Genomic DNA, 48,597 nt, shown 5'->3' with positions numbered 1-48,597 from the left:
GCTCATAAAGTGGGGGATAAAAGACCTAAATAAGCTATATGAGCATAGGTACTTAAGTTATTGAACCGCCGTGTACGGAACCGTATGCACGGTGGTGTGAGAGGTCGACTAGCCAATTAATGGCTAGTCTCCTACTCGATTTCCCTCGTTTATAAATTGGGAATAAATGCTATATTATTATTATCGAATATTCATAAACCTAAAAATTTTAATATTTTTCATAAAAAACGTTTGAAAATTCTGATTATTGATGATATTATAAAAACAACACGAATCCTGAAAAGTTAGCGGATACAAATTTTCACTTTTGACCGAACATTATAATGTCGGGAGCTTCAATTTCTGCTCGGCAAACAAGCCCGCTTAGGACGGGACGTTTAATTAGTAGATGAGAGCACCCACCTAGGGAAGGCCACGGGTTCAAAATGTGTTTGTAGGAAAGCGTCATTTCGGGGTTCGTCAATTCCTAAACTCCTTGCTTTTTCTCCTTTCAAATGAAGGGAGATTTTTTTTGTCGAAAAGCTTCCATCACTCGAGCAATGAATGGACGAGGTTTTTATGTGTATATGAAGAAGAAATAAACAAACTAATATCGCCACTATAAATAAATTATGATATAATTCCGACTAGACTAATATAGATTGAGAGGCATATTTTATGTTACACCAATTTTCACGCAATGAATTAGCAATTGGAAAAGAAGGATTGGAAAAGCTAAAAAATACTACTGTTGCTATTTTAGGAGTAGGAGGAGTAGGCTCTTTTGCTGCTGAAGCGTGTGCACGTGCTGGTGTAGGACGCATTATTTTAGTGGATAAAGATAATGTAGATATTACAAACGTAAATCGTCAGCTTGTTGCATATCTTTCAACAATTGGTAAATCAAAATCGGCTGTTATGAAAGAACGTATTGCAGATATTAACCCAGAGTGCGAAGTAATTGATATGCATATGTTCTACACTGAAGAAACTTATGAATCATTTTTTGAGCAAGGAATTGATTATGTAATTGATGCTTCAGATACTATTATTTATAAAGTTCACCTGATGAAAGAATGTTTAAAACGGAACATTAAAATCATTTCTAGTATGGGTGCAGCAAATAAAATGGATCCAACAAGATTCAAAATTGCTGATATTTCTAAAACTCATACAGATCCTTTAGCAAAAGTAATTCGTACCAAGCTGAAGAAAGAAGGCATTCGTAAAGGTGTTACAGTTGTATTTTCTGACGAATCTCCAATAGTTGTCCGTCCAGAGGTTGTAGAAGAAGTCGGAAATCCAAACGCACAAATTCGAAAAGCAAAAATGCCACCTTCTTCAAATTCTTTCTGTCCATCAGTAGCAGGTTTAATTGCTGCTAGCTGGGTTATCAATGATATTTTAAAAGACATTAAAATCTATCGAGTAAACGACTAATAAAAAGAGGTTGCCTTTCGAAGTGGAGTAGTTCCGAGAAAACTACTTCATCGAAAAGGACAACCTCTTCTTTTATTTTCTTATTGTAATAGCCTCTTGATAGGTTTCGTCAATATGTTGCTTAATTTTGTTTTGTTCTTCATTTACATTTCCAAGTATTCTACTTAATTGGTCGATTGTTGAGGAACTTTCTTCAATAATCGCTGCAAATTCCGTTGTGCTTTGTTGAATAGAAAGACTATTTTCTTCGATTGATTTTGCTCCTAGAGTAAATTGCTTTAGTTTATTTTTTAGATTACTCATTAATTCAAATAGTTCTTGGAATGTTTTATTCGATAGATCTGCTGTGTTCGTTTGAGTTGTAATATGCTCTAGACCAACTTTTAGTTTTGATTGGGCATCGACATTATACGTATTTACTTGCTTTAAATTTTCATTAATTTTTAAAAGCATTTCATCTGTGTTACCAGCTAACTTTCGAATCTCATCGGCAACCACTGCAAACCCTTTTCCGTATTCACCAGCACGTGCCGCTTCAATAGAAGCATTTAATGCAAGCAAATTCGTTTGGTCTGTTACTTTTTTAATATCTTGTGCAAATTGATTCGTTTCTTGAATTTTACTTGATAGAATATTAAATGTTTTGTTTAATTCCTCGAAAAACTCAGTAAATGAATCAATCTCATTTTTTAATTCATTCATAGTTTTAGCACCAACCACTGCGCTATCACTAGCATTTCCAGCATCATTTAAAATATCTTGTAATTGTTTAATCATGTTTGCAATTTCTGATGTTGTTAACTCAGTATTTTTAACAATTTCAACAACATGTTGTGATTGTCTATGTGAACCCACACTTACTTCTTCTACAGAAGAGAGCATTTCATTTTGAGCTACTGTAGCACTGTTCATACTTTCTGTAATCATCTCTAGTTTTGATGTAATGCTTTGAACTGCCATATTTAAGTTTAGATGTAATTGTTCTTCTTGTTTTGCTTTTTCATTTTCGAGAGTCATTAAATTTTCTGTATTTTTTTGTAACTTCTTATTTTGACGGACTTGTAGGAGAATAGCAAGTGCCATTAATGTATGGACAACAAACACGTTTGCTGGGTCTACCGCAAAACCACCAGTGTCTAACGTAAAGTTAAATATGAGTTCAGTAATAGAACAAAAATAACCAAATATAAAAATTGAAAATTGGTTATGAATGCTCCCTAATATTAATGCGAAGAAGGTCATAACAATGGTAGCTAATGTAACTTTGAATGAAGAAATCGTAAAATACACTGAAAATACGATTGCGATCAAAACAAGAAAAGGAAATATTCGCCGCAACATCTCTACCTTTCTCTGTATTACATAAAATACAAAAGCTATTAAACCTGGTATAAAAAGCGATAGTGCAATTTCAATAGGTCGTCCAATAATGAATTGAGCCACTCCACCAAGTAAAGCTGAAATTCCGTAAACTAACATAATAATTGTATTTTTTTCAAATAAATCTTTCTTTTTAAGTATATGGATATTCATTAAAAGCCCTCCGCCAATAAAGAAGTTAGTAATCTTCTAGATTTCTACTATTTTCTTAATTTATACATTAAATTCACAAAATTGTCACGTTTTACTTTTTTGATCACAAATATTAGTCACACCTAATTTTACTCCGTAAATTATATGGATAAAATGTTTTTTAGAGCATAATTTTCCATTGAATATTTGTGTATTTTGTTAAAAACGAATAAATTCGACGATTATATGGCATTTTTTGCGTCATTTTTTATTTTCTGAAAAATGAATGGGTAATTATTGTTATATTGTAGTTAACGTTGGAATTAAAAGGGGGTTAAAAATTGTTCACGCAAATTGAAGTTAAAAAAGGTCTTATCAATGTAGCGCAGCTCCAAGAAAAAGTGGATGAGATCATATTCGATTACATTGATACTTCAAAAAATTGGGGTAAAGCTCACAAGGGGTTAAATAATTTATATCAGCAGACTGTTCGATTTTTTGTAGATTATGTAGACAATCAGAATGGTTCTATTCCTGAAGGAAACGTCTACTGGACACTATTTGCTGAAATCGTCGCAAGAATAATTTATTTTAAAACATTAGCCGAAAGACATCTTACTGATTTACAAAAAGATGTAGATGTAGAAAATATTATTAAAGGTTATAGTGCTGCTGCATACTGCCTACCAAATGTAAAGGTAATTAAAGAGTACGACTTACTAGATGAAATTAGTGAAAGTTTTGAAGAAATTCACCTTCAGGATGGTGTAAAGGGGAATTTCAAACAAAGTATTATTGAGAAAAATAATACAATTAAAGAAAACCTTAAGGCTTTTTATCATTTTTTAATAAGTACTACTAAAGCAAATCAAAAATAAGGAAAAGCTCGCATTCATTTGGAAAGTCAATGAACTGCGAGCTTTTTTTATTTTTGTTTCTTAAATGATTTAAGGCGATCATAAATAACTGCTAATTTCTTTTCTTCACCTGCTATGACTGGTTTGTAAAATTCCATTCCTTCAAGAGGGTCTGGTAAATATTGCTGATCTACCCATCCACCAAATGTTCCGATAGGTGTATCATGGGGATATTGATAACCTACATGGCCTAATGCGGCAGCTCCAACATAGTGAGCATCTCGTAAATGAAGTGGAATGTCTCCAGTTTTGCCTTCATGAATGGCTTTTATAGCAGCATCAAGTGCAGAATATGCTGAATTTGATTTCTCAGATAAGCACATTTCAATTACGGCATTTGCTAGTGGAATTCTCGCTTCTGGTAATCCAAGTCTTTTTGCGGATTCAGTTGCCGCAAATACATGGGCCCCTACATCTGGATTTGCTAAACCGACATCCTCATATGCCATTACTAGTAATCTCCTACAAACCGCCACTAAGTCACCTGTTTCCAACAAGTGAGCTAAATAATAGAGAGCCGCATTTGTATCACTACCTCGGACGGATTTTTGCAATGCAGATAGTAAATTGTAAAAATGTGTACCTGCTTTATCACCATATACACCAATACGTTTTGCCAAATGCTCAATTATATGATCTTTTACTATAGCAACTCCATCAACTTCATCTGCTGCAAAATATACGGATTCTAGCAAAGTAAGAGCTTTTCTTGCATCACCATTACTACTATTCGCAATTTGTGTTAATTGTTCATCGGATATCTCAATTTGAAATTTCCCTAATCCGCGATCTTCGTCTGTTAAGGCATTTTTTAATAACTCGACAATATCATCGATAGTTAGTCGTTTTAATTGCAATATTTCACCACAACGAGATCGTATGGCTGGATTTACATCGTGAAAAGGATTTTCTGTAGTTGCTCCGATTAACACAATTGACCCATTTTCGACATGAGGTAGAAGTGTATCTTGTTGTAATTTGTTAAAGCGATGGATTTCATCTAAAAATAAAATGACCTTTCCTGATAGTCTTGCTTCGCCTACAATTTGTTCTACATCTTTTTTTCCTGCATGAGTTGCATTTAGTGAGAAAAAAGGTAATTTAGAACTTCCAGCGATTGCATGAGCAATAGAGGTTTTACCTATGCCAGGATCACCATAGAGTAGCATGGATGGTACATGACCATGTTCAATCATTTTATATAGAGCGGTATTTTCGCCTATAATATGTTTTTGGCCTACTATCTCTTTTAAGTTGCGAGGACGCATTCGGAATGCTAACGGTTCATTATGCATTTTATATTCCTCCTCACTAAAATTTTTATCATATCTTTAATTTATCACATTTATTTAAATTTGACCTTTTCCAAGTGAATTAGATGGTGTTATGGTATAATTGAGCTAATATATGGACAAGTAAAATAGAGGTGCTTATAATGAAAATTTCTACAAAAGGTAGATATGGTTTAACAATTATGATCGAACTTGCTAAAAACTTCGGGGAAGGCCCAGTTCCTCTACGTCAAATTGCTGAGGAAAAAGATTTATCTGAAGCATATTTAGAGCAATTAGTTTCACCCCTTCGTATAGCTGGTCTTGTAAAAAGTGTTCGCGGAGCATATGGAGGATATTTACTTGCGCTACCACCAGATAAAATCTCTGCAGCAGATGTAATTAAAGTGTTAGAAGGTCCAATTCAGCCTGTTGAAGGTATTGAAGAAGAAGAGTCTCCACAACGTGAACTTTGGATTCGAATTCGTGATGCGGTAAAGAATGTTCTGGATACAACTTCTTTACAAGATTTAGCAAATCATAAAGATGATACTGAGTATGACGGGTATATGTTCTACATTTAATGTTAACATTCCCAGTCAATTTAAAGGAGCTTTAGAAACGGATGGATACAATTTATCTAGACCATGCAGCGACTTCACCGATGCATCCAGAGGTAATCAAAGCTATGTCAGAAGCTATGTCAGAAGTATTTGGTAATCCTTCTAGCATACACACTACAGGTCGTTCTGCTCGCAAGGTATTAGATGATGCACGGTCGATACTCGCAAAATCAATCGGTGCAAAAGATAGTGAAATCATTTTCACAAGTGGCGGTACCGAAGCAGATAATGCTGCTATTTTCGGTACTGCCTATGCTTTGAAACATAAAGGCAAACATATTATTACATCGCAAATTGAACACCACGCTGTTATGCATGCATGTGAAAAGCTAGAAAAAGAGGGTTTTGAGGTTACTTACTTACCAGTTGATCGTAGTGGTCGAATCTCGCTTAAGACATTTAAAAATGCGTTGCGTGAAGATACAATATTAGTAACAATCATGTATGGAAATAACGAAGTAGGGACTGTTCAACCGATTGCAGAGATTGGTGAACTATTAAAAAATCATCAGGCTACATTTCATACTGATGCTGTACAAGCTTATGGAATTGAAAAGCTTAATGTCGATGAATTACATGTCGATTTATTAAGTGTTTCAAGTCATAAGTTAAATGGTCCTAAAGGGATCGGTTTCTTATATCAGCGAACTGGTATTCCATTGACTCCAACTTTATTTGGAGGTTCACAAGAGAAAAAAAGACGAGCTGGAACTGAAAATGTACCATCAGCTGTTGGATTTGCTAAAGCAGTTGAAATTACTCAACAAGACATGGAGTCAAAAAAAGAGAAATTCAAAAACTTCCGCGAATTGTTTATACAACAATTAAACAATGAAAATATAGCATTCGAAGTGAACGGTAACCAAGAGCATACATTACAACATGTATTGAATATAAGTTTTAAAGGAATGGATGTTGAATCATTCCTCGTAAATCTTGATATGTCAGGTGTCTACGCTTCAAGTGGATCTGCTTGTACAGCTGGTTCGATTGATCCTTCACACGTTCTTGTTGCGATGTTTGGGAAAAATGCTGATGAGTTAAGAAATTCGATTCGTTTTAGTTTTGGATTAGGGTTAACTGAAGAACAAATTATTGAAGCAGGTAAACGAACAGCTAAAATTGTAAAGAGACTTGCAAAGTAACTTCGATCATAATACTGTTACCAATACAACTAAGCGAATTTTATTAAAATAGAAAAGGTGAACGTAATGATAGAAACAAGAGATCCATCACAAATTCGTGTTGTGGTTGGAATGTCTGGTGGGGTGGATTCATCCGTAGCTGCTTACTTACTAAAGCAGCAAGGATATGATGTCATCGGTATATTTATGAAAAACTGGGATGATACGGACGAATTTGGTGTATGTACTGCAACTGAAGATTACGACGACGTAATCAAAGTATGTAACCAAATCGGAATCCCTTATTATGCAGTGAACTTTGAAAAACAATATTGGGAAAAGGTATTTACGTATTTCCTAGAGGAATATAAAGCGGGGCGAACTCCAAACCCAGATGTAATGTGCAATAAAGAAATAAAATTCAAAGCATTTTTAGAACATGCACTAAAATTAGGTGCGGATTACTTAGCAACAGGTCACTATGCACGTGTTGAAGAACGTGACGGTGAAGTTGTAATGCTTAGAGGTCTGGACCGAAATAAAGACCAAACTTATTTCTTAAATCAATTATCACAAGACCAATTAAAACATGTTATGTTTCCTATTGGTGGCATTGAAAAACCTGAAGTTCGTAAAATTGCAGAAGAAGCTGGCTTAGCTACTGCAAAGAAAAAAGACTCAACAGGTATTTGTTTTATCGGTGAACGCAATTTTAAAGAATTTCTAAGTCAATACTTACCAGCACAGCCTGGAAAAATGGAAACATTTGATGGCAAGGTGATGGGCACACATGATGGATTAATGTATTATACAATTGGTCAACGTCATGGATTAGGAATTGGTGGAGACGGAGATCCATGGTTTGTACTAGGAAAAGATTTAAAACGTAATGTTTTATATGTAGGACAAGGATTCCATCATGAAGCATTATATTCTACTTCGTTAAAAGCAGTAAAAATGGGCTTCACATCTAATGTAGAGAAACCAAAGAAATTTAACTGTACAGCAAAATTCCGTTACAGACAGGAAGATACTCCAGTAGAAGTTGAACTATTGGAAGATGGAACAGCGCATATTACATTCGCAGAACCTGTTCGTGCAATTACACCAGGACAAGCTGTTGTTTTATATGATGGTGAAGTTTGCTTAGGTGGCGGAACAATTGACGAAGTATTTAATAATAATAAAAAACTAACTTATGTAGGTTAGAAATTAATTAATAAATAAGGTTTCAAAAGGCTGTCTTGAAAAGTTTTATTCGAGACAGCCCATTCATTTGTTTATAGAGGTGTAGTAAATGGATTATAACGAAATTGGAATTAAGGCATTTCAAGAAAAACGTTATGAAGATGCAGCAAAAGCATTCACAGAGGCGATTGAAAACAATCCAGAAGAAGCGATTGGTTATGTGAATTTTGGGAATTTGCTTGCAGCTATGAATGATATAGAACGAGCAGAACGTTTTTTCCAAAAGGCAATTACAGTAGATGGAAAAACGGCAACTGCTTATTATGGATTAGCTAATTTATATTACAATCAAGAACGTTATATTGAAGCTGCGAAACTTTATCAAAAATCAGTTGATTATGGCATTCAAGGTGCAGATGCATACTACATGTTAGCAAAATCTTTCGAACGTGAAGAAAAGTTTAAATTGGCATTGCCATATATGCAAAGAGCTGCTGAATTAGCTCCGGATGATTTGCAAATTAGACTTTCTTTTGGAATTCTACTTTGCACTTTAGAAATGTTTGATGAAGCGAAAAAAGAATTGGAATACGTAATCGAAAAAGATGAAAACAATGCTGATGCACATTATAATCTTGGAGTTCTATATGCAGTATCTACCGAAGATATAGAATCCGCATTACATCATTTAAAACAAGCTTACACAATAGCTCCAGAATTCGATCAAGCAAAATACATTTATGATATGGTAAGTCAACGTCTTAATTAATAGCTTGAAGCTACCTTATAGTTAGGTCGTATTTTACTGGATCTTCATATTACAAAAGAAAGGCATACGATAAGATTACTCATCGTATGCCTTATTTGTACAGTATGAAATAACGTCCGTATATGGTAAATCTCCACCGAAAATATCTAAAGCACTTCCTATTGTGACATGTAGTTTTCCATCAGAAAGTTGCTCAAATTTTTTTAAATCTTCCAAAGAACGTACACCACCAGCATAAGTCGTTGGAATGGAAGTCCATTTAGCTAAATCTCGTACTAACTCTTCTTGCATACCACTACGTTTACCCTCAACATCTACAGCGTGAATTAGTAATTCATCACAATACTGTTCGATGAATGGAATCGTCTCTTCATTTACTTCAAAATCACTAAATTTCGTCCATTTATCGGTAACAACATACCATTTGTTATCACGTTTACGACAACTTAAGTCGATGACAATATGTGCTTTTCCAACAGCTGATACTAGGTTGTTTAACCTTTCCATATCTAACTGTCCATCGTGGAAAATATAAGATGTAACGATAATGTGGGAGGCTCCTGCATCTATAAATCTTTTTGCATTTTCTGCATTAATTCCTCCACCTACCTGCAATCCACCAGGATAGGTTTGTAAGGCTAATATCGCAGCCTCTTCATTACCGGATCCCAACATGATTACATGTCCACCTGTTAATCCATCTTTTTTAAACATAGTAGCAAAATAAGCAGAATCATGTTCTGATATAAAATTTTCTACTACGGATTTGTTCTTATATCCTAATGTACTACCAACGATTTGTTTTACTTTCCCATCATGTAAATCAATACATGGTCTAAATTCCAAAATCTTCACAAGCCCTTCTATCAATGTCATTCACTTTATCATATCATTGTCTCCATTTATTGATAAGGGATATATATTTTAAATGAGATCTAAAATTTATCAAAGGGACAGTTAAGGTAGGATATGATAAAATCAAATGTACAAGAAAAGTGTAGGGGAGGTTGAAAAGATGGGAAAAAACCTTGATTTATTTGAAACCAATAAATTATTTATTTTGGGTCGGCCAATTGCATCCATTTTTCATAATCCTTCTAATATGTATTCTGTTACGAGAGTGAAAATACAAGAAACAAATTTACCATTCGAAGAAAAAGAAATTATGGTCGTGGGCTATTTTCCACAGCTTTCTGAAGAAGAATTGTATCGATTTACTGGTATTTTAAAAAACCATCCCAAATACGGTAATCAATTCCAAATAGATACCTTTGAAAAAGAAGTACCTGCCACTGAACAAGGTGTTATTCATTATTTATCGAGTGATTTATTCCCTGGTGTGGGTCGTAAAACGGCAGAGATGATAGTTGAAAAACTTGGACCAGATGCTATAAAAAAGATTATGGAGGACCCATCTTCACTAGATATAATTCCTAGATTAAAAGACGATAAAAAGGAAGTGATTCGCCAAACATTAGAAGAAAACTTGGGTTTAGAACGTATTATTATTCAACTAAACCAATGGGGATTTGGGCCACAACTAGGTATGAAAATATATCAAACATACCGAGAAGAAACGATTACAATATTAAATGAAAACCCATATATATTAATTGAAGATATAGAAGGTGTAGGCTTTCAACGTGCCGACGAATTAGGAGCTAGACTTGGAATTACAGGTAGTCATCCCGATCGTATTAAAGCATGTATACTACACGTTTTGACGAATGCTTCCCTTTCAGATGGACATGTTTATTTAGACGCTGAACATGTATTGCCGCAAGTAAAATCAATCCTTGAACAAAGCCAACCAGTTGAAATTTCTTATGAGGCAATTTCTAAGGCAATAATTGAGATGCGAGAGGAAGGTAAAATTTGTGGTGAAGAAACAAGATTGTATTTACCGTCCCTTTACTTTAGTGAAATTGGGATTGCATCTAAAATAGTAGAACTTCTACAACAAAGTAAAAAACAACAACGTTTTTCAAAAGATGAAATTCGAAAAGCAATTGGTGAAGTGGAAGAACGTTTTGATGTTACATATGCAGAAACACAAGCGAATGCCATTGAATGTGCTTTAAATTCTTCAGTTATGATTTTGACTGGGGGACCTGGTACTGGGAAAACGACAGTCATTCGAGGATTAGTAGAAGTTTATGCAGAACTAAATGGGATTTCCTTAAACCCGAAGGATTATGCTAAAAAAGAAGAACCATTTCCTATTGTTTTAGCAGCACCAACTGGACGCGCGGCTAAAAGGTTAGCAGAGTCAACAGAGTTACCTGCGATGACAATTCATCGGTTACTTGGCTTTAATGGTTTAGAAAAAGAAGAGGAAACGGAAAGAGAAATTGAGGGCCGTCTAATTATTATCGATGAAATGTCTATGGTTGATACTTGGCTTGCCCATCAATTATTAAAAAGTATAAAAGAAGATGCTCAACTCGTTTTTGTCGGAGACCAAGATCAACTTCCACCAGTAGGTCCAGGGCAGGTACTTAAGGATATATTAGCATCTAAGCAAATTCCAACAGTTGAACTTATTGATGTTTATCGACAAGCAGAAGGATCAACCATTATTGAGCTTGCCCATCAGATTAAGAAGGGTGAAATCCCGGATGCAACTAAAATTAGCGAGAAAACAATCGATCGTTCATTTATTAAGGCTTCGGCAGATCAAGTTGCTAGTGTCGTAACACAAGTTGTTAAAAGTGCGATTTCAAAAGGACAATCTATACGGGATATACAAGTATTAGCTCCGATGTATAAAGGACCTGCTGGAATAGACCAGCTTAACAAAAAAATTCAAGAACTTGTTAACCCAAATGAAGATGGTACAAGGAAAGAATTAGCTTATGGAGATGTGGTTTATCGAATTGGAGATAAGGTCTTACAATTGGTAAACCAACCTGAGAGTAATGTGTTTAACGGCGACATGGGAGAAGTTATTGCGATCATAAAAGCGAAAGAAAATATTGAAAAGCAGGACTTACTTGTTGTTTCATTTGATGGCAATGAAATTACTTACCAAAGAGCTGATTTGAACCAAATTACATTAGCTTATTGCTGTTCTATCCATAAATCTCAAGGAAGTGAATTTCAAACGGTCATAATGCCGATTGTCCGAGGCTACTCAAAGATGTTACGGAGAAATCTGTTATATACTGGGATCACGCGCGCGAAAAACTTCTTGATTTTATGTGGAGAACCAGAAATCTTTACTTCTGGTTTGAATAAAACAGACGATTTACAACGATTAACGAGTTTGAGAGCTCGATTAAATCCAATGGAAGTCGAAGATGTGCAAATAAAGGAAGTTGCAACGACAACAGTCAATTCTATCCAAAAAGAAAAAATGCCAAAAGAAACACAAAAGCCTGCAATGAAAGAACAACAGGAAATGTTTACAATTTTAGGTGAGGCAATAATTCCATCCTTAACAAATGAAACAGTGCATACAGTACATCCACTAATTGGAATGAATGGAATTTCTCCATATGACTTTATGGATGAGAACTGATTAAATAAGCGTTCCCGGAGATTGAGTTATCTTGAAAGTTAATCTTTCAAGGTAGCTCCTTTTCTAATTCTGTAGTTCAATAATATCAACATTATGCATATGTTGTTGTAAATACAATTTAAGGGTGTGCGTTTGTTGGAAACCATTCAAAAAATGTATGAACATTTAATCTGGGCAAATAAACGAATTCTTGCTACTTTGCATACTATGAAGGAGGACCAGCAAGATATCATTCGTTTATTTTCCCATATTTTATTTTCTGAAATAGTATGGATGGCACGATTACAAGGAATCGACAGTTCGAAACTACCTATTTGGGCGGACGTAGATTTAGATTTTTGTGACCAATTAGTTAAGAAAAATGAAGAAAATATTATTTCCTATTTATTAAACGCTACCAATGAAGATATAGACAAAATCATTACTTATAAAAATAGCAAAGGTACTGAATTCCAAAATACGATTCGGGAAATTTTAATGCATGTATGTTTACATGGCCAATATCATCGAGGGCAGATCAATTCTAGGTTACGTTTGATGGGGGTAGAACCAATCGTCCTCGATTATATTCATTATGCTAGAACATAAGAAAGGGGAACAAATTGGAATATTTTAATAACCGACCAACAAAACCAAAGTCCAGGGTGATTACTGTAAATGGGAACGGTGAAATTAGTGTTGCACCTAATTATGCAGAAATTCGAATTGAAGTCGTCAAACAGTCAAAGGATTTAGGTGAAGCACAAAGTCAAAATGCTCAAGTTATGAATCAAGTCATTAGTGCATTATTATCTCTAGGAATTAGTCGAGATGATATACAAACTTCAGCATTTAATATTTTCCCACAATATGATTATATTGAAGGTCGACAAGTATTTAGAGGATATGAAGTGACGAATTCTTTAACCGTAAAGATTCGAGATATTAGTAAGGTTGGTTTGGTCATTGATACGGCTGTAAAGAATGGTGCAAATCGTATATCTTCATTAGAATTTAAGTTAGAGCAAGAAAATAAATACTACCAGCAAGCTTTGCAGTTAGCTTTATATAATGCTGTTGAAAAAGCTAGGGTCATAGCAGAAACTCTAAGGTTACCAATTCATCCCCTTCCAATCGAGATTGTAGAAGAAAGTGTTGAATCACCGCCGATTATGTATCGAGCTGTTGCGATGTCCCAGGAATCTCTCCAAACTCCGATTGAACAAGGAACTATTTCTATTAATGCAAAAGTTTTAGTTAAGTTTGAATTTTGAATATCGAATTGACTGTCTTTGAAGTTTCGGCTTTAAGGCAGGTTTTTTTATGTTTTCCTCGATTGGGATAAACTTGGGAGACATTTTAGTTAGCACTTCAACCTTAAATGTCTCATAACCGAGGGAAATGGGACATTTGAACAAGGAACCCTGGCAGAAATGTCTCATAACAAGGAGAAATGGGACATTTGATTAAGGAACCCTGGCAGAAATGTCTCATAACGAAGGGAAATGGGACATTTGAACAAGGAATCACATCCAAAATGTCTCATAACCGCTGAATCCGCTGAAGCCATTGAATCCCCCAAATACCCTCAAGACCTACCACCCTATAAATGCTTTCACTTTTCATTCCAACATTATTATTGGTATACTTTTCCAGATATATTACGAACAAAGGAGACGAAAAGATGGGAAAGTACGAAACGAAAACAAAAGAAACCGATAATAGCGTTATTGAGTTCATTGAATCCGTTGATAATCCAAAGAAGCGTGAAGATGCGTATAAAATATTAAAAATATTTGAAGAAACGACAGGTTACGAGGCTAAAATGTGGGGACCAAGTATTATTGGTTTTGGTTCATATCATTATAAATACGATACGGGACATGAAGGTGATGCGCCACTCGCTGGTTTTTCTCCTCGAAAAGCGAAATTTAGCCTTTATTTCTCTCCAACTTTACCGAACCGTGAAGAAATATTAAGTCGTTTTGGAAAACATACTACAGGTAAGGCATGTGTTTATATTAACAAACTTGCAGATGTTGACGAAGATGTCATGAGAGAGTTAATTGTCCGAGATATGGAGTATGTACAAAAAATTTATCCTACTAATTAATTTTTTGGGGAATCTTTTTCTCCACTAATTCGTAAACAATATAGACCATTTTTTATTTTAATTGGAGGAGCGATTCAAATGTCATTTTTTAACAAAATGCTTGCAAGTATTGGAATTGGATCATCAAAAGTGGATACAAAATTAGCGAAATCTTCTTATGAAGCTGGAGAAGTAATTCATGGAGAAGTAGAAATTTATGGTGGAAATGTTGAACAACAAATTGATGCGATTTATTTAACACTATACACAACTTACATTAAAGAAGTGGATGATCATAAATACAATTCTAAAGCACCAATTGAACATTTTAAAGTAAGTGAACCATTCATCATTAAAGCAAATGAAAGAAGATCCATACCATTCTCTTTCCAATTACCATACGATATGCCGATTACGGTAGGTAGTACGCGTGTATGGATTAAAACAGAATTAGATATTCGAAGTGGTGCAGACTCAGAAGATAAGGATTACATTGAAATTCGCCCTTCTGGAATCGCTGCAAACGTATTAAATGAAGTTCAAAATTTAGGATTTACCCTAAGAAAAGCGGAATGTGAAAAAGCAGCTTACCGCTATAGAAGCAAATATCCATTCATTCAAGAATTCGAATTTGTACCAGTGAGTGGTCCATTCCGAGGTAGATTAGATGAACTTGAGATTGTGTTCTTATCACAATCTGCTCAAAAAGTAGATATTTTAATGCAAGTGGACAGAAGAGCAAGAGGATTTGGAGGATTCCTAGCAGAAGCTTTCGATGCCGACGAAAGCCATGTACATCTTACAATCTCGTCAGAAGATATTCCATACCTTCGTAGTAAATTAGAGCAAACAATCTCAAGATACTCATAAAATTTGACTGAAAACGCTTTAGGAATTTATTTTCCTTAAGCGTTTTAATTTTTTAGATTTTTTTGAATATTACATTATTTTTTAAAAGTATAAAAATTTTTTATTGCTCGTGATATGATGTTTTATGTCCAAAAAAATTGACATATGAGGATCAATTAATACATGTTGAAGTGGGGGTCTTGTTTATGAAATATAGTTTTCGAAATGATTATAGCGAACTTGCGCATCCAGAGTTACTTGAGGCATTACTTCAAGCGAGTAATGAACAACATAAAGGCTATGGTATGGATCAACGTTCTGACAATGCCAAAAAGTTAATAAAACAAAAACTAGAAACTGATAATTGTGATATACATTTTGTAACAGGTGGAACCCAAGCAAACGCTACTGTTATTTCCTATATTCTTCGTCCATATGAAGCGGTTCTTGCTTGCAGTACAGCACATATTAATGTGTATGAAACAGGTGCTATCGAAGCAACTGGACATAAAGTCGTTACTGAAGAAGGTGCTGATGGAAAATTAAGACCTTCGGATATTGAGCACGCATTAAAAGCGCATTATGATGAGCATATGGTTAAAATTGGAATGGTATATATTTCTCAATCTACTGAACTTGGTACGGTTTACAGCTATGATGAGTTAAAAGCTATTTCTGATTGTTGTAAAGAGCATAATCTATATTTATTTATCGACGGAGCTAGACTGGCAAGTGGACTAGCTGCAAGTGATGTTGAGTTAAATATGTTTAAAGATTTATGTGATTGCTTTTATATAGGTGGTACAAAAATAGGGATGTTAAGTGGTGAAGCAATCGTATTATTTAACGATCACTTAAAACCTTATTTCAGACATCATATTAAAAATAAAGGAGCTCTACTCGCGAAAGGCTATGTTGTTGGAATACAATTCGAAAAAGCTTTTCAAGATGATTTATATCTCCGTTTAGGCTATCAAATAAATGACTTAGCAAGATACTTAACAAATGAATTAATAGCATTAGAAGTGCCATTTTTCAGTGAATCATCAACGAATCAAATTTTCCCTATTTTTAGTAAAGCGGTAGTTGAAGAATTAAGTAAGTTGTATGATTTTGAAGTTTGGGAAGAAGTTGAAGGCGGATTTGCCATTCGTTTTGTAACTTCTTGGTTTACTACGAAAGAAGTTTGTGCGGAACTAATTGAAGATATAAAAAGTATTATGGCGCAATTTGATTAATGTGGATTTTTTCCAATTGAAGTACTATGATGGAACTAAGAAGCATTAACATAGTTGCATTGAAAGTCCATTGCACTTGAGTTAGGTGCAATGGACTTGTTTTTAATGGAGGAATACTAAGTATGAATCATCAACGTTGGCTTTCACAAAATTTTTTCATGTTCTTTTTTACATGGGGAGCTTATCTTCAATATTGGTCTGGATGGTTAGCGGAAGGTAAAGGTCTAAGTGTCACAGAAGTAAGTTTTATTATGGGATTCGGATTAGTAGCCAGAGCAATAGCTACTTTATTTGCTTATCCATTAGCTTCAAAATTCTTAAGTAGCAAAAAACTAATCTTGTATTTAGTTATATGTTCATTAATTATTACTTTAATTTATATCCCAGCAAATTCTTTTACATCTTTATTTGTCATCACATTTATCTTTTGTTTCTTTTATCCTTCATTGCTACCTGCGATTGAAAGTGCGGCTACACAGCTTGTACAAGAAGGGAATGTGCATTATGGCAAAAGTCGTTCTTACGGATCAATCGGTTTTGTAGTTGCAGTATTAATTATTAGTGGCATTATTAGTTTCTCAGGCGAAAATGCAATACTTTGGTGTATGATCATTTCACTTTTCATCCTGCTTGTTATCCAAGCAATGCCAGCACCAAAAAGTTTATTAGTTCAGCCAACTGCGGGAGATCGTGCAAGTTCTTACTCCATGCGCGGTTTATTTAAAATTAAAGGATTTTCACTTATATTATTGATTGTAATATTACTACAAGGTTCTCTTGCATCTTATTACAATTATAGTTATCTCTATTTGCAAGTTTTAGGAGTAAATCCACTCTACATAGGAATTATATTAAATATCGCCGTTATATTTGAAATTATCTATTTAAGTAAGGCAGAATTATTATCCCATTTAAGAATTTCAACATTACTTCTTATTGCAGCTATGGGTTCAACTATACGATGGATTATTATTTTTACATTTCCAAATGTTTGGGCATTCATTTTTTCACAAACTTTGCATTCATTATCATTTGCGATGGCCCATTTTGCGTTCATACAATATATTACGAGAACACTGCCAAAGCAGCAGTTATCCAATGCGCAAGGAATCTATTCAGCTTTGGCAATGAGTTTAAGTGCTGCATTATTAACTCTTTGGGGTGGTTTTCTATACAAGATTCAACCAGGCTTAGCATTTTTAGGAATGATTATCTTTACAGTTCCAGCTATATTAATCATATTAGGCACGCGAAATAAATATCGTTATTAACAATGTCGTCCTCATTTTTGGACGACTTTTTTCTTTTTAGATGTCATTAGGACCTTAGATGTAATACTGAACAACAATACAACAATTACTAATATTGCTTGGAACTTATTAACAGCACTTTCTGTTTGAAAAAAATGAGCCACATAAGTATCTTGTGTAATCATTTTCGCAGCTGTGTATGCTAATATCCCAGTACCTGCAAAAATAATGATTGGAAATTTATCTAATAATTTTATTACTAATGAGCTTCCCCAAATAACGATTGGAATGGAAATTGCTAAGCCTATGATTACAAGCAATGAATGTCCATTTGCCGCTCCAGCCACGGCGATAATATTGTCAATTCCCATTAACATATCTGCTAAAAGAATTGTACCAATTGCTCCCCAAAAGGTATTTTTCCGTGGTGTAACATGAACTTGTTCACCAGCTAACAAAATCTTATAAGCTATATAGATTAGTAAGATCCCACCTAGCAATAGGAGGCCATCGATTTCTAATAATCTTACTGCTATTAATGTAAATAGTACTCGTACAAAAATTGCAGTAATTGCCCCTAATACAATCGCCTTTTTTTGTTGTTCTCGTGGTAGATTCTTTGCAACTAGTCCAATAAGAAGTGCGTTATCACCTGCTAAAACCAAGTCAATTAATATAATTGATAGTAACCCTGCAAAAAAATCGTTTGTGATCCATTCCATATGTATATCCTCCATTCTAGTAATCTCTTTCGATAGGTACTTATGAAATATGTATATGAAATTAATCGAAGTCTATTCAGAACAATCAAAGTACTCTTGATGTAAGAGTTAAAATGTGGTAATTTAGTTCAAATACTTGGGAGTGATTATATGATTAGAAGATTATTAGAATCAGATCGTGAAAACTTAATGGCTTTTATTGGTAAAAAGCCTGCAGAAAACCTATTTATTATCGGAGATGTGGAAGCATATGGGTTTGATGAAGATTTCCAAAAACTATGGGGAGAATTTAATGAAAACGGTGAGTTAAAGGCTGTTCTATTAAAGTGGGAAGGAAATTATATTCCATATGCAGAAGGCGAGTATGATGTTGAGGGCTTCGCAAAAATAATGTTAGATGATCCAACTATGAGAGAGCTAAGTGGACTAAAAGAAATTGTTGAGCCATTAAAACAACTTATTCCCAAAAAACTAAGAAGAGAGAGTACTTGCTACTATGCAAAGTGTAGTGAGTTAGCCATTACAAAAAGTGCTGAAGAATTACAATATGTGCAGTTAATGACTTATGATGATATTCCTGAAACTGTTGCACTGTTAAAAGCAATTCCGGAATTTGATACAAGTCATATTACTGTTGAGTCAAAAGAAAAAATGCTGCAAGATCAAACGGGAAGAACATATTTAATTCAAGTAGATGGGAAATTGGTTTCAACTGCTTCTACAACAGCTGAAAATAAACATTCGGCCATGGTAGTTGGTGTGGCAACACTAGAAGGGTATAAAAGAAGAGGGTATGCTTCTGATATAATGATTAAACTTTGTAATGATTTATTAGCAGAGGGAAAAGAACTATGCTTATTCTATGATAATCCAGATGCTGGTAAAATCTATAAACGACTTGGATTTGTTGATATCGGTTTTTGGAATATGTATCGATTCGAGTAAAAATGGGTATTTACATGAAGGAATCTTATCGTAGTTGTAATTGACACAAATCATCCATTCGCATATAATTTACTACAGAATATGACAATACTATGATGGAAAGAGTAAGTTTTTGCTTATGTTTACAGAAAGAGATTCCCTCGGCTGAAAGAATCTTACGAAAGCGTAACTGAAAGCTAATCCAGAGTGCAGCTAATCCCTGCCGTTCACTTACGTTACAGTGCTCGAGATATAAAATGTTTATCGTTTTTAGATATAACTTTTATAACGAGGGTGGTACCGCGAGATTACAGTCTTCGTCCCTTATTTAGGGGTGAAGGCTTTTTTATTTGGTTAGCTTTTGTAAGTTTGGCTAAATTTATTGGAATATCGTTAAACTAGGAAATAGTTATTACCTAAGTTAATTCTAAAAGAAGCACAAATTTTACCTTTTCAAAGTCGAAATTTTAGGAGGATTATTTAGATGAAAGCAACAGACATTCGACGTAAATATTTAGAATTTTTCATTGAAAAAGGTCATTCACAAGAACCATCTGCATCCTTAGTGCCTATTAATGACCCGTCATTATTATGGATTAACTCAGGTGTTGCGACACTGAAAAAATATTTTGACGGACGTGTTATTCCAGACAATCCAAGAATCACAAATGCACAAAAATCAATTCGTACAAATGATATTGAAAATGTAGGTAAAACAGCACGCCATCATACGTTTTTTGAAATGTTAGGGAACTTCTCAATTGGAGACTATTTCAAAAAAGAGGCAATTCATTTTGCATGGGAATTCTTAACAGATCCAAAATGGCTTGGCTTTGAACCTGAAAAGTTATCCATTACGATTCATCCAGAAGATGAAGAAGCATATAACGTTTGGAAAGATGAAATTGGCATTCCAGAGGAGCGTTTAATTCGTATCGAAGGGAACTTCTGGGATATTGGGGAAGGTCCATCTGGTCCGAACTCAGAAATTTTCTATGACCGTGGTCCAGAATATGGAAACGATGAAAATGATCCAGAATTATATCCAGGTGGAGAAAATGAACGTTACTTAGAAGTTTGGAATCTTGTATTTTCACAATTCAACCATAATCCTGACGGAACTTACACACCACTTCCAAAACAAAATATTGATACAGGTATGGGACTTGAACGTGTAACTTCTGTGGTGCAAAACGTTCCAACAAACTATGATACAGATTTATTCATGCCGATTATTGAAAAAATTGAAGAATATGCTAATCGTAAATACAAACGTCCTGGAGAAGTTGAACTAAGCGAGATTTTCGGTTCAGCAGAAGATATTAATACACCATTTAAAGTAATTGCTGACCATATACGTACAGTTGCATTTGCTATTGGGGATGGTGCTCTTCCATCTAATGAGGGCCGTGGCTATGTATTACGTCGTTTGTTACGCCGTGCTGTTCGCTATGCAAAACAAATTGGAATTGAAAAACCATTTATGTATGCACTAGTTCCAACAGTTGGTGAAATCATGGCAGACTTCTACCCAGAAGTTAAAGAAAAACATGAATTTATCGCACGTGTTATAAAAAATGAAGAAGATCGTTTCCACGAAACATTAGATGGTGGTTTATCGATCCTTTCTGAAGTTATTGAAAGACAAAAATCTCAAGACTTAACTGTTATTCCTGGAGCAGATGCATTTAAACTTTATGACACATATGGTTTCCCAATCGAACTAACTGAAGAATATGCAGAAGAAGCTGGAATGACTGTTGACCACGAAGGCTTTGAAGTAGCGATGAATGAACAACGTGAACGCGCTAGAGCAGCACGTGCGGATGTTGATTCAATGCAAGTGCAATCTGAGGTTCTTGCAAACTTAACAATGGAGTCTAACTTCGTTGGTTATGAAACATTACAAGCTGAGACAACTATTGTGGCAATAGTAGCAAATGGTCAAACTGTAGAAGTTGCTTCTGAAGGTGAAGAAGTACTTGTAATTTTAGCAGAAACTCCTTTCTATGCTGAGATGGGTGGTCAAGTAGCAGACCATGGTACGATTTCAAACGATTCATTCCAAGCGTTTGTGAAAGATGTTCAAAAGGCTCCAAATGGACAGTCCTTACACACAGTCGTTATTGAATCAGGTGAAATGCATTTAAATGATCAAGTAAGTGCTGTAGTTGATCGTGATGAGCGTAATTTAATCGTTAAAAACCATACAGCTACACATATTATGCAACGTGCATTAAAAGATGTTTTAGGTGAGCATGTCAATCAAGCAGGTTCTTATGTTGGCCCAGATCGCTTACGTTTTGACTTCTCTCATTTCGGTGCTGCAACAAAAGAAGAATTAGAGCGAATTGAACGTATCGTCAATGAAAAAATTTGGGAAGATATTAAAGTAGTAATTGAAGAAATGCCAATTGCACAAGCAAAAGCGATGGGCGCTATGGCACTATTTGGTGAAAAATATGGTGACGTAGTTCGTGTTGTTCAAGTAAGTGATTATTCTGTTGAGCTTTGCGGTGGTATCCACGTAAATCGTACATCTGAAATCGGTTTATTTAAAATTGTTTCAGAAGGTGGTATTGGAGCAGGTACTCGACGTATTGAGGCAGTAACGGGTAAAGCTGCGTTTGAAGTTGTGAAAGAAGAACAACATATACTAGAACAAGCCGCTTCCATTTTAAAATCTAACCCTAAAGATTTAGTACAACGTGTGGAAAACTTACAACATGAGTTAAAAGAACTTCAACGTGAAAATGAATCACTTTCTCAAAAAATTGCTAATGCACAAGCAGGAGAAGTACTAAACGCTGTAGAGAAAATCGGTGATGTATCTGTCTTATCAACTCGTGTTGAAGCAAAAGACAATAACCAACTTCGTCAAATGATGGACGATTTAAAAGAAAAATTAGATCGTGCAGTTATAGTACTAGGTGCAGTAGACGGAGATAAAGTAATGTTATGTGCTGGTGTGACTAAAGACTTAGTCGGAGGTAACTACCATGCTGGTAATATTGTAAAACAAGTTGCTGAGCTTTGTGGTGGTCGTGGAGGCGGTCGTCCAGATATGGCGATGGCTGGAGCGAAAGAAGTGTCAAAACTTGATGAAGCCCTTCAATCTGTGTATGATTACGTTAAATCTATTTAATTTTATTCTTTAAAAGTTTCTGTTTTACTTTCATAAGTGGAGATACATGAACCGTTCATGTGTACAATATAAATATGATAATTTTCATTTAACTCTAAGTAATGAATAGGTTATAATAGAAAAAACTGGGGAGGTTTTCACCTCCCTTATCTTCGAGAGCGAGGTGCTGGTCTTGAGTTCGTTTGATCAAACAATGAAATTCAGTTTTCCGGAAGAATCAATGGAGCAAGAAGTTAAGCAAGTGTTGTTAAAGGTATACTCTTCATTAGAAGAAAAAGGGTATAATCCTACTAATCAAATTGTTGGGTATTTATTATCAGGTGACCCTGCCTACATCCCTCGCCATCAGGACGCACGTAATTTAATCCGCAAGCTTGAACGCGATGAAATTTTAGAAGAGCTTGTAAAGTTTTATATTAGAAAGAATAACGAGGCATAATAGTAAATGAGAATTATGGGTTTAGACGTAGGATCCAGAACAGTAGGCATTGCAATAAGTGATGCTTTAGGTTGGACTGCTCAAGGAATTGAAACAATACAAATCAATGAAGACAAAGGCGAGTTCGGCATCGAAAGAATAAAAGAACTTGTTAAGGAATATGCTGTTACAGAATTTGTAGTTGGATTTCCCAAAAACATGAACAACACTGTTGGACCACGTGGTGAGGCTTCTCAAAATTATAAAAAGTTGTTAGAAGAAACGTTCCAATTACCAGTTAAACTTTGGGATGAACGTTTATCAACGATGGCAGCGGAAAGAATGTTAATTGAAGCTGACGTAAGTAGAAAAAAACGTAAAAAAGTAATTGATAAAATGGCGGCTGTCATGATCCTACAAGGATATTTAGATAGTAAAGGCGGCATCTAGAAAGCTCATCAATGAGAACCTTTATGTCGTCCAATGTAATTTTTCATCACTGGACCAAGAAGAATTAATAACCTTATCGTTCCAATAATTCTTTAGCCCAATTAAAGTGATATCAAGTAAAAGTAAGTTCTAAATAATATGAAGAGGTGACCATAATGGTACATGAACACGATCACGAACATCATCACATCACAATCGTTGACGAAGATGGCAACGAACAACTTTGCGAAGTAATTCATACATTTGACTCTGAAGAATTCGGAAAATCATACGTATTATACTCAATCATTGGAGCAGAAGAAGATGATGAAGGACAAATTGAAATCTTTGCATCTGCATTTACTCCATCAGAAAATGGTGAAGACGGTGAATTAGAACCGATTGAAACAGAAGCAGAATGGGATTTAATTGAAGAAGTATTAAATTCACTAGAAGATGAATTTGAAGACGAAGAAGACGAAGAATAAATAATTGTATTGAAAGGTAGGCAAGTTCGCCTACCTTTTTTTAGAATAAAAACGTGGCCATCAAATGATGGTTAACTAAATGATTATTCGGAGGGTTGCATTATGGAAAATCAAGTAATTACGGTTTTAACTGAAGAAGGAAAAGAACAACAATGCAAGGTTGTCTTTACTTTTGATTCGGATGAACATTCTTATGTACTGTATACTTTAATTGATGAAAACGGAAACGAAAGTTCCGAAGTATCTGCCCTTCGTTATGAATTAGATGAAGATGGTGAAATGACTAATTTCTCGTCTTTAGAAACAGACGAAGAATGGGAAATGGTTGAAGAAGTACTAAATACTTTAATTGACGAATTTACAGATGATCTTACAAACTATTTCACAATTACAAATGATGAAGATGAAGAAGTTATTTGTGAAATTATTCATCGTTTTGAATTAGAGGAATTTGGAAAGTCGTATATTCTTTATACATTTGCAGACGAGGATGAACTTTCAGAGATTTTTGCAGCTTCTTATGTTGCAGGAGAAAATGGTGAAGTGGTTGACCTTATTCCAATTGATTCAGATGAAGAATGGTCTGCGGTTGAACGTCAGCTCGATTTATTAACTGAATAATAGATTGGTAATATGTATGACACAAGAGGTAATCTTGAAAGAGTAAACTTTCAAGATTACCTCATTTTTTTTATATAAGAAAAAGGATTATTAAAGGGTATTTGTTATCATAAATTCGGTAGTAATTTACAAATTCATTTCTATACACAAGATATTGTATGAATTGGATGAATATGGATTATATTAATTTATGTTGGGAATAGTACAATGATATGTTAATCACATTGGGCTTCTATATAATACGAACCTATGAAAGATAATTTGAATATTTCGTAGTTTCTATGTATCATATAAAAAGACGTAAGGGGGGATACCCGTGGAAAATGAAAAAGAGGATTTAAAACAAGAAATGTTTAAAAAAGTAAAACAGCGTAAACAAGAAGGAAAAACTGTAAAAAAAATTGTAGGAATTACATCGTTAGCAATAATATTAATAATAGGGATTGTTGCTTTTACGGGTTATATGTATATAAAATCGGCATTGCAACCTGTTGATCCCGACTCTAAAACTGTTATTGATGTAGAAATACCAATTGGCTCGAGTCTTACGACAATTTCCAATATTCTTCAAGAAAAAGGGATCGTTAAAGATGCGCGTATTTTTAAATATTATACAAAATTTAAAAATGAATCTGATTTCCAAGCTGGTAACTATTCTCTAACTCAAAGCATGACATTAGACGAGATTATTGAAAGTTTAAAAACAGGAAGAGTATATCGGGAACCAGTATTTACTCTTACAGTTCCTGAAGGTTTAACACTAGAACAAATTGCTAAAATTATTGAGAAAAATACTGTTTATTCTGCTGACGAATTTTTAAATAAAGTAACCGATAGCAAATTCATAGAGAATATGATGGGAACATATCCAGAGCTAATTACTGAAGAAGTTCTAGATGGAAATATTCGATATGCACTAGAAGGTTATTTATATCCTGCAACTTATTCATTTTATGAAGAAAAACCTTCTTTAGATGAAATTATTACAACGATGATTTCTCAAACAGAAGAGGTCATGAAAGGCTATAGTGGATTACTTGAAGAAAAACAAATATCAGTTCATGATTTATTAACATTTGCTTCACTTTTAGAGGAAGAAGCAACTGCACAAACAGATCGTGAAACTATTGCAAGTGTTTTCTATAATCGACTTGAAATTGATATGCCTTTACAAACAGATCCGACAGTGCTATATGCATTAGGATCCCATAAAGATCAAGTATTGTACGAAGATTTAGAAGTTGATAGCCCTTATAACACATATGTTATTACTGGTTTGCCACCTGGCCCAATTGCCAATGCTGGGAAAATCTCAATTGAGGCTGCTCTAAATCCTACAGATACAGAATATCTATATTTCTTAGCTGATAAAGAAGGTACGAACCATTTCGCAAAAACGTACGAAGAACATTTGCAAAATATAGAAACATATTTACGCCAATAAAATAAGGAAACGAATATTTCTCTTTTACTAAGGTTGAATTCATTGTAATTTTATGAGAAATATTCGCTTTCCTTTTATTATTGTGGTATCATGTATTGTGATTTTTTATATTGTTTTTTTATTAAATTATTTAACAGTAGTGTACTACTTGTTGGTCTTTTCGCAGACTTTCTGCATTAAAAAGGCACTGACTCGACCTTTATAGGTCGAGTTATGTTTTTGTTCATTTTGATACGTAAACTTTGAACTGAAGGGAATCTAAAGTTAAATGGAGTTTTCAAATGCTTATATAGAATCCTTTATTAAGCCAAGAAATGATTTGCTCGTTGAAATGGAAACATTCGCGAAAGAAAACCACGTACCAATAATGCAATTGCCAGCAATTGAAGTGTTGAACCAAATTCTTCGAATACAGAAACCATCTAACATACTAGAGATTGGTACAGCAATCGGTTATTCTGCCATTCGAATGGCTCTTACATTATCAAATACTAAGATTGTGACAATTGAAAGAGACTCTGAACGTGTTGCTTTAGCTAGAGAGTTCATCTCTCGATCAGAAGTAGCAAATCGAATTACGGTCATTGAAGGAGATGCGTTAGAAGTGGATGTTACACAAAACACTACTTTTGATGCTGTTTTTATTGATGCGGCAAAAGGTCAATATATGCGCTTTTTTGAAAAATTTTCACCGCTTGTACCTTCAGGTGGTGTTTTGTATATTGATAACATGTACATGCATGGTTTGTCGGATCTGAATTTAGAAGATGTGCCTAGAAGAAAAAGAACGATGATACGCAATTTGAAAAACTTTGCTGACTGGATTATGAATCATGATGAATATGATAGTACTTTTTTCCCTGTTGGTGATGGTTTATTAATTTGTATGAAGAGGTGATTGTATGAAGAAACCAGAACTATTGGTTACTCCAAAATCGATTGAACATATTAAGGCATTACTTTCAGCAGGAGCAGATGCATTTGTTATAGGTGAGCAAAAATTCGGTTTACGACTTGCAGGAGAATTCTCGGTTGAACAAGTAAAAGAAGCAACTGAAATAATCCATGCATCAGGTAAAAAAGTATATGTAGCTGTTAACGTACTTTTCCATAATGACCGACTTGACGATTTAGATGAATATTTAAAAGAAATGCAAGAAATTGGTGTAGACGCACTTATTTTTGGAGACCCTGCTGTTTTAGTAGCAGTTCGTGAGCTAGGTATTACGATTCCTTTACATTGGAATCCAGAAACTACTGCTACAAACTGGTTCCAAGCGAATTACTGGGGTGAACGTGGCGCAACAAGAGCAGTACTTGCTCGTGAATTATCACTCGATGAAATATTAGAAATTAAGGAAAATGCTAAACCAGAAATAGAAGTACAAGTACATGGAATGACGTGTATGTTCCAATCTAAACGTAAACTTTTAGGTAACTATTTCTTATATCGCGGTGAAGCGATGGAAATCGAAAACCGTAAAGAAAACAAAAATATGTTTTTACACGATAAAGACAGAAAAAATAAATACCCAATTTATGAAGATTTAAATGGAACTCACATTTTTTCACCTAATGATATGTGCTTAATTGATGAATTAACGGAATTATTTGAAGCAGGTATTGATTCGTTAAAATTTGACGGAGTTCTTCAAACAGAAGAGTATATAACAATAGTGACTAGCTGTTATCGCCAAGCAATTGATGCCTACTTTGATAGTGGTGAAGAAGCATACGAAGATTTAAAAGATTCGTTATTAGAAAAAATCGAAGAAATTCAGCCAAAACTACGTCCTTTAGATACAGGATTTATCTTCAAAGAAACAGTTTACTAAGAAAGGAGCGTAACTATGCTACAGTTAATAGAAAATGAAAAAATTCGTGAAACTATTAATGGAAAACGTGTGATTACGAAAAAACCAGAATTACTTGCACCTGCAGGTAGTTTAGAAAAATTAAAAGTTGCCGTACATTATGGTGCAGATGCTGTTTTTATCGGTGGTCAGGAGTTTGGTTTACGCTCGAACGCAGATAATTTCTCCATTGAAGAAATGCGTGAAGGTGTAGAATTTGCAAAAAAATATGGTGCTGTTATTTATGTAACGACAAATATTTTTGCTCACAATGAAAATATGGATGGTTTAGAAGAATATTTACAGGCGATTGAAGAAGTAGGGGTAAAGGGTATCATAGTTGCTGACCCTCTAATAATCGAAACTTGCCGCCGTGTTGCACCTAAATTAGAAATCCATCTTTCTACACAACAATCTTTATCGAACTGGAAAGCAGTTAAGTATTGGAAGCAAGAAGGCTTACACCGTGTCGTATTAGCTCGTGAAGTTGGAGCAGAAGAAATGCGAAAAATGAAAGAAGAAGTCGATATTGAAATCGAAGCATTCGTTCATGGTGCAATGTGTATTGCATACTCAGGCCGTTGTGTTTTATCTAACCATATGACTGCGCGTGACTCAAACCGTGGAGGCTGCTGCCAATCTTGCCGTTGGGATTATGACTTATATGAAAATGTTGATGGTAATGAAGTAGCATTATTTGAAGAAGGAGACGCACCATTTGCCATGAGTCCTAAGGATTTAAAGTTAATTGAATCCATTCCTCACATGATCGAACTTGGAATTGACTCATTAAAAGTTGAAGGGCGTATGAAATCTATTCACTATGTTGCGACAGTTATTTCTGTATATCGTAAAGTAATTGATGCATACTGTGCAGACCCAGAAAACTTTAAAATTAAAAAAGAATGGTTAGAAGAACTTGATCGTTGTGCTAATCGTGCTACTGCTTCTTCCTTCTTTGAAGGTGAGCCAAGCTATAAACAACAAATGTTTGGATTCCACGCACCAAAAATGAAGTGGGATTTTGCAGGTCTTGTTTTAGATTACGATCAAGAGACAAAAATGGTAACTTTACAGCAACGTAATTATTTCAAACCGGGTGACACAATTGAATTCTTCGGACCTGATATTGATACGTTTACAATGGAAGTTGGCCAAATTTGGGATGAACAGAACAATGAAATCGAAGTGGCAAATCATCCATTGCAAATTGTGAAATTTAGAGTAGATCGACCATTGTTCAAATTCAACATGATGCGAAAGGAGAACAAATAAATGGAAAAGAAGCGTCCTTTAGTAATAGGGATCGCAGGAGGTTCATGCTCAGGTAAGACGAGTGTGACGAATTCTATCTACGATGTATTCCGAGAGCATTCAGTCGTTGTTATTGAACAAGATTACTATTATAAAGATCAAAGTCATATGTCATTTTCAGAACGTTTAAAAACGAATTATGATCATCCATTAGCTTTTGATAATGATTTATTAATCGAGCATGTAAATCAACTATTAGATCGCAAACCAATTGACAAACCAGTATACGATTATGTTCAACATACACGTTCAAATGAAATTATCCATGTTGAACCAAAAGACGTTATTATACTAGAAGGTATCTTAGTGTTAGAAGATCAACGCCTTCGTGATTTAATGGATATTAAGTTATTTGTAGATACAGATGCGGATATACGTATTATTCGTCGTATTGAGCGAGATATTAAGGAGCGAGGGAGAACAATTGATTCAGTTATTGATCAATACATGACTGCTGTTCGACCAATGCATAATTTATTTATCGAACCAACTAAGAGATATGCAGATATCATTATCCCAGAAGGTGGAGAGAATGAAGTTGCAATTGATTTAATGGTTACAAAAATTAAAACTATTCTTGAAACTACAACCATTCTATAATATGATGAGTAAAGTATTGGGATAAATTACATGTAATTTACAATGTATTAAAAATACAACATAATATTCCAAGTGGAAAATTCGGTTATTTGAGAGGCGCATAAAAATACCATTCTAGATGGCTTATTTTTTACATATGCTTATCTCAATAACCGGGTTTTATACTATGCGCATATTTTTAATGAAAAAGAAAACGATTGCATAGAACTGGTGTATTTAATGTGAGGAATTAAGGAGTGGAGTATTTTGGCAAATGAAAGACAATACCCGATGACTTTAGCGGGAAAACAAAAACTTGAAGATGAATTAGAGTACCTAATTACAGTAAAACGTAAAGAAGTAGTTGAACGTATCAAAATCGCTCGTAGCTTCGGTGATTTATCTGAAAACTCTGAGTATGATTCTGCGAAAGAAGAACAAGGCTTTGTTGAAGGTCGTATCTCTACAATTGAATCAATGTTACGAAATGCCATCATTATTGAAGAAACTGAAGGCGAAAGCGATATTGTTACATTAGGTAAAACTGTAAAATTCATTGAACTTCCTGATGGTGAGGAAGAAGAATATACAATTGTAGGTTCTGCTGAAGCAGATCCATTTGAAGGTAAAATTTCAAACGATTCTCCAATCGCTAAAGCTTTACTTGGCCGTAAAGTAGATGATGTTGTAAAATTAACAACACCTGGTGGAGATATGGAAGTACGTATCGTTTCAATTAGTACTGCAAAATAATTTCAATCTCTACTTAACAAAGGGCATACAATTGTAATGATTAAATTAGAGAAGTCGACAACGATATTTGTAAGTTTGTCGACTTTTTCAATTTTTTAATAAAGACATTAAAATTAGATTACATTAAAGTTTTTTAACTATGATGCTGTTAGAATATGAATAAGGTATCATGAAGGAGGATTTTATGGATGTCTAATCGAGATCGTGACTTTTTAACGCGTACAGAAAGCAAAAAAAGATCCAATAGAACACAAGGTCGAAAAAAATTAGATCGTTTACTGAACGTACTCATTGCAATTGTTGCCGTTTTAATATTAATAAATTTATATTTTGTATTCTCAAACAATGGAGAAAAGGCTCAGGAAGTAGAGGATATAGAATCAGAACCAACATCAAGTGATACAGTATCTAAAAACGAACAAGAATCGAATTCTTCAGAAGAAGATTCAACTCAATCAGATAGCGAAGATACTGAATCAAATTCGAATAATGACTCAAATAATAGTACAAGTCCTGATGGGAACAAAGATAACAGCACAACAAATGAACCTTCTGATGGAAAAAATAACGATGAAGAGGATGAAACTAAAGGTACTATACCTACTAGTGGTAAATCAGTCGTTGTACAAGATTCAGATGATCCTTTAGTAGATCAAGTCATGTTTGATCCAAATTGGGCGATTACCCCAACAAAGCAAACTGGAACACATATATCTACTTATAGTGAAGGTCATATAGATTATGAAGAAAAGAAAGTTACAATTAGAAATGCTGTCGGTCTAGAGGAAGATAATATTATCTATTGGAGTATTCGAAATAATGGTAGCAACGAAACGTCAATCTCAGTTGTATCTTCTATGGATAAAAAGGAAAAGTATCGCGTAAGTATTGAATGGATAGCAAATGAAGGTTGGAAACCGGTTAAAGTGGAAATGTTAAATACAATTGAAGGAACATATTAAAGAAACTTTTAACATACATGGATTCACAGCAATGGAGGTAAATTAATGAAAATAGCAGTTATCGGAGCTATGGAAGAAGAAGTAGAACTATTAAGAAATGAACTAAAAAATACTGAGGTAATTACAATTGCCAATAGTGAATTTACAACTGGTACATATAATGGTAAGGAGATTGTATTATTAAAAAGCGGTATTGGAAAAGTGAATGCTGCTATGGGTACAACGATATTGTTATATGAATTTAAACCTGATGTTGTGATAAATACCGGGTCAGCAGGCGGTTACGATCCATCTTTAGATGTAGGTGCTGTTGTCATTTCAGATGAAGTTCGTCATCATGATGTTGACGTTACAATTTTCGATTATGAAATGGGGCAAGTACCACAAATGCCTGCAGCATTTAAATCAGACGAACATCTAATGAATGTTGCGAAAGAAGCAATTGACGAAATTGGAGAACATCAACATGCAATAGGACTTATTTGTTCTGGAGATTCATTTATGAATGATCCAGAGAGAGTAGAATTGGTTAGAGGATATTTCCCACAAATGAAAGCAGTCGAAATGGAGGCTGCAGCTGTTGCACAAGTTTGTCATCAATTTAACACTCCTTTTGTAGTTATTCGTGCGTTGTCTGATATTGCAGGGAAAGAATCGAATATTAGTTTTGATGAGTTTTTACCGGTAGCTGCTAAACATTCAACAGAGATCGTCTTAAAAACTATTTCGAAATTATAATCTCAAATCAATATGTTTGTTCTATTTGTTAATATTTAGTCTTTAATATGACAAGGAGTTCGATTTTACACAGTTAATTCATAAATCGGCTTGACTATGTGAAAAATTTAACAGTAATATATAGTTAGAAAATGTTAGGATTGTTATATTATAAATAGGTTTTTGAGGAGGTTAAGTTATGCTATTTATCATGGCGGGTTCAGTAATTATTACTGCTGTAGTTGGTATTGTTGCATATTTTGGAGCAACTGAGGATACAGTGATTGATTAATCCAACAATATGGCTCATTTAAGACAAAGTGTCTTAAATGAGCCATTTCTATTGGATACTATTTTTCTCTTTTTCTTTTTCTTGTTGGATTTGATTGTGTTTAAATTGTTGATATAATTTCACAAGTGCACGTTTTTCTATTCTAGAAACATAACTACGTGAAATTTTTAACTTTTTAGCGATTTCTTTTTGAGTTAATGGGTCATTATTATTTAATCCATATCGATAGACAATAATTTCTAACTCTCTTGGTTCAAGTGTATTCAAATATTGATAGAGCTGACCGAAGCTTTCTTTTTGTTCGATTACCTCGATTGCCGGTTGTTCGTCCATTTGTAGTAGGTCTCGAATTTGTAATGATTGACCTTCTTTATCAACACCGATTGGTTCAAATAAGGATACATCCTTTTGTACTTTTTTCTGAGCTCTTAAATGCATTAATATTTCATTTTCAATACATCTCGCAGCATACGTTGCTAAACGTGTTTTTTTATCAGGTGTGTAACTGCTTACAGCCTTCATTAAACCAATCGTGCCAATCGAAATATAATCATCTAATTGCTCATGTGCTGGATGGAATTTCTTAACGACATGGGCAACGAGTCGCATATTTCGTTCGATTAAATCTAAACGTGCTTGCTCATCTCCAGCCATAAATCGTTCAATTGCCTTTGCCTCTTCTTCTTTAGTAAAAGGCTTGTGAAAAGCCTGACCCTTAAGATATCCAAGGAATGAAGGAATATCTAACCAAAGCTGCATAAGTGATGCAAAGAGTCCGCCCAGTTACGTCATCCTTTCTACCTTTTTCGACATTATATGATTTTTGAACGGCAAAAATGAAAATACTTCATGAAAAGAAGAAAAATTATTATACAAAAAAATGTGTAATGATTAGGTGGGACATGAGAATTTTCATTGATTATCTATAATATGCAAGAAATGACATGGTGACAATAGGACAACCATTTTTCTTATGATATAATCAAATAATAAAATTTATCGAAGGAGTATCATCGTTGTATAATTTTTTATTGCCAAAAGAGTTTGTTACTTCTGTATATGAAATAACAGCAGATAAGTTAAAGAATTTAGGGATTAAGGGAATTATTACTGATCTAGACAATACATTAATCGAGTGGAATCGACATGAAGCAACAGAAGAAATTGCAAATTGGTTAAAGGCTATGGAAGATGAGGGAATCAAAGTCATTATTGCTTCAAACAATAATGAAGAACGAGTGAAACGTTTTGCAGAGCCATTGGGTATCCCTTATATATTTAAAGCCAAAAAACCGTTAGGAGCTGCATATTTAGCAGCACTAAAACAACTGAATTTAGATCGAAAAGAAGTTGTTATGGTGGGTGACCAATTGTTAACAGATATTATGGGGGCTAACCGTTTACAATTATATACGATATTAGTTCGACCTGTTGCAGAATCAGATGGTCTAGTAACGAAATTTAATCGTTTTGTTGAACGTCGTGTATTTAATTCATTAAAAAGAAGAGGTATTAAAACTTGGGAGGAAAAAGAATGACAGTAGAAGAAATACATTGCATTGGCTGTGGTGCAGTAATTCAAACAGAACATCCAAACGAGGTAGGTTACACCCCCGCTTCATCTATTAATAAAGAAACCGTCATTTGTCAGCGTTGTTTTCGTTTAAAAAATTATAATGAAATTCAACCTGTTAGCTTAACAGATGATGATTTTTTACGTATATTAAATGGTCTTGGTGAACAAGAAGGACTTATCGTAAAAATTGTTGATATTTTTGATTTCAATGGTAGCTGGTTACCAGGATTGCATCGATTCGTTGGAAAGAACCCGGTTTTATTAGTAGCAAATAAAGCGGACTTACTTCCAAAATCAGTTAAACCAAATAAAGTGATTAACTGGCTTAAACGAGAAGCAAAAAGCTTAGGTTTGCAACCAATTGATGTATTACTAGTTAGTGCTCATAAAGGTTTTGGAATGAGCGAAGTTATTGAAGCGATTGAAAAATATCGTAAACGTCAAAATGTTTTTGTTGTTGGATGTACTAACGTAGGGAAATCAACTTTTATCAACCGAATTATTAAACAAGTTACGGGTGAGGGAAACGTTATTACGACATCACACTTCCCTGGTACGACGTTAGATATGATTGAAATTCCATTAGATGATGGTGCTTCTTTATATGATACGCCAGGTATTATTAATCACCATCAAATGGCTCATCACATTGATGCTAGTGAGTTGAAATACATCACACCAAAAAAAGAAATAAAACCAAAAGTATACCAACAAAATCCTGGACAAACATTATTTATTGGGGCATTAGCCCGCTTTGATTTCATCCAAGGAGAACGTTCGGCGTTTACTATTCATGTAGCAAATGATTTGCCAATTCATCGTACAAAGCTCGAAAAAGCGGATGCTTTATACGAAGAACATAAAGGGGAATTGCTAGCACCACCATCAAAAAAATATATTGAGCAATTACCAGAACTAGTTCGACACGAATTTTCTATTAAAGAAGGAAAAACGGACGTTGTGATTTCAGGTTTAGGGTGGGTTACGATCCAACACCCAAATGTAGTTGTTGCTGTTCATGCTCCTAAAGGAGTAGAAGTTTTCAAACGGCCTTCACTTATTTAAAGAGAAGAGGATTATAGGGAAATGAAGAAATGGTTTGCTGTTATCGGAGACCCAATCGCACAATCGAAATCTCCAGAAATGCATAATAAATGGCTAGAAATAGAGGGGATAGACGCAACATATATCCCAATATTGGTGAAGCCTGAAGATTTAGAAAAAGCTATTCAATCTCTTTCATTATTAGGAGTTAGCGGATTCAATGTAACCATTCCGCATAAAACTGCAATTATCCCATATTTAGATGAAGTCGATGAAACAGCAAGAGAAATGGGGGCCGTTAATACGGTGGTTAGATTATCGAATGGAAAGCTAAAAGGATATAATACGGATGGTGACGGTTTTGTTCGATCTTTAGAGGACAAAATAGGTATACAAAAGCGTCATTTACCAGTTTTAATTATTGGGGCTGGTGGGGCTGCAAGAGGAATTGCATTTTCACTTAAAAAACATGGCTATCAAAATATTACTGTGACGAATCGGACACGATCCAAAGCAGAAGAATTGATTGCTGATTTAGGTACTGGGAATGCAATTGAGTATGATGAAGCAAGTGATACGTTAGCTCAGTATAAAATTTTAATCCAAACAACACCAGCTGGGATGAAGTATAGTGATTTACATTTACCTATTTCAATAGATCGGATGTCGAAAGAAACAATTGCAGCTGATATTGTGTATAATCCATTAATGACTCCATTTTTAAAGCATGCACATAATATTGGAGCAACCGTAGTTACAGGACTGGGCATGTTTGTCCATCAAGGAGCAATTGCCTTTGAGCACTGGTTAGGGCAATACCCAAATACAAATTTAATGATTGAAAAACTAACAAGTCAATTAGAGTCAGAGTAGACTAGTTCGATTCACTATTTATATGTAACGTAGATTTTATTATGCTATTGCATTTAATAATGTGAATATTTGTTAGTTTTTCGTAAGTCTTAGGAGGACACATTTTTTTATGATAACAGGTAAACAAAAGAGATATTTAAGAGCAGAAGCACATCATTTAACACCTATTTTTCAAGTTGGTAAAGGTGGAGTGAATGAGCAAATGCTTCGTCAAATAAGTGATGCACTTGAAGCTCGCGAGCTATTGAAAGTGCGCATTTTAGACAATTGTGAAGACGAAAAGAACGAAGTAGCTGAGGCGTTAGCAGAAGGAACAAATTCCGAATTAGTACAATTAATCGGACTAACTGTTGTATTATATAAAGAATCTAAAAATAACAAAAAAATACATTTACCAAAAGTAGATAAAAAGTAAGGTGTTGTTCAACTATGAAAAAAGTTGGCATTTTGGGTGGAACCTTTAATCCCCCTCACATGGGACATCTCATTGTAGCAAATGAAGCCTTTCATGCACTTCAACTGGATGAAGTTCGCTTCATGCCAAATGCGATTGCACCTCATAAACAATTAGTAAACGATGCCACTATGAACGAGAGGCTTCAGATGGTGAACATCATGACAGAACCGTATCCTGAATTTAAAGTGGAAACATTTGAAGTGGATCGCGGTGGCATATCGTATACTTACGATACAATGGTTGCTTTATGCAATAAAGAGCCTGATGTTCAATTCTACTTTATCATCGGCGGAGACATGATCGACTCCCTACATAGTTGGTATAAGATTGAGGAGTTAATAAAAATTGTAAAATTTGTCGGATTAAAACGTCCGGGTTCAAATTCATTCTCTACCTTTGAAGTACAAATGATTGACGCACCTGAAATCGCTTTATCTTCAACTATGATCAGACACAGACTTGCAACTGGTGGGACATTGAAATTTTTACTTCCTGAGGGTGTAGAAGCATATATTCGAAAGGAAGGTCTTTATGGAACGCGCTGACTATTTAGAGGCTATCAAAACACGTATGCCAGAAAAGAGATACATTCATACCATTGGTGTAATGGAAACTGCTGTGAGGCTTGCTGAGCTTTATGGTGAAGATGTAAAATCTGCAGAAACTGCAGCAATTTTACATGATATTGCGAAGTATGCAGATGAGGATTGGATGATTCAAATTGTAAAAGAAAATGGTTTGGATGAAAGGCTCATCGACTGGGGACCTGAAATTTTACATGGACCAGTTGGAGCTTGGATTGCAGAGCATGAATTTAATATTTCAGATAAAGATATACTAAACTCAATCCACTATCACACAACGGGTAGAGCCGGAATGTCCAAATTAGAAAAAATTATTTATATTGCAGATATGATTGAACCGAATCGAAATTTCGATGGGGTTGAAAAGCTGCGCAATAAAGCAGAGAAAGATCTTGAAAAAGCAATGCGAGCTTGCATTCGTCACTCAATCAAGTTTCTAGTTAAAACGAAACAACCAATTTTTCCGGTTTCAATTGAATGTTACAATGATTTGATTGAGGTCGATTAGTATACGATGAATATAAGAAAAATATCTATTGTGAAGAGAGGAATCATAAAAGAATGACAGAAAGTTTATTACAAGTTGCTTATAAAGCGATTGATGACAAACGCGCAGAGGATATTGTTGTATTAAATATGCAAAATATTTCATTACTTGCGGATTATTTTATTATTTGCCATGGTAATTCTGATCGTCAAATTCAAGCGATAGCAAGAGAAGTGCAAGAAAAAGCATATGAACACGGATATGACGTGAAGAGAGTGGAAGGCTTTGATACTGCGCGTTGGGTTTTAGTGGATTTAGGTGATGTAGTTGTTCACATTTTCCATAAAGACGAACGAGCATTTTACAATTTAGAACGTTTATGGGGCGATGCGCCACAATTAGATGCTCCTACATCATTAGAGCTATGAGCAGCTATGTAAGATTTGCAGAAGTATATGACTTACTGATGCAAGACGTTCCTTATAATGATTATGTGGAATGGGTAAAGAAACATGCTCCAACTGACCATTATCCGAAACTGTTAGATATCGGTTGTGGGACAGGAACACTCACTATTAAATTTCATCAAGCAGGATATGATGTGAGTGGAATCGATTTATCAGAAGAAATGCTTTCCATTGCTAATGAACGATTATCACAGCAAGGAATATCCATTCCATTATTTCAAATGTCAATGGATGAACTAGAAGGCTTTTATCAGTATGATGTCATAACTATACCGATAGACTCTATTAATTACCTTGAAGATGAACAGTCGGTTATAGAAACCTTTCAACGTGTATATGAAGCTTTGCGTAAAGATGGGCAATTCTTTTTTGATGTACATTCATTATATAAAATGAATGAAGTCTTTATGCAAAGTCCATTCACATATGACGATGGCAATATTCTTTACATATGGCATACCGAAGAAGGGGAAGAGGAGCATTCCATTTATCATCAACTTACTTTCTTTGTTAAAGACCATGAATCCAATCAATATAATCGTTTCGATGAAGAACACTTTCAGCGAACATTTCCAGTAGAATATTATGAAGAATGGCTCTATCAAGTAGGATTCTCACAAGTTGAAATAACAGCGGATTTCAAAGTTGAAAAACCGAATATTGATAGTGAAAGAATTATGATTAGAGCTATAAAATAATATTTTGTAATTTCTTTATTAAACACCTTGTTAATAGAAGGTAAATTTTGTAATATAGAGTTATCTCCATATGATTTACCTTCTGGAAAGTAGGTGTTAATATGTTCCAGAACTTTGTAAAAAAATATGGACTCCGTGTGCTAATCCCCAGGCATACTTTGTTTAGTGATCCTTTTTCTAATCCTTCAACAAAATCATTCAAGTGAGGAAACTCTTGAGCCACTTACAATTATTCCTATTGAAACTGAACAACAAAATATTGCGGAAGAGCTACCAATAGAGGATGAAGAAGAACATTCCGATAATGTCATCGTCGATATTAAGGGTGCTGTTAAATATCCTGGAGTGTACGAGCTAACATCTGAAGATCGAATAATTGATGTAATTGAATTGGCTGGTGGATATACGAATGAAGCAGATTCCAAGTTTATTAATCATGCACAAAAATTACAGGATGAAATGGTCATTTATATCCCGATAGTGGGTGAAGTAATAGAAGATCATCCTATTGAGCCAATTATTACAACTACTACTTCTAGTGAAAGCTCTTTAAATTCACTAGTGAATATTAATACAGCTACAGAAGCCGAACTAACAACTCTTCCAGGTATTGGACCTTCAAAAGCCCAGGCGATTATTTCTTATCGAGACGAATTTGGTCGTTTTCAAACAGTCGATGAACTGAAAAATGTATCGGGAATTGGTGACAAAACTATTGAAAAATTAAAAGAATTCATCACCATTAAATAGAGAAAACCTGACGAAACACACATTGCAACAAAGGGCTTTTAAGTCTACACTAATAGTAATCATAATATTGGAGGTAGTCATATGGAGCGTATTACTTGGGATCAATTTTTCATGGCACAAAGCCATTTACTAGCATTGAGAAGCACGTGTACGAGACTCGCTGTAGGCGCAACCATTGTACGAGAGAAAAGAATTATTGCAGGTGGATATAATGGCTCTATTTCAGGGGACGAGCATTGTATAGAACAAGGATGTTATGTGATAGATAACCATTGTGTTCGAACAGTTCATGCAGAAGTAAATGCACTTCTACAATGTGCTAAGTATGGTACTCCTACAAATGGAGCAGATCTTTATGTAACACATTTTCCATGTCTACCTTGTACGAAATCAATTATTCAAGCGGGTATTAAAAATGTTTACTACGCTGAGAGTTATAAAAATAACCCATACGCTTTAGAATTATTCGAAAAAGCAAATGTCAATGTTGTTCACATACCATTTGACGAAGCAAAAATTGATTTCTTAAAAGAGGACAAACTTGCGTTAACTTTAGAAATGTTAAATAAACTTCGCAGCTTAGGCGCTTCCAATGAAGAAATTGCTCCTTTTGAAAAGAAGGTGACTGAATTATTTGGGAAACTCGTTGAAGCATAAGTGGATTGTATATGCCTTGTCGGTTTTAGTTGCAGCAATTGCTGCACATGAATCGATGGGGCTTTTATTTTTGTTAGTAATTGTATTATTAATTTGTATTTATAAGCGTTACAACATATTGCATTGTATCGGTGTGATTATTCTAGGAATCGTGTCATTTCTTCATTTTTCTACTCAAATATGTAAAGTTCATCAACCTCTAGAATTACCTGCCGTTTTAACATGGACTGATGAATATAAAATAAATGGATCAAAATTGAGAGGTTTTATGAAGGATGAGAGTGGTCGTAAAATTTATGTAACTTATGAATTGAATAATGAGGAGGAAAAAAATCGGCTGGAATCAATTCCATTAGTGGGAATGAGATTTGAAATCATGGGCGAGTTAGAAAAGCCTAAACTACCAAATCATCAATATGCATTTAATATGGTGGGGTATTTAAAAAGTAAAGGCGCAATTGGAATTTTACAAATTTCAGATTGGGCATATATCGATACTAAATCTACAATAACTCAAAGAATCAGTGTCCAACGACATGATCTCATCCAACATATTGAAAATACTTTTCCAAATTCCCTCGCTGCAGAAGCTCAAAGTCTTTTAATTGGTTATCAAGAGAATGTAGATTTTGAAATGATTCGAGCCTATCAAAAATTAGGTATTACCCATTTATTTGCGATATCAGGACTCCATATAGCAATTGTTTCTCTTATTCTATTTCAAGGATTACTTCGCTTAGGTGTAAGAAGAGAATTAGCTACTATTCTATTACTAATTGCATTGCCTATCTATGGTGTAATTGCAGGTGGAGCACCATCAGTTTGGCGTGCAGTTTTAGTTGTGGAATTTATTTTAATCACACAGGTTATATGGAAATTACCGATGGATGATGCACTGTCTATTAGTTTCATCTTTTTCGTTTTCCTAGAGCCATGGTCCATCTATCAAATTGGCTTCCAGCTTTCCTATTTAGCAACACTTAGTTTAATCTATTCAGGAAATTTATTAAACCGTTATCAATCATGGATCGTTCAATCTTTTCTCATCACGTTTGTTTGTCAATTAATTGTTTATCCACTTCTTCTCTTTCATTTTTTTGAAATTAGTATTTCTTCATTGATCGCAAATATTGTATTTGTCCCGCTTTTTTCCTTTATCATATTGCCAATCAATATAGTTTTGCTCATTGCTTCATATATACCTGGTCAGCTTGTAGAGATACTGTTCTTCATCTATGAACCTATTCGAACACTATTGAGTCAATTTATATTATGGCTACAAGCCCTTCCGTATCAAATGTGGATACCAGGTAAGCCTAACTTGTTACTAATGATCTTTGCGTATTTTAGTGTCTTTTGTTTCTTTTACTTATTTGACAATGGTGCAAAGGTTTGGAAGTATGTACTAGTCCTTTTCATTCCCATTATATTAATTGAAATAGGAACAAAATGGACAGAGGAAATGAAAATATCTTTTATATCTGTTGGACAGGGAGATTGTATATTAATAGAGTTACCTTATAAGGGGGAAGTATATTTAATTGATACTGGGGGAGTCTTAAGGTTTGAACAAGAGGATTGGGAAGAAACAAAAGAACCTTATGAAATTGGTAGGCAAATCGTCGTTCCTTATTTAAAAGGAAAAGGAATAAATCGAATTGATAAATTAATCATCACCCATGCAGATAGTGATCATGTTGAAGGCGCGGAGGAAGTTCTGAAGGAAATTGAAGTTCGTGAGATCCATATTTCCCCTAACTCATACAAAAAAGATGTTATGAATGATTTGAATGAGGAGGCAAAGCGAAAGGGGATTCCTATTAAGGAACAGATGGCTGGAACCAAGTGGAGTATTAATGGTTACACGTTTCAATATTTATGGCCAATGGATTTAACATACGAAGGAAATAATGATTCACTAGTTTTATATGTTACAAAGGGATCATTTCAAGCTTTATTTACTGGTGATTTAGAGGCAGAAGGTGAAGAACAATTGCTTAAGCTCTATCCAAAATTAAACAATATCGATATTTTAAAAGCAGGTCACCATGGAAGTAAAACTTCAAGTAGCCAACAATTTGTTAAAACATTAATGCCTAAAGTAACAATTTTTAGTACAGGAGAAGGTAATCGATACGGACATCCACATCATGAGGTAACTGAGAGATTTGAATACTACGGATTAAAAACGCTTGATACGAAAGACACAGGTACGATAGAAATATCAGTTTCAAGTAAAGGGATGGTTGTCTTTAGAAGTCATTTGTTATTTAAACATTAGAAAAAGAGATTGTTTTGAAAAGTAAATAATCAAAACAATCTCTTCTCTAAATAATTATACTGCAGCAATAATAGTTGCAATGATAAACATAAGTGCAAAGAATACGAACGATACAGTAAAACCTACACCTGCAGGGATTACTTGGTTGCCTTGCATAGCTCCATTATCGCCTTCAAATGGATTGTGTGTGACAAAGTTTTCTGAATTATGATGTGCCATACTATCCCTCCTACTCAAACTACATTATAAGTTAATGAATAGTAAAAATCTATATGAATTCATATAAATTCTACCATTTAACTTTCCTAGAATTGTCACATATTATACATACATTACACAAAGTATGTGAAAAAACGTGTATACTTATAAGTGCGATACTTATTAGGAGGCTTTTTTTATGTTTACAAAGGTCTGGAATGATATAGAGAATGGTAATATTGCACCCATCTACTGTTTAGTTGGGGAAGAATCTTACTTTATAGATGAAACGGTGAACCGAATTAAAAAAGCATTAATTACATCGGAAGAACCTGAAATGACAAGCTTTGATTTAGAAGAATCACCTGTTGATTTTGTTATTGATGAAGCAGATACATTCCCATTTTTCTCTGAAAGAAAATTAGTTATTGCCAAAAATGCTTCTTTTTTAAAGGCTACGGAAAAAGGGAAAGAAAAAATAGATCATGACTTAACTCGACTAGAAAGTTGGTTAAAGAATCCTTCAGACTTTGCTGTGACAATTTTTATTGCTCCATATGAAAAATTGGATGAACGTAAAAAAATTACAAAACAAATGAAGCAAAGTAGTGTCATGTTAGTTGCCGAACCGCTGAAAGAGCATGATTTAAATGTTTGGATACTTCAAATAGCAAATAGTTTTGGTAAACAAATTAACGAAGATGCCATCGATAAGCTAGTTGAAATGGTTGGAGTAAATATGCTCCAGTTACAAATGGAAATTGAAAAAATCGCCATGTATTTAGGGGAAGAAAAGGTAATAACTGTTCAATTGGTAGAAGATTTAGTAGCAAAAACACTTGAGCATGATGCTTTTAAAATGTTAAATTCCTATTTGACTCATCAAAATTCGGAAGCTGTACAGATTTATCATGATTTGTTACGACAAAAAGAAGAACCGATTATGCTCGTTGGTTTACTTGCCTCAAATATAAGGATGATGAATAATGTTTATTATTTGCAAAAAAAAGGATATCATCCGAGTCAAATTGCAAAACAATTAAAAGTACATCCTTATAGAGTGAAACTTATGCTTGAACAAAAAAATCGTCCGAGTGAAGAAAGATTATTAAAAGCCTTAAATAAGTTATCTGAGATCGACTTAATGTTAAAGTCGGTAAGTGGTAATAGAGAAAGATTTTTAGAAATGTTCTTGTTAAAAGCATTATAAGCAATAAAAAAACCATCCTATCAAAAGGATGGTTTTTTCGTGGATTGAAATATGTATGATGGGAAATTAGCATTAGAAAAACAACTCGACCTATTTGGGCCGAGTTGTGATTTTCTAATATAAAGGCTTTAAAAATTAGTTTGCTTTTTTAGCTAAACGAGATTTTTTACGGCTAGCTGCGCTTTTATGAATAAGGCCTTTAGAAGCCGCTTTATCAAGAGCTTTGTGTGCTGCTACAACTAATTCTTGTGCGTTTTCAGCACCAGTTGCTAAAGCTTGTTCAGCTTTTTTCACAATTGTACGCATTGCAGATTTCGCTTGAGAATTTGCAGCGTTTGCTTTTTCAGCAACTTTAACGCGTTTGATTGCAGATTTAATATTTGGCATAACTTTCACCTCCTAAATCAGGTACGAGATGATATCTTCTCACTAGTTTCTTTTGTCAATACAACAAAAATCATTCTACCAAAGGAACTCTATAATTGCAATAGATAAATGCAAAGAATATTTACTTGACAGTTTGACCAACATATTAGTTGAGGTGATTATAATGGCAGAGATTGAAGTAAATTGGAGTAGAACCGACCTCATAGATGAGGCAGAAGAGGTTGTTGAACATCGCACCAAGCAGCAAAAGGAAAAGTTAGAAGACACCAGTGGGGTTGTCATTGAAGAATTTAATGAGAACCGGGTAAAAGTAACTAAAGTTACTGTTGATGAAAGAGGTCAGGAAGAGATAGGGAAAAAAGAAGGTACCTACATTACCTTATCTGTTCCAACGTTGCATGTCGATGATGAAAATGGTTTTGAACAACTAGAAAAATCTTTTGTGAAATATCTTGATGAAATTCATAAAGATGTAGTGATTGATAAAGATAGTAAAGTTCTAGTCATCGGATTAGGAAATAAAACAATAACTCCAGATGCTGTTGGGCCATTTACAATTGATGCAATGCAAGCTGAAAATACTGAAAATCCTAACGATCATTTTATTATGTATGCACCTGGTGTAACTGGCCAAACAGGATTTGAAACGAGTGACTTTATACATGCATTGGTACAAAAAATTAAACCTGCATTGGTTTTAGTAATTGATGCATTGGCAACTCGTGGATCCGAAAGATTATGTAAAACCATTCAAATAACTGATACGGGTATTCATCCTGGTTCAGGTGTTGGAAATCAACGCACAGAAGTATCGAAAGAAGTATTTGGGGTACCAGTAACAGCAATCGGAATTCCAACTGTTGTCGATGCTACCGTTATTATTGCTGATGCTGTTGAAAAAGTATTTCGTTCCATTGCAGCAAGGGTTCAAGAAAAAGGAAAACCATCTAGTAAATTATCCGTTTCTTCTTGGACACCAGATCCAAATGCAAGATTGGATATGAGCGTGGTTAAACCAATCTTTGGTGAATGGTCTACATGGTCATCTGATGACCGTCTACAATTGTTCCAAGAGGTTTTGTCATCGAATCCAGAACGTTTAATCGTAACACCAAAGGAAGTAGACGTGTGGATTACAAAATATTCGATATTAGTTAGTGATGCATTATTTAAATGGATGAAGAAAAAAGTAAAATAATACCAAGTTTCCTTTCCATAAAATTTTTGTAGGGAAACTTTGCAAAGTATAAAGAAATTGTTCTCTTCCTGAAGAGTTCATTGATTTTCATAACCAATTTTATAGTTCTAATTTTCCTCTCCTCTCCATATTGTAGTGGAAGGAGAGGATGTCAATGATGAAACAAATTCAAATACTATCTGCGTTTCTAGTTTTCTTTTTCGTTTTACCGATTATTGCAGGACTTTTGCCATTACCAAATAATGCGAAAATTGAATATCCGAAAGTTCAAGAACCACAAGTCGTCTATGCTGCAAACACAGATCCTACACCTACGACACCTACTATCACTACAAATATGTCACCAACAACTACTGACGTTTCTCAACCTCTTAGTCCCTTCGACGTATTGATTTATTTTACTCATTCTCATGAAACGTACAAACCTTTTGTTGAAAGTGAAAAGGGTACGGTTGCAGTCTACGATAGTAGTACAAATTTATACTCTATGCAAAGCATGATAGAAAGTTATTTTAAGTTAAATGGACTAACGACAAAAATACTCGAAGTGGATAATCAAGCTGTTATGAAACAGAAAGGTTTACCTTTCCACTTAGCTTATGATTCAGTTCGTCCTTATGTATCAAAGGAATTAGAACAATATAAATATGATTTAATATTAGATATTCATCGTGATGCAGTCGGTGCTGATGCTACCACAATAACGCATAATAATGTAAAATACGCTAAAATTGCCTTTGTTATTGGTGCAGAAAATCCAAACTATCAGTCAAATTTGGCCTATGCAAAATCATTAAGTGAATCATTAAACAAAATAATTCCAAACATCTCCCGTGGAGCTCTTATAAAAAAGGGTGAAGGTGTAAATGGGGTTTATAACCAGGATTTAGCAAAAGAATTATTAGTTATTGAAGTGGGCGGTATTGATAACACAGAGGATGAAGTATATCGTACTATTTCAATATTAGCTCAAGCAATCTCGAAAACATTTGTTACAAAGGAACTTAAATAAAACTGAATTTATGTAACTATTATAGACCATTAATAAACGTAAGGGTGTTGCTATACTAACATTCTTGCGTTTATTTTTTTGCAAAAGCTTTAATCGCTTTTTTACATAATCATCAAGTTGCTTACTACCTAGTCTGAATGATATAATTTAGTCTAGCTTAAAAGAAGTGGCATCTTCTTAGTGATTTGGTAGTTTAAAGCAAACAATGCTTTTTAGGTTAAAGCCTCCGTTGAATGACAACACTATTTTTGTAGTGTCATTCATCACGGAGGCGTATTTGATTAGGAGTGGACATGAATGAATCGTGAAGAACGTTTAAAACGTCAAGAACACATAAGGAATTTTTCAATAATTGCCCATATTGACCACGGGAAGTCAACACTTGCTGACCGTATTTTAGAACAAACAAAATCAGTAACCCAACGCGAAATGAAAGCGCAACTTTTAGATGCGATGGATTTAGAACGTGAACGTGGAATTACGATTAAATTAAATGCTGTACAGTTAAAATATAATGCGAAAAATGGCGAGCAATATACATTCCATTTAATTGATACACCTGGACATGTCGATTTTACATACGAGGTATCTCGCTCCCTTGCAGCTTGTGAAGGCGCTATTTTAGTTGTTGATGCAGCACAAGGTATCGAGGCACAAACATTAGCAAATGTTTACTTAGCATTAGATAATGATTTAGAAATCTTACCTGTAATTAATAAAATTGACTTACCAGCAGCTGATCCAGAAAGAGTAAAACAAGAAATTGAAGATGTAATTGGCCTAGATGCTTCTGAAGCAGTACTTGCATCTGCAAAAGCTGGTATCGGAATTGAAGATATACTAGAACAGATTGTTGAAAAAGTACCTGCACCGACTGGAGACCCAGATGCTCCATTACAAGCACTAATATTCGACTCTATTTATGATGCTTATAAAGGTGTCATTATTTCAATCCGTGTTATTAATGGTACTGTCAAACCAGGCGATAAAATTCGAATGATGGCAACTGGGGCTGAATTTGAAGTAATCGAGGTAGGTATCCATACGCCCAAAGCAGTACCTCAAAGTGAATTAACTGTTGGAGATGTAGGATATTTAACAGCTTCTATTAAAAATGTAGCTGACACACGTGTGGGGGATACAGTTACTTATGCAGGAAGTAAGGCTGCAAAAGAACCGTTACCAGGATACCGTCGACTAAACCCAATGGTATATTGTGGTTTGTATCCAATCGATACAGCGAGATATAATGACTTACGTGAAGCTTTAGAAAAATTAGAGTTAAATGATTCTGCACTACAATTTGAAGCAGAAACATCTCAGGCTCTAGGATTTGGATTCCGTTGTGGTTTCTTAGGATTGCTTCATATGGAAATTATTCAAGAACGTATTGAACGAGAATTCAACATTGACTTAATTGCTACAGCACCTTCCGTAATTTATGAAGTATTTATGACAGACGGATCGTCAGTAAAAGTGGATAATCCTTCTATGATGCCAGACCCACAAAAAATTGAGCGTGTTGAAGAACCTTATGTTAAAGCAACAATTATGGTACCAAACGATTATGTTGGTGCAGTAATGGAGCTTTGCCAACAAAAACGTGGCAATTTCTTAGGTATGGACTATATTGATACTACACGTGTTTCTATTCAATATGACATGCCTTTAGCAGAAATCGTTTATGATTTCTTTGACCAATTAAAATCTAATACAAAAGGTTACGCTTCATTTGATTATGAATTGATTGGCTATAAACCATCTAAACTAGTGAAGATGGATATATTATTGAATGCTGAAACAGTCGATGCATTGAGTATAATCGTACACCGTGATTTTGCGTATGAGCGCGGTAAGGTTATTGTTGAAAAGTTAAAAGAATTAATTCCACGTCAACAATTTGAAGTGCCAATCCAAGCTGCAATTGGTCAAAAAATCATTGCTCGTTCTACAATTAAAGCTATGCGTAAAAACGTACTTGCAAAATGTTATGGTGGGGACATTTCACGTAAGCGAAAACTTCTTGAAAAACAAAAAGAAGGTAAAAAGCGTATGAAACAGGTAGGTTCTGTTGAAGTGCCACAAGAAGCATTTATGGCAGTACTAAAGATGGACGATAAAAAATAAATGAACAGTACTAACAGGGAAACATATATGTGTTTTCCTGTTTTTATGTGCGCCCGGCATGGGCTATAACTTGGTGGTGAAAGTCCACTACAGGCTTGGCAGTAGGAACTGTTAGCTAATGGCAAGGGTGTCCATCGTGAGGTGGAATCTGAAGGAAGCCGGAGGCAAAATCCCGAACT

49 protein-coding genes and 1 other RNA gene are annotated in these 48,597 nt (G+C 34.5%); 43 read left to right on the top strand and 7 right to left on the bottom strand.

The features are described from left to right. Window positions 1–270: 270 nt before the first annotated feature. Both ssrS and ACOQFO_RS04955 read left to right on the top strand, forming a co-directional pair. Window positions 271–460, top strand: a non-coding RNA gene (gene ssrS / locus ACOQFO_RS04960) — 6S RNA. 197 nt (window positions 461–657) lie between these two features. Beyond that, window positions 658–1,419 carry a tRNA threonylcarbamoyladenosine dehydratase gene (locus tag ACOQFO_RS04955; RefSeq protein WP_421688592.1) on the top strand — a complete coding sequence of 254 codons (762 nt, stop codon included), beginning with the start codon at window positions 658–660 and terminating at the stop codon, window positions 1,417–1,419. A gap of 72 nt (window positions 1,420–1,491) precedes the next feature. Here the strand turns inward: ACOQFO_RS04955 and ACOQFO_RS04950 are convergent, their stop codons facing one another. After that, window positions 1,492–2,952, bottom strand: a complete 1,461-nt coding sequence (locus ACOQFO_RS04950) for a methyl-accepting chemotaxis protein (RefSeq protein WP_421688591.1) — start codon at window positions 2,950–2,952, stop codon at window positions 1,492–1,494. A 320-nt stretch (window positions 2,953–3,272) separates the two neighbouring features. Here ACOQFO_RS04950 and ACOQFO_RS04945 point away from each other — a divergent pair, with 320 nt between their 5' ends. Continuing rightward, window positions 3,273–3,809, top strand: coding sequence for a hypothetical protein (locus tag ACOQFO_RS04945; RefSeq protein WP_421688590.1), 537 nt, complete (start codon window positions 3,273–3,275; stop codon window positions 3,807–3,809). A gap of 47 nt (window positions 3,810–3,856) precedes the next feature. Here the strand turns inward: ACOQFO_RS04945 and ACOQFO_RS04940 are convergent, their stop codons facing one another. Then, window positions 3,857–5,143: a replication-associated recombination protein A gene (locus ACOQFO_RS04940; protein ID WP_421688589.1), complete on the bottom strand. Its 1,287-nt coding sequence runs from the start codon at window positions 5,141–5,143 to the stop codon at window positions 3,857–3,859. A gap of 140 nt (window positions 5,144–5,283) precedes the next feature. On the opposite strand from ACOQFO_RS04940, the gene cymR reads away from it, so the two are divergent. From cymR to ACOQFO_RS04920, 4 genes are all read left to right on the top strand, one after another. Beyond that, window positions 5,284–5,703 carry a cysteine metabolism transcriptional regulator CymR gene (gene cymR / locus ACOQFO_RS04935; RefSeq protein WP_421688588.1) on the top strand — a complete coding sequence of 140 codons (420 nt, stop codon included), beginning with the start codon at window positions 5,284–5,286 and terminating at the stop codon, window positions 5,701–5,703. Between the two features lie 41 nt (window positions 5,704–5,744). Then, window positions 5,745–6,887 carry a cysteine desulfurase family protein gene (locus tag ACOQFO_RS04930; protein WP_421688587.1) on the top strand — a complete coding sequence of 381 codons (1,143 nt, stop codon included), beginning with the start codon at window positions 5,745–5,747 and terminating at the stop codon, window positions 6,885–6,887. Window positions 6,888–6,953: 66 nt separating this feature from the next. Beyond that, complete coding sequence (gene mnmA / locus ACOQFO_RS04925; RefSeq protein ID WP_421688586.1) at window positions 6,954–8,075, top strand: tRNA 2-thiouridine(34) synthase MnmA; 1,122 nt, start codon at window positions 6,954–6,956, stop codon at window positions 8,073–8,075. A gap of 88 nt (window positions 8,076–8,163) precedes the next feature. Then, a complete protein-coding gene (locus tag ACOQFO_RS04920; RefSeq protein WP_421688585.1) occupies window positions 8,164–8,823 on the top strand; it encodes a tetratricopeptide repeat protein in 660 nt (219 codons plus the stop codon). Between the two features lie 75 nt (window positions 8,824–8,898). Here the strand turns inward: ACOQFO_RS04920 and hisA are convergent, their stop codons facing one another. Continuing rightward, window positions 8,899–9,669, bottom strand: coding sequence for a phosphoribosylformimino-5-aminoimidazole carboxamide ribotide isomerase (hisA, locus tag ACOQFO_RS04915; protein WP_421688595.1), 771 nt, complete (start codon window positions 9,667–9,669; stop codon window positions 8,899–8,901). A 169-nt stretch (window positions 9,670–9,838) separates the two neighbouring features. Here hisA and ACOQFO_RS04910 point away from each other — a divergent pair, with 169 nt between their 5' ends. From ACOQFO_RS04910 to ACOQFO_RS04880, 7 genes are all read left to right on the top strand, one after another. Continuing rightward, on the top strand, window positions 9,839–12,343 hold the full coding sequence (locus tag ACOQFO_RS04910) for an ATP-dependent RecD-like DNA helicase (RefSeq protein WP_421688584.1): 2,505 nt from the start codon (window positions 9,839–9,841) through the stop codon (window positions 12,341–12,343). A gap of 135 nt (window positions 12,344–12,478) precedes the next feature. Further along, window positions 12,479–12,931, top strand: coding sequence for a DinB family protein (locus ACOQFO_RS04905; RefSeq protein ID WP_421688583.1), 453 nt, complete (start codon window positions 12,479–12,481; stop codon window positions 12,929–12,931). Between the two features lie 14 nt (window positions 12,932–12,945). Beyond that, window positions 12,946–13,596, top strand: coding sequence for an SIMPL domain-containing protein (locus ACOQFO_RS04900; protein WP_421688582.1), 651 nt, complete (start codon window positions 12,946–12,948; stop codon window positions 13,594–13,596). 410 nt (window positions 13,597–14,006) lie between these two features. Then, window positions 14,007–14,435 (top strand): DUF1801 domain-containing protein, encoded by a 429-nt coding sequence (locus ACOQFO_RS04895; RefSeq protein ID WP_421688581.1) that lies wholly within the window; start codon window positions 14,007–14,009, stop codon window positions 14,433–14,435. A 78-nt stretch (window positions 14,436–14,513) separates the two neighbouring features. After that, the gene (locus ACOQFO_RS04890; protein ID WP_421688580.1) at window positions 14,514–15,284 is read left to right on the top strand and encodes a sporulation protein; all 771 of its coding nucleotides are present in this window, start codon (window positions 14,514–14,516) and stop codon (window positions 15,282–15,284) included. A gap of 185 nt (window positions 15,285–15,469) precedes the next feature. Further along, the gene (locus ACOQFO_RS04885; protein ID WP_421688579.1) at window positions 15,470–16,501 is read left to right on the top strand and encodes a threonine aldolase family protein; all 1,032 of its coding nucleotides are present in this window, start codon (window positions 15,470–15,472) and stop codon (window positions 16,499–16,501) included. 122 nt (window positions 16,502–16,623) lie between these two features. Further along, entirely contained in the window at window positions 16,624–17,772 is a 1,149-nt protein-coding gene (locus ACOQFO_RS04880; protein ID WP_421688578.1) for an MFS transporter, read from the top strand. Between the two features lie 11 nt (window positions 17,773–17,783). On the opposite strand, the gene ACOQFO_RS04875 is transcribed toward ACOQFO_RS04880, so the two are convergent. Next, the gene (locus ACOQFO_RS04875) at window positions 17,784–18,473 is read right to left on the bottom strand and encodes a YjbE family putative metal transport protein (protein ID WP_421688577.1); all 690 of its coding nucleotides are present in this window, start codon (window positions 18,471–18,473) and stop codon (window positions 17,784–17,786) included. Window positions 18,474–18,623: 150 nt separating this feature from the next. On the opposite strand from ACOQFO_RS04875, the gene ACOQFO_RS04870 reads away from it, so the two are divergent. From ACOQFO_RS04870 to mtnN, 14 genes are all read left to right on the top strand, one after another. Beyond that, window positions 18,624–19,418 (top strand): GNAT family N-acetyltransferase, encoded by a 795-nt coding sequence (locus tag ACOQFO_RS04870; protein ID WP_421688576.1) that lies wholly within the window; start codon window positions 18,624–18,626, stop codon window positions 19,416–19,418. Between the two features lie 463 nt (window positions 19,419–19,881). After that, window positions 19,882–22,542 (top strand): alanine--tRNA ligase, encoded by a 2,661-nt coding sequence (alaS, locus tag ACOQFO_RS04865; protein WP_421688575.1) that lies wholly within the window; start codon window positions 19,882–19,884, stop codon window positions 22,540–22,542. Between the two features lie 172 nt (window positions 22,543–22,714). Beyond that, window positions 22,715–22,981, top strand: coding sequence for an IreB family regulatory phosphoprotein (locus ACOQFO_RS04860; protein ID WP_097148356.1), 267 nt, complete (start codon window positions 22,715–22,717; stop codon window positions 22,979–22,981). 6 nt (window positions 22,982–22,987) lie between these two features. Continuing rightward, a complete protein-coding gene (gene ruvX, locus ACOQFO_RS04855; protein ID WP_421688574.1) occupies window positions 22,988–23,410 on the top strand; it encodes a Holliday junction resolvase RuvX in 423 nt (140 codons plus the stop codon). Between the two features lie 155 nt (window positions 23,411–23,565). Next, window positions 23,566–23,877, top strand: coding sequence for a DUF1292 domain-containing protein (locus ACOQFO_RS04850; protein WP_421688573.1), 312 nt, complete (start codon window positions 23,566–23,568; stop codon window positions 23,875–23,877). Window positions 23,878–23,979: 102 nt separating this feature from the next. Beyond that, the gene (locus ACOQFO_RS04845; protein WP_421688572.1) at window positions 23,980–24,498 is read left to right on the top strand and encodes a DUF1292 domain-containing protein; all 519 of its coding nucleotides are present in this window, start codon (window positions 23,980–23,982) and stop codon (window positions 24,496–24,498) included. 349 nt (window positions 24,499–24,847) lie between these two features. Beyond that, on the top strand, window positions 24,848–25,942 hold the full coding sequence (gene mltG, locus ACOQFO_RS04840; RefSeq protein ID WP_421688594.1) for an endolytic transglycosylase MltG: 1,095 nt from the start codon (window positions 24,848–24,850) through the stop codon (window positions 25,940–25,942). 268 nt (window positions 25,943–26,210) lie between these two features. Next, window positions 26,211–26,840: an O-methyltransferase gene (locus tag ACOQFO_RS04835; protein ID WP_421688571.1), complete on the top strand. Its 630-nt coding sequence runs from the start codon at window positions 26,211–26,213 to the stop codon at window positions 26,838–26,840. 4 nt (window positions 26,841–26,844) lie between these two features. After that, window positions 26,845–27,777, top strand: coding sequence for a peptidase U32 family protein (locus ACOQFO_RS04830; protein ID WP_421688570.1), 933 nt, complete (start codon window positions 26,845–26,847; stop codon window positions 27,775–27,777). Window positions 27,778–27,792: 15 nt separating this feature from the next. Further along, window positions 27,793–29,070, top strand: a complete 1,278-nt coding sequence (locus ACOQFO_RS04825) for a peptidase U32 family protein (protein WP_421688569.1) — start codon at window positions 27,793–27,795, stop codon at window positions 29,068–29,070. Next, window positions 29,071–29,709, top strand: a complete 639-nt coding sequence (gene udk, locus ACOQFO_RS04820; protein ID WP_421688568.1) for a uridine kinase — start codon at window positions 29,071–29,073, stop codon at window positions 29,707–29,709. It abuts the gene before it with no gap. A 246-nt stretch (window positions 29,710–29,955) separates the two neighbouring features. Beyond that, a complete protein-coding gene (gene greA / locus ACOQFO_RS04815; protein ID WP_421688567.1) occupies window positions 29,956–30,441 on the top strand; it encodes a transcription elongation factor GreA in 486 nt (161 codons plus the stop codon). 188 nt (window positions 30,442–30,629) lie between these two features. Next, window positions 30,630–31,403, top strand: coding sequence for a YrrS family protein (locus ACOQFO_RS04810; protein WP_421688566.1), 774 nt, complete (start codon window positions 30,630–30,632; stop codon window positions 31,401–31,403). Window positions 31,404–31,448: 45 nt separating this feature from the next. Beyond that, the gene (gene mtnN, locus ACOQFO_RS04805; protein WP_421688565.1) at window positions 31,449–32,141 is read left to right on the top strand and encodes a 5'-methylthioadenosine/S-adenosylhomocysteine nucleosidase; all 693 of its coding nucleotides are present in this window, start codon (window positions 31,449–31,451) and stop codon (window positions 32,139–32,141) included. Between the two features lie 319 nt (window positions 32,142–32,460). Here mtnN and sigK read toward each other — a convergent pair whose 3' ends face one another. After that, window positions 32,461–33,195: an RNA polymerase sporulation sigma factor SigK gene (gene sigK / locus ACOQFO_RS04800; protein ID WP_421688593.1), complete on the bottom strand. Its 735-nt coding sequence runs from the start codon at window positions 33,193–33,195 to the stop codon at window positions 32,461–32,463. Between the two features lie 233 nt (window positions 33,196–33,428). Here sigK and ACOQFO_RS04795 point away from each other — a divergent pair, with 233 nt between their 5' ends. From ACOQFO_RS04795 to ACOQFO_RS04745, 11 genes are all read left to right on the top strand, one after another. Further along, the gene (locus tag ACOQFO_RS04795; RefSeq protein WP_421688564.1) at window positions 33,429–33,950 is read left to right on the top strand and encodes a YqeG family HAD IIIA-type phosphatase; all 522 of its coding nucleotides are present in this window, start codon (window positions 33,429–33,431) and stop codon (window positions 33,948–33,950) included. After that, window positions 33,947–35,053, top strand: coding sequence for a ribosome biogenesis GTPase YqeH (gene yqeH / locus ACOQFO_RS04790; RefSeq protein ID WP_421688563.1), 1,107 nt, complete (start codon window positions 33,947–33,949; stop codon window positions 35,051–35,053). Before ACOQFO_RS04795 ends, yqeH begins: the two co-directional genes overlap by 4 nt. 21 nt (window positions 35,054–35,074) lie before the next feature. Then, window positions 35,075–35,905 carry a shikimate dehydrogenase gene (gene aroE, locus ACOQFO_RS04785; protein ID WP_421688562.1) on the top strand — a complete coding sequence of 277 codons (831 nt, stop codon included), beginning with the start codon at window positions 35,075–35,077 and terminating at the stop codon, window positions 35,903–35,905. Window positions 35,906–36,014: 109 nt separating this feature from the next. Continuing rightward, window positions 36,015–36,320 (top strand): ribosome assembly RNA-binding protein YhbY, encoded by a 306-nt coding sequence (gene yhbY, locus ACOQFO_RS04780; protein ID WP_421688561.1) that lies wholly within the window; start codon window positions 36,015–36,017, stop codon window positions 36,318–36,320. A 14-nt stretch (window positions 36,321–36,334) separates the two neighbouring features. After that, on the top strand, window positions 36,335–36,907 hold the full coding sequence (locus tag ACOQFO_RS04775) for a nicotinate-nucleotide adenylyltransferase (protein WP_421688560.1): 573 nt from the start codon (window positions 36,335–36,337) through the stop codon (window positions 36,905–36,907). Continuing rightward, window positions 36,894–37,454 carry a bis(5'-nucleosyl)-tetraphosphatase (symmetrical) YqeK gene (gene yqeK / locus ACOQFO_RS04770; RefSeq protein ID WP_421688559.1) on the top strand — a complete coding sequence of 187 codons (561 nt, stop codon included), beginning with the start codon at window positions 36,894–36,896 and terminating at the stop codon, window positions 37,452–37,454. Before ACOQFO_RS04775 ends, yqeK begins: the two co-directional genes overlap by 14 nt. Window positions 37,455–37,507: 53 nt before the next feature. Beyond that, window positions 37,508–37,861, top strand: coding sequence for a ribosome silencing factor (gene rsfS / locus ACOQFO_RS04765; RefSeq protein WP_421688558.1), 354 nt, complete (start codon window positions 37,508–37,510; stop codon window positions 37,859–37,861). Beyond that, window positions 37,858–38,598 (top strand): class I SAM-dependent DNA methyltransferase, encoded by a 741-nt coding sequence (locus ACOQFO_RS04760; RefSeq protein ID WP_421688557.1) that lies wholly within the window; start codon window positions 37,858–37,860, stop codon window positions 38,596–38,598. The genes rsfS and ACOQFO_RS04760 overlap by 4 nt, the downstream gene beginning before the upstream one ends. A gap of 165 nt (window positions 38,599–38,763) precedes the next feature. Next, complete coding sequence (locus ACOQFO_RS04755; protein WP_421688556.1) at window positions 38,764–39,348, top strand: helix-hairpin-helix domain-containing protein; 585 nt, start codon at window positions 38,764–38,766, stop codon at window positions 39,346–39,348. A gap of 81 nt (window positions 39,349–39,429) precedes the next feature. Beyond that, on the top strand, window positions 39,430–40,005 hold the full coding sequence (locus tag ACOQFO_RS04750) for a ComE operon protein 2 (RefSeq protein ID WP_421688555.1): 576 nt from the start codon (window positions 39,430–39,432) through the stop codon (window positions 40,003–40,005). Beyond that, window positions 39,983–42,286 (top strand): DNA internalization-related competence protein ComEC/Rec2, encoded by a 2,304-nt coding sequence (locus tag ACOQFO_RS04745; RefSeq protein ID WP_421688554.1) that lies wholly within the window; start codon window positions 39,983–39,985, stop codon window positions 42,284–42,286. Before ACOQFO_RS04750 ends, ACOQFO_RS04745 begins: the two co-directional genes overlap by 23 nt. Before the next feature lie 54 nt (window positions 42,287–42,340). Here the strand turns inward: ACOQFO_RS04745 and ACOQFO_RS04740 are convergent, their stop codons facing one another. Further along, window positions 42,341–42,505: a YqzM family protein gene (locus ACOQFO_RS04740; protein ID WP_421688553.1), complete on the bottom strand. Its 165-nt coding sequence runs from the start codon at window positions 42,503–42,505 to the stop codon at window positions 42,341–42,343. A gap of 178 nt (window positions 42,506–42,683) precedes the next feature. Between ACOQFO_RS04740 and holA the strand changes: the two genes are divergently transcribed. Further along, window positions 42,684–43,694, top strand: coding sequence for a DNA polymerase III subunit delta (gene holA / locus ACOQFO_RS04735; RefSeq protein WP_421688552.1), 1,011 nt, complete (start codon window positions 42,684–42,686; stop codon window positions 43,692–43,694). Between the two features lie 135 nt (window positions 43,695–43,829). Here the strand turns inward: holA and rpsT are convergent, their stop codons facing one another. Next, entirely contained in the window at window positions 43,830–44,081 is a 252-nt protein-coding gene (gene rpsT / locus ACOQFO_RS04730; protein WP_421688551.1) for a 30S ribosomal protein S20, read from the bottom strand. Window positions 44,082–44,244: 163 nt separating this feature from the next. Between rpsT and gpr the strand changes: the two genes are divergently transcribed. The 3 genes from gpr (at window position 44,245) to lepA (ending at window position 48,418) form a co-directional block, all read left to right on the top strand. Then, window positions 44,245–45,279, top strand: coding sequence for a GPR endopeptidase (gene gpr, locus ACOQFO_RS04725; RefSeq protein ID WP_421688550.1), 1,035 nt, complete (start codon window positions 44,245–44,247; stop codon window positions 45,277–45,279). Window positions 45,280–45,433: 154 nt separating this feature from the next. Next, window positions 45,434–46,291, top strand: coding sequence for a stage II sporulation protein P (spoIIP, locus tag ACOQFO_RS04720; RefSeq protein ID WP_421688549.1), 858 nt, complete (start codon window positions 45,434–45,436; stop codon window positions 46,289–46,291). A 297-nt stretch (window positions 46,292–46,588) separates the two neighbouring features. Beyond that, entirely contained in the window at window positions 46,589–48,418 is a 1,830-nt protein-coding gene (lepA, locus tag ACOQFO_RS04715; RefSeq protein WP_421688548.1) for a translation elongation factor 4, read from the top strand. Window positions 48,419–48,597 lie beyond the last annotated feature (179 nt).

Origin of the sequence: Ureibacillus sp. MALMAid1270 (assembly GCF_049202975.1) — a bacterium.
Classification (GTDB): domain Bacteria; phylum Bacillota; class Bacilli; order Bacillales_A; family Planococcaceae; genus Ureibacillus.
The sequence above is the reverse complement of the archived record's forward strand: the minus strand, read 5'-3'. Positions and strand labels throughout refer to the sequence as shown.

Coding starts and splice junctions, on each gene's coding strand:
- ACOQFO_RS04955 (WP_421688592.1), top strand. CDS start 658: ATGTTACACCAATTTTCACGCAATGAATTAGCAATTGGAAAAGAAGGA.
- ACOQFO_RS04950 (WP_421688591.1), bottom strand. CDS start 2,952: ATGAATATCCATATACTTAAAAAGAAAGATTTATTTGAAAAAAATACA.
- ACOQFO_RS04940 (WP_421688589.1), bottom strand. CDS start 5,143: ATGCATAATGAACCGTTAGCATTCCGAATGCGTCCTCGCAACTTAAAA.
- cymR (WP_421688588.1), top strand. CDS start 5,284: ATGAAAATTTCTACAAAAGGTAGATATGGTTTAACAATTATGATCGAA.
- ACOQFO_RS04930 (WP_421688587.1), top strand. CDS start 5,745: ATGGATACAATTTATCTAGACCATGCAGCGACTTCACCGATGCATCCA.
- mnmA (WP_421688586.1), top strand. CDS start 6,954: ATGATAGAAACAAGAGATCCATCACAAATTCGTGTTGTGGTTGGAATG.
- ACOQFO_RS04920 (WP_421688585.1), top strand. CDS start 8,164: ATGGATTATAACGAAATTGGAATTAAGGCATTTCAAGAAAAACGTTAT.
- ACOQFO_RS04910 (WP_421688584.1), top strand. CDS start 9,839: ATGGGAAAAAACCTTGATTTATTTGAAACCAATAAATTATTTATTTTG.
- ACOQFO_RS04895 (WP_421688581.1), top strand. CDS start 14,007: ATGGGAAAGTACGAAACGAAAACAAAAGAAACCGATAATAGCGTTATT.
- ACOQFO_RS04890 (WP_421688580.1), top strand. CDS start 14,514: ATGTCATTTTTTAACAAAATGCTTGCAAGTATTGGAATTGGATCATCA.
- ACOQFO_RS04885 (WP_421688579.1), top strand. CDS start 15,470: ATGAAATATAGTTTTCGAAATGATTATAGCGAACTTGCGCATCCAGAG.
- ACOQFO_RS04880 (WP_421688578.1), top strand. CDS start 16,624: ATGAATCATCAACGTTGGCTTTCACAAAATTTTTTCATGTTCTTTTTT.
- ACOQFO_RS04875 (WP_421688577.1), bottom strand. CDS start 18,473: ATGGAATGGATCACAAACGATTTTTTTGCAGGGTTACTATCAATTATA.
- ACOQFO_RS04870 (WP_421688576.1), top strand. CDS start 18,624: ATGATTAGAAGATTATTAGAATCAGATCGTGAAAACTTAATGGCTTTT.
- alaS (WP_421688575.1), top strand. CDS start 19,882: ATGAAAGCAACAGACATTCGACGTAAATATTTAGAATTTTTCATTGAA.
- ruvX (WP_421688574.1), top strand. CDS start 22,988: ATGAGAATTATGGGTTTAGACGTAGGATCCAGAACAGTAGGCATTGCA.
- ACOQFO_RS04850 (WP_421688573.1), top strand. CDS start 23,566: ATGGTACATGAACACGATCACGAACATCATCACATCACAATCGTTGAC.
- ACOQFO_RS04845 (WP_421688572.1), top strand. CDS start 23,980: ATGGAAAATCAAGTAATTACGGTTTTAACTGAAGAAGGAAAAGAACAA.
- mltG (WP_421688594.1), top strand. CDS start 24,848: ATGTTTAAAAAAGTAAAACAGCGTAAACAAGAAGGAAAAACTGTAAAA.
- ACOQFO_RS04835 (WP_421688571.1), top strand. CDS start 26,211: ATGGAGTTTTCAAATGCTTATATAGAATCCTTTATTAAGCCAAGAAAT.
- ACOQFO_RS04830 (WP_421688570.1), top strand. CDS start 26,845: ATGAAGAAACCAGAACTATTGGTTACTCCAAAATCGATTGAACATATT.
- ACOQFO_RS04825 (WP_421688569.1), top strand. CDS start 27,793: ATGCTACAGTTAATAGAAAATGAAAAAATTCGTGAAACTATTAATGGA.
- udk (WP_421688568.1), top strand. CDS start 29,071: ATGGAAAAGAAGCGTCCTTTAGTAATAGGGATCGCAGGAGGTTCATGC.
- ACOQFO_RS04810 (WP_421688566.1), top strand. CDS start 30,630: ATGTCTAATCGAGATCGTGACTTTTTAACGCGTACAGAAAGCAAAAAA.
- mtnN (WP_421688565.1), top strand. CDS start 31,449: ATGAAAATAGCAGTTATCGGAGCTATGGAAGAAGAAGTAGAACTATTA.
- yqeH (WP_421688563.1), top strand. CDS start 33,947: ATGACAGTAGAAGAAATACATTGCATTGGCTGTGGTGCAGTAATTCAA.
- aroE (WP_421688562.1), top strand. CDS start 35,075: ATGAAGAAATGGTTTGCTGTTATCGGAGACCCAATCGCACAATCGAAA.
- yhbY (WP_421688561.1), top strand. CDS start 36,015: ATGATAACAGGTAAACAAAAGAGATATTTAAGAGCAGAAGCACATCAT.
- ACOQFO_RS04775 (WP_421688560.1), top strand. CDS start 36,335: ATGAAAAAAGTTGGCATTTTGGGTGGAACCTTTAATCCCCCTCACATG.
- yqeK (WP_421688559.1), top strand. CDS start 36,894: ATGGAACGCGCTGACTATTTAGAGGCTATCAAAACACGTATGCCAGAA.
- rsfS (WP_421688558.1), top strand. CDS start 37,508: ATGACAGAAAGTTTATTACAAGTTGCTTATAAAGCGATTGATGACAAA.
- ACOQFO_RS04760 (WP_421688557.1), top strand. CDS start 37,858: ATGAGCAGCTATGTAAGATTTGCAGAAGTATATGACTTACTGATGCAA.
- ACOQFO_RS04750 (WP_421688555.1), top strand. CDS start 39,430: ATGGAGCGTATTACTTGGGATCAATTTTTCATGGCACAAAGCCATTTA.
- ACOQFO_RS04740 (WP_421688553.1), bottom strand. CDS start 42,505: ATGGCACATCATAATTCAGAAAACTTTGTCACACACAATCCATTTGAA.
- holA (WP_421688552.1), top strand. CDS start 42,684: ATGTTTACAAAGGTCTGGAATGATATAGAGAATGGTAATATTGCACCC.
- rpsT (WP_421688551.1), bottom strand. CDS start 44,081: ATGCCAAATATTAAATCTGCAATCAAACGCGTTAAAGTTGCTGAAAAA.
- gpr (WP_421688550.1), top strand. CDS start 44,245: ATGGCAGAGATTGAAGTAAATTGGAGTAGAACCGACCTCATAGATGAG.
- spoIIP (WP_421688549.1), top strand. CDS start 45,434: ATGATGAAACAAATTCAAATACTATCTGCGTTTCTAGTTTTCTTTTTC.
- lepA (WP_421688548.1), top strand. CDS start 46,589: ATGAATCGTGAAGAACGTTTAAAACGTCAAGAACACATAAGGAATTTT.